The sequence below is a fragment of the Nonomuraea sp. LPB2021202275-12-8 genome, from assembly GCF_037044575.1.
Classification (GTDB): Bacteria; Actinomycetota; Actinomycetes; order Streptosporangiales; family Streptosporangiaceae; genus Nonomuraea.
Genome location: NZ_JBAHWD010000014.1, coordinates 1 through 54,917 on the forward strand (window position 1 = coordinate 1; position 54,917 = coordinate 54,917).

A 54,917-nucleotide genomic window follows, 5' to 3' on the forward strand; every position below is an offset into this window, starting at 1 on the left:
CTGATGGCGCAGCCGGTCCAGCTCGGCTGCTGCCACGGCACGAGGACAAGAGCGCGACCGAGCGGCCGGCCCGCTGCCAGCTGGGAGAACAGACATACGCGCACGAAGCCTCATCGCGCTGTCGCAGGGCCGGACCCGGCCCTGTCCGTACCTCTGCCCGTACCCAAGCCGGTGCCTCTGCTCGGGGTGGTGCCGTACATCGGGAAGCTGCGGTCCAAGCCGGTGAGGCGCAGCACCCTGGACACATGCGGGCGGGCCGCGGCCAGGCCGAGGGCGATGTCCAGGGATCTGGCCTGGTGTTGGACGCCGACCACGACGCCGAGCCCGGCGGCGTCGCAGAACGACACCTCGGACAGGTCGAGGATGAGCAGGCTTGTGCTGTGTTGCAAGGCGCACAGCAGGCGTTCGCGTACCGCCTCGCGGGTGGCGAGGTCGAGCTCGCCGCGCAGGTGAACGACGGTGGCCCCGATAGGGATGAGCCACAGACCTGCCCCGAGGCGGGGGTGGAGGGTGGTCATGAGGTGCTCCGATCGAGGGCATCGGTGGATGCGGGTCTCGCGGCGACAGGGCTCCGCGATGAGGCCGGATGAGGTCGGTGACCCGTGCTGCGACGGTGGCCGGCGGCACCACGCCGTGGGCATCCGCCCCTGGGGCCGGTGGCTCATGAGTGAGCTGGGCCAGGCGTGGGTCAGCCAGGGCGCGCCGATGCCTGCAGGTGGAGACCCTGCACCCGGTCCCAGCCGATGAGCTCGAGTAGGCGTCGCATCTGTGGGGGCACCGACCGCAGGGTCAGGACCTGGTCACCTCCGCCCTCGCGCAGGGCGGCGGCGGCGTTGACCAGGGCGCGCAGGCAGCCGGTGTCGATGAACGTCAGGCCGCTCAGATCGACGCAGGAGCCGGCGTCGCCGCTCGCCATCGTGGCCAGCGCCCGCCTCAGGGCGGGCAAGGTGGAGCGGTCGAGCTCCCCCTCGATCCGCAGGCCCGCGCGGTCGGCGAGCAGGGAGGTGCGCAGAAGCCGGTCGGCCCTGATCGGGGTGGGCGTGATCACTGGTGGATCGACCACGGTTGCGATCACTGAGGCGATCACGGGTGCGGGGGCTTGGGTGCTGTCCGTGGTGTTCATGCCGGGCTCCTACGTAGGGAGTACGGGAGACAAGAGGGCCGCGGGCTTGAGGCGGCATGAACACGTTGCGATGGTGCCAGCGTGAGCGGTGTCGTCCGTGCAGTGATCTGATCATCCAGCAGGTCCGCCGGAGCGGAAACCGCCGATGTCAGCCAGGCTTATCACCACCGGCGATCACCGGTCAGGTGAGGGCGGCGGGATCTCGCCACGAACACCAGGTCCTCCAGGCGCTGCCCGGTCAGACCGGCTCCGACACCGAAGAGGTGCACGCACTCACGCAGCGCCGCCAGGTCGCGGGTGATCGGCCACTGTAACCGGAACTCGGAGATCATGATGAATCGCTCCCTCTCGGTAGGGTGGCCGAACCGCCCATCCCTGGTGCCCAGCCCCGCCCCGTCCTTGTCTGTGATCGCCTTGACCAGCCGACAGCAGATCCAGGGCATGGCCGGACTCGCGCTGTCCGGCATCATCGTCAGCTCTTCCCTGCCATCCCAGCCATCGAGGCGCGCTCAGAGTGGCGATCGCGGCTGGTGATGGGGCTTGCTGCGATTGCTCGTTTCCGCTGGCAGGCCGACCAGGTTGAGTGAACGGGACCAGCCGGCACACCTCGTGCCGGCTGTCGCCTGAGGAGGGTCTTCATGACCCTGAACATCGATGGCATCGAAGTCAGCGCGCGCGGCAGCCTGAACGGTCAGGCGCCACGGTGCGAGCATGTTGATGTATCACCGGGAGCTGAGCAGGGATTACCGCAGTGCGCGGGATGCCTAGCTCTCGGCCTGGCCTGGATGCGGCTGCTGGCGTGCCTGACGTGCGGCTGGGTGGCCTGTTCCGACGATTCGCCGGGCACCCACGCCCGCGAGCACTACCGGGAGACCGACCATCCGGTGGTCACGGCGCTGGGACAGGAGACGGCCTGGCGCTGGTGTTACGTCCACGAACGGACCGTGTGAACAGCATCTTCCCAGTGATAGCCGGCCGTCCCTCAACGCCTCCGGCCCTCCCCGAGCAATTGACGAAGATGGAGGTAGAACGATGCGTATCGTATCGATAGCGCTCATCCTGTGGCTGATCGCCGGCGCCGTCGCCGCAGGCCAACGCGGCTACTACACAGGACCTGTGGAGAACTGCAATCAGGTGGCCACCATCGCGGTGACAATCCTGGCGGGACCCCTCAACTACCTCGGCATGAACCCGAAGATCGCCTGCCAGACGCCCCAGCCCAGCAAGTAGCGCCGGGGCTGTCGAAGCCGCCCGAGGGTCCACAGTGCAGGAAGACGGTTCATATCGCCGACCTCGTGCTCCAGCACCGCTGCGTGCACTGCGTCCCCTCCTCCCGCACCTCCAACCGTCCAGAAACCGTCTGGCGACCCCTGACCGAACCCGTCACGCACTACCCCTGGTCACTGCTGTGGTATCACGCCAGTCCCTCGCCCACCCCGCCGCCGTCATCGACAGCGCCAGACAACTCGCCGAGCGGCTCGGCTGGCTGCGACCCGTCGCCCGGCCCACCGAACCGCCCCCGGGGAAGATGCTCCGCCAGCCGCCGCCGCGATGAGGCTGTCTGACGCGCCGGTATCAACGTTGGTTGCGCCACGTAACCCTTCGCCCTGCTGATCGGTTCTGCAGATGAGTCCTTCCCGGATCGCCTGTTTCCCCGCCCGCACGTGTGGTGTTGGCTCGGGGCGAACGACTTCGACCGTCGGCACCGGCAATCCCGCGGGGGCCGGCCCCCTGCTCGACCGGTCCGGAAGACCGATCCGCGCAGACATCGATGCACCGCCACAGGAGCTCGGCCATGGGCATCATCGCTTGGATCATCCTCGGACTGGTCGCAGGACTGGTGGCCAGAATGCTGGTCCCCGGCAAAGACTCACAAGGCTTGATCATCACCTTCGCGCTCGGCATCGCCGGAGCGTTGCTGGGTGGCTTTGTGGCCACCGAGGTGTTCCACGTCTCGGGCGTCCAGGGGTTCTTCAACCTGTCCACCTGGATCTGCGCCATCGTCGGCGCGGCAGTCCTGCTGATCGGCTACAACCTGATCACCGGCCGGCGTTCGGGCCGCCGCACCGGCCGCTGGGCCGGCCGCCGGTGACCCCGCCCAGCGCACGCTGCGGGGGTGATATGTGATGCACGTCGCCGCAGGCATCTGCTGGAGGCAGACATGTCCACGATGACCTGGACGGCCGTCGCCATGGCGGTGGTCCTGATAGCGGCCATCGGCTTCGTCGTGGTGCGCCGGCGCCGGCAACACCTGCGCCGGCGCTTCGGCCCCGAATACGAACACGCCCTGAACCAACGAGACAGCCGCGGCGAGGCCGAGCAGGAGCTGCGTGCCCGGGAGAAGCGGTTCGCCACCCTCGACATCACCCCGCTGACTCCCGAATCCCGGCAGAGCTACGCCGGGCAATGGACCAGACTCCAGCAACGGTTCGTGGACGCGCCGGGCGCCGCCGTGACCGAGGCCGACGAGTTGGTCACGGCCGCCATGGCCGAGCGCGGATATCCCACCGGAGGCTTCCGGCAGCAGTTGGCGGACCTGTCGGTGGTGCACGGCCGTACCCTGCACCATTACCGACAGGCCCACGAGATCAGCGGACGCGCCACCTCCGGCGAGGCATCCACCGAGGATCTCCGGCAGGCCATGGTGCACTACCGCGCCCTGTTCGAGGAACTCCTCGACGACGGCGACGAGCGCCACCCTCAGCCGGCCAAAGTCCGCGAGGAGCAACCAGCGCTCCAGGACGACTCCCAGCAAAGGTGACTCGATATGGACCTCCGCAACGACTCCGGACGCCTCGATGAGCGACTCGACGAATTCGCCGACACACTGCCGCTGCGGCCTGTACCCATTGACAAGCACAACAACGACGACAGCAACGACAATGCCCAGCCGGCGACACCGTCTGACCGGCTCGTCTTCGACCAGGCCGCCCAACCCCCAACCGCATCCGCATCGCCCGCACCGCCGGTGTCTCCGCTAGCACGACCTTCAGGCGTCCTTCGTCGACGATCCCCGCGATGCGGTGCAACGCGCCGACTCATTGCTGGACGAGGTGATGACCTCGGTCCACCAGGCGTTGGAAGGCCGCATCGGTGAGCCGCAGGACCCGTGGAAGAACACCGGCCATAGCGACACCGAGCAACTGAGGGTGGCTGCGCGTTCCTACCCCGACGGCCGTCAAGGCGCTACGCAAGGCACTGTCCGACAGGCCGCATCTGGAGGGTTGAGATGACCGTGAAGAGCGACGTGAAGTCCGCGGGCCGCCAGGCGGCCTCAAGCCGCTGGCTGGAGTGGCTGGCCCGAGCAGGGTTCGTGGCGTGCGGTGTCAACTACCTGCTGATCGGCGTGCTGGCGGTACAGATCGGCGTGGGCGTCGGCGGTGAGGCGGCCGACGCCTCAGGAGCGATGCACGCCGTCGTCGCCTACCCCGGCGGATTCATCGCCTTGTGGCTGGTCGCCATCGGCTTCGCCGGGCTGGCGTTGTGGCGGCTGGCCGAGGTGGCCTACGGGCAGGCCAGCCCGAACGGGAGAACGGCCGTCAAACGGCTGGCATCACTGGCCCGCGCCATCGTCTACATCGCTCTGTGCATCGGCATCGTCGTCTTCCTGCTCGACGTTGGAAGCCGGCGTTCGGGCAACGACCAGTCCAAGGACGTCACCGCCGCGCTGATGAGCTATCCGGGTGGCCGGTGGCTGGTCCTGCTCATCGGCCTCGGTGTCGTGGCGGTGGGTATCACCATGATCGTGGAAGCCGTCCGCAGAAAGTTCACCGAGAACCTGCACATGACACACATGGGCGTACGCACCCGCGGGACCGTCAAGGTCTTGGGGTTCGTGGGCATCTTCGCGCGCGGCAGCGTGTTCGCCGTCCTCGGCGTGTTCCTCGTCATCACCGCCGCCACGTTCGACTCCAAGAAGGCGCAGGGCCTGGACGGGGCGCTGCGCAAGTTCACGCTGACGCCCCTTGGCCCCTGGCTGCTGGTAGCCGTCGCGCTCGGCCTGGTCACCTTCGGGTGTTACTCCTGCTTCGAGGCCCGCTGGCGCAAGACGGAACCCGGCTAGAGACGACTCCGCGCTGCTGAGCCGCCGGCACTAGCTTGTCCCCGCCCGTTGCCGCTCCCGCCTCGCTGGGGCCGGGAGCGATGCTGGTGGCTCTTCCCAGCCTGAGATCGCTGGCCAGACAGGCCATACCCCGCCTCCTGGAGGCGGGCCACCAGCATCAGGGGAGCCATCCGAACGTTTCCGTTCATCTGGGGGGCCGTCGGCGGTCGGGTCAACCGTATGCTCCTCGACGATCGAACTGCCTTCACCCGGTGGCGGGTAACCGCCGCAGCGTCGCCATTCAGGCGGTTGGCGACGAACGTGTGACACCAGACTACTCGGACGCGATCCGTGCAACCCATGCTCTGTGGCCTGTTCACCGTGGGGCGGCTGGATCGGTTAACACCTCGTCATGGGAGAGTGTTCGGCAAGCCGAATCCGGGTATTCGCACAGGTCGCGCTCCCATGACCAAGGGTTCATGCGCTTCGGCAGACGCCTTCCATCTGTAGTCATGGCCTGTTTTCCGTCTGTTCACTTTGGGTCGTTTGTATCTAAGTGCATCGAGACCAGCTCTCACTACGGAGAAGGACGCATACCGTGACCAGTGGACAGCGCCGCCTCAGCGCGGCGGCGACAGCCGCCATCGTTGTGGCTCTTTCCGCCGCATGTGGCGGCACCAACACCACACCGCCCGCCGGGGACGGCACCGCAAGTGCGGCTGCCACCCAAGGCGCCGGCACTGAGCTGGCAGGCCAGGTCAAGGCTGACGGCTCCAGCACGGTTGCTCCTTTGACGAGCGCCGCGGCCGAGTTCTTCGCCGAAGAGCAGCCCAAGATCAACGTTACCGTCGGTACCTCCGGCACCGGCGGTGGCTTCGAGAAGTTCTGCAACGGCGAGACCGACATCTCCAACGCCTCGCGTCCGATCAAGGACGAGGAGAAGGCCGCTTGCGAGACCAAGGGAGTCAAGTTCACCGAGCTCACGGTCGCGACCGACGCGCTCACCGTAGTGGTCAACAAGGAGAACACCTGGGCGACCTGCCTCACCACCGCGCAGCTCAAGAAGATGTGGGAGCCGGCGGCGGAGGGCAAGATCACCACCTGGAAGCAGGTTGACCCCAAGTTCCCGGACGAGCCCCTGAAGCTGTTCGGCGCGGGCACCGACTCTGGGACCTTCGACTACTTCACCGATGAGATCAACGGCGAAGAGGGCGCGAGCCGCAAGGACTACAGCCCGAGCGAGGACGACAACGTGACCGTCCAGGGCGTTACCGGCTCCAAGGGCGGCCTGGGCTACTTCGGCTTCACCTACTTCGAGGAGAACGCCGACAAGCTGAAGGCTGTTGAGATCGACTCCGGCGAAGGCTGTGTCGCGCCGAGCGTCGAGGCCGCGCAGAACGGCAAGTACACGCCGCTGGCCAGGCCGCTGTTCGTCTACCCGTCCGCCGCGGCGGCCAAGAGGCCCGAGGTCGTAGCCTTCCTCGACTTCTACATCAACAACATCAGCAAGATCACGACCGACGCGAAGTACATCCCGCTGAACTCCGAGCAGGAGGCCAAGCTCAAGACCGACCTCGCCACCCTGAAGACGCAGGCTGGCTGATGGTCGCCCCGCACTCCGCGGCCGCGCCTGGGACATCACGGTCCCTGGCGCGGTCGCGCCCGCGTTACGGTGAGCGAATCATCAAGGCGGTCCTCCTGCTGGCCGCCCTGGTCTCCGTCGCCACCACCATCGGCATCGTGGTGTCGCTCCTCGAACCCACGATCAAATTCTTCGCCGTGATCAGCCCGGTGGAATTCTTCACCTCCACCGACTGGGGCCCGCTGTTCGAGCCTCCTCATTACGGCGTACTGCCGCTGGTCAGTGCGACCCTCATCACGACAGGCATCGCGGTCCTCGTCGCCGTGCCTCTCGGCCTGGGCGCCGCCATCTACCTGTCCGAATACGCCAGGCCGCGCGTCAGGCAGATCTGCAAGCCCGTCCTCGAAGTGCTCGCGGGCATCCCGACCGTGGTCTTCGGATTCTTCGCGCTGAGCTTCGTCACCCCACTGCTGCGGAGCGTCCTCCCCTTCGAGGTCGAGATCTTCAACGCACTGTGCGCGGGCCTCGTCGTCGGCTTCATGATCATCCCGATCGTCGCATCCCTCTCCGAGGATGCGATGACAGCGGTGCCGAGCGGGCTGCGCGAAGGTTCGTACGCGCTGGGATCCTCCAAGATGACGACCTCGCTCCGAGTCGTCCTTCCTGCCGCCTTCTCCGGCATCGTCGCGGCCGTCATCCTCGCGATCTCACGTGGCGCCGGCGAGACGATGATCGTCTACATCGCCGGCGGCGGCCAGCCCAACTTCACCTTCGACCTCGGTAAGGCCATGCAAACCATGGCCGCGTTCATCGCCCAGGCCGGCTCCGGAGACGTGCCGATCGGCACCGTCGACTACAACACCATCTTCGCAGTGGGATCACTGCTCTTTGTGATGACGTTCGCGATGAACTACGTCAGTGCCCGTCTGGTGCGAAGGTTCCGTGAGGTGTACGAGTAATGGCCGTTCTCTCGACACCGCGCTCTGCCGTACAGCTGGCGAGCAAGGGGCGACCGGTCAGGGAACACCTGTTCCGGACCGCCCTGATCGCCAGCCTGGGGATCGCGTTCGTCTTCCTGCTCGCCCTGCTCTCCTACGTGTTCATGGAAGGCTGGCCAAGGCTCGACGCCCGCCTGTGGGAGAACATGCCCTCGGTGCGCAACCCGGAGATCGCCGGAGCGCAGTCCGCCATCACGGGCACGCTCTGGGTCATCTCGCTGACCGCGCTCCTCACCCTGCCGACCGGCATAGCGGCAGCGATCTATCTGGAGGAGTACGCCGACAAGACCCGCTGGTGGAACCGGGTCATCGAGCTGAACATCCAGAACCTGGCCGCAATCCCGTCGATCGTCTACGGCATTCTCGGCCTGGGCATCATCGCCCGCACGTTCGGCCTGGGCTTCAGCGTGATCACCGCGTCGATCACTCTCGGGCTTTTGGTCCTGCCCATTGTGATCATCGCCTCGCGTGAGGCGATTCGCGCGGTTCCGCCGTCCATCCGCGAGGGCTCGCTCGCCCTCGGGGCCACACAGTGGCAAACGATCTCCCGGCAGGTGCTCCCCGCCTCGATCCCCGGCATCGCGACCGGCTCCATCCTTGCGCTCTCCCGAGCGATCGGTGAGGCGGCCCCGCTGCTCATGCTGGGTGCTGTGTCCTTCATCCGCTTCAACCCGGACGGGATCTTCGCCAGCTACACCGTCCTGCCGATCCAGATTTTCAATTGGATCTCCCAATCGCGCGAAGGTTTCCACATCCTGGCCGCGGCGGCGATCGTGATCCTGCTCCTGATCCTGCTGCTGATGAACTCTGTCGCCATCTGGCTCCGTAACCGCTACCAGAAGCGCTGGTGAGGGAAGACAATGACTGAAGTAGGAACCCCCATGCCGAACCTGACAGTCCGCGGGCCGGAGACGCCTAGGAACGCCGAATCCCTCGACCCGGTTTTCACCGTCTCCGATCTCAGTGTCTTCTACGGCGACTACGAGGCCGTTCGCGAGGTCGACCTGTCCATCGGCAACCGCGAGATCACCGCGATGATCGGCCCCTCCGGTTGCGGCAAGAGCACGGTATTGCGCTGCTTCAACCGGATGAACGACCTCATCCCCGGCGCCCGCGCCGCCGGCAAGATCCTGTACCACGGCGAGGACCTCTACGGCGACCACGTGGACCCAATCGAGGTGCGGCGGCGCATCGGTATGGTCTTCCAGAAGCCGAACCCCTTCCCCAAGTCGATTTTCGACAACATCGCCTACGGCCCCCGCGTCAACGGCATCAAGGGCAAGATGGACGACCTGGTCGAGCAGGCCCTCACCCAGGCCGCCCTTTGGGACGAGGTCAAGGACAAGCTCAAGCAGAACGCCCTGTCCCTGTCCGGTGGCCAGCAGCAGCGTCTCTGCATCGCGCGGGCAATCGCCGTCAAGCCCGAGGTCATCCTGATGGATGAGCCCTGCTCGGCCCTGGACCCCATCGCCACCACCAAGATCGAAGACCTGATGCAGAACCTGGCACGTGACTACACGATCGTCATCGTCACGCACAACATGCAGCAGGCCGCCCGCGTGTCCAACCGCACCGCCTTTTTCACTGCGGACGTCGACAGCAAGGGCGAGAGGCACGGCCGCCTGGTCGAGTTCGACGAGACCAGCCGCATCTTCACCAATCCGACCGACAAGCGCACGGAGGACTACATCACCGGGCGCTTCGGGTGACCCAACTCAGAGGAGGACCCGGGTGATCCAGCCGCAGGCAATACTCGACGGGGGCGAGGAAGCCCGCAGCGGCGAGGGCCTTACGCGGGCGCGTCCTGGGGCGCCCACCGTTCCCATGCTGCTGGTGGCTGACCCTGACACGGCCGGCGTCCAGGAGCTTGCGGACGCTCTCGGGCGAGAGGGCGTCGACGTGACAGGTGTGCCCGACGGCGCTCAAGCCCTCCTCCAGGCTGGGGCGCTGCGGCCGGACGTCGTGCTGGTGAGCGCCTCGCTTCCACTCATCAGCGCGGTGGACTTCGTCAAGGCGATCCGCGCCAGCCGGCCGGTGCCCGTCCTTCTGGGCGTCGGCGAAGGACACGCGGAACTGGCGGTTCAGGCGCTCGCAGCGGGGGCTACCGCCTGCATCGCCATGCCTTACCGGCTGCATGAGCTGTTGCCGTTGGTCCAGGCCACGGCATCAGGCGAGGCCAGCGGCAACAGGATCCTCGTGGTGGGCAATGTGGAGCTCGACATCAACGCCTACCAGGTCCGGGTCGCCGGCGAGTTGGTGCATCTACCGCTCCGTGAGTTCGAGCTGCTGCATTACCTGATGCGGAACCTGGATCGGACCGTCACCCGCGAGCAGATCATGCGTCAGGTCTGGCATGCCTCCGGCGACAATGTCGCTACCAACACGATCGCCGTACACGTGAAGCGGCTGCGAGCACGGCTTGGAGACATCGACGACACCGTGATTCAAACTGTCCGCGGCGTCGGCTATCGCCTGGCCTCTCCTTCACCCGGTGCGGGACGCTGAGGTCGAAAAGGTATCGGCGAGCTCCCTGCAGTCATTCGGCTGGGAGCTCGGGTTAGGCATCTTCAGCGTCGCAGCCTGTGCGACGCCATCTGTTCACGTTCCGTTCGCTGACTGAGCATCGATGAATGTCAATATCGATAGCAATCGATGCCAGCAAGGGGCCTGCCCGGTATACCCGGGTAAGCGCTACCTGGACTGGGAACTGGTCGACCTGGCGGGCAAGACGGTCGAGGAGATCCGGCCGATCCGCGACGAGATCGAGCGCCGCGCCCGCGCCCTCCTGATGGAACTCGAGGTGCCGGTGAGCTGAGCCCACCGTTTCCAGCACCCATAGATATCTGTCAATATAGATAGAGATTGACATAGATGGATGCCCATGCAGGGAGAATCAATGGAACTGCTCCAGCTGCTGGAGTGCAGTCCGCCGCTCGCGCGAGAGCCGCTCGACGCCGAGCGAGCCGCCGGAGTGGCACGCGTCTTCAAGGCCCTGGGCGATCCCGTGCGGTTGCGCATTCTGTCGATCGTGGCCAGCCATGCAGGCGGCGAAGTCTGCGTGTGCGACATCACTGACGCGTTCGAGCTGTCGCAACCGACGATCAGCCATCACCTGAAGGTTCTCAAGGACGTCGGTCTGCTCGTTTCCGAACGCCGCGCTTCCTGGGTCTACTACCGACTGGTGCCGGAGACACTCGCCGAGTTGTCGGGGCTGCTCAACACGCCGGCCACGGTCTGAGACGAGGAGGCGTTGTGTCAACCACAGACGTGACGGGCAGGGCGCCGGCGGTGATCGGGGGGTTGTCCACACTCGATCGGTTCCTACCGGTGTGGATCGGCCTGGCTATGGCCGCCGGACTTCTGCTCGGGCGCCTGGTGCCCGGCCTCGACACGGCGCTGGAGGCGGTGAAGATCGGTGAGATCTCGTTGCCTATCGCTCTGGGGCTCCTGCTGATGATGTATCCAGTGCTGGCCAAGGTCCGCTATGACCGGCTCGACACGGTCACCGGCGACCGCCGGATGCTCATCTCGTCCCTGGTCCTGAACTGGATCGTCGGGCCCGCCCTGATGTTCGTACTGGCCTGGACCTTCCTGGCCGACCTGCCTGAGTATCGGACCGGTCTGATCATCGTCGGTCTGGCCCGCTGTATCGCCATGGTCCTCATCTGGAACGACCTGGCCTGCGGTAACCGGGAGGCCGCCGCCGTCCTGGTCGCCCTCAACTCGATCTTCCAGGTCGTCGCCTTCGGCGCTCTCGGCTGGTTCTACCTCCAAGTCCTGCCCGGCTGGCTCGGACTGTCCCAGGCTGCGCTGGACATCTCCATGTGGGACATAGCTCAGTACGTCCTCATCTTCCTCGGCATCCCGCTCGCGGCCGGATATCTCTCTCGCAAGCTGGGCGAACGAGCCAAGGGACGGGAATGGTACGAGACCCGCTTCCTGCCGAAGATCAGCCCGATCGCCCTCTACGGCTTGCTGTTCACCATCGTGATCCTGTTCGCCCTGCAGGGGCACACCATCAGCGAACGGCCGCTTGACGTGGTCCGCATCGCCCTGCCTCTGCTGGTCTACTTCTTCCTTGTGTGGGGCGGCGCCTTCCTGACCGGCCGGGCGGTCGGCCTGGGGTACGACCGCACCGCCACCCTCGCCTTCACCGCTGCTGGCAACAACTTCGAGCTGGCCATCGCGGTCGCGGTCGGCGTCTTCGGCGTCACCTCCGGCCAAGCGCTTGCCGGCGTCGTCGGCCCACTCATCGAAGTGCCCGTCCTGGTCGCCCTGGTGTACGTCAGCCTGTGGGGTCGACGTCTGTTCAGTAAGGAGCCCGCCAATGCCTAGCGTCCTGTTCGTCTGCGTCCATAACGCCGGGCGCTCCCAGATGGCCGCCGGTTGGCTGACTCACCTGGCCGGGGAGCGCATCGAGGTCCGCTCGGCCGGATCAGCCCCTGCCGAGCAGATCAACCCGGTGGCCGTCGAGGCCATGCGCGAGGCCGGCATCGACATCACCGGCGCTCAGCCCAAGATTCTCACTGCCGACGCTGTCCAAGCCTCCGACGTGGTGATCACCATGGGGTGCGGGGACGCCTGCCCGATCTTCCCAGGCAAACGTTACGAAGACTGGAAGCTGGAAGACCCGGCCGGGCAGGACATCGAGGCCGTACGCCCGATCCGCGAGGAGATTCGCGCCCGGGTCGAAAAGCTTGTCAGCGAGCTGGTGCCGGGCTGAGCAGGTGCCCACGCGGGAGCACCTGCCGTACGGCGCTCCCGCGCGGCTCGTTCGCCTCTGTGCTGGAGGTGGCCAGCAACGCCACGGTGGCGACCAGCAGGCGTGCGGCGGCCAGCAAGGTGGCCGCCTCGACGCGCTCGACGGTCTCGGCCGGGGTCTGGTAGCCGGGCATGCCCATGCCGATGCCGATCGCGGCCAGCCCAGCTGAGGCGTAGCGGCGGTTGTCGGAGGCCATCGACCCGGCTCGCAGCGGTAGCCCGGTCAGCCGCCCGGCCTGATCCAGGGTGGCCAGCAGGGCATGGGCGGGCCCGCCCGCCTCGATGGAGGCGGCTTGGTGCAGCTGCGCGGCTCCGTCCAGGTTGATCACCACGGTGCCTGGCGGTACCTGGGGAGCGTGGTGGGCCGACCCCCAGGCGCCCGTCTCCTCTGCGTCCAGAAAGGCCACCGACAGGTCCAACGGCGCGCTCAACCCGGAGGACAGGACGCGGGCGGCTTCCAAGACCGCGGCCACGCCAGAGGCGTTGTCGGCTGCCGCGGGCAACCGGCGCTGCGGGTCGTCGCCCACCCCATCGAAGTGCGCGGTCAGCAGCACGCGAGCCACACCGGGGACGTGCCGGCCGGTGCTGGGCAGGCGGGCATGGACGTTCAGCCCTTCGGTGGCGACTGAGCGCAGCGGGATGGATCCGGTCACCTGCACCTGGGCGGGCGTCCCGCCTCCAGCCAGCGTGTCGGCCAGGTGCCGGTGCAGGTCGGTGCGCATCCCGATAACCGGCACTGCCCGGACGGTCGGGCCGGCGATCATCTTGGGCATCCAGCCGCCCTCGTCGACGCCGCGCGCCATCAGCACGCCTACCGCGCCCTCAGCCTCGGCCCGGTCGCAGGCCCGGGCCCAATCGCCGGCTTCGGCCAGAACCCACCGGTCGCGCACGTCAGCGGAGTCGGCAGGCACCAGGGGCGCCGTCTGCGGTTGAGACATTTCAGCCGAGGCCAGGTGCTCGACGAACTCGCGGCGATGCTCCAGCCGACGCATCCGCTCGCCGATGCTCCATCGCAGGACCGGCGTGCGATACAGCTCGCGCACGGTGCTGACGGGGAAGGGATCGAGCTCAACCTCGGCGTCCAGGGCGCGCAACTGCCGGGCGAGCCAGTCGGCCGCGGCCCGGCCGCCTGGCGTCCCCACCCGGCGGCCGGTGAACTCGTCTGCGGCCAGTTCCCGCACGGTGGCCAGCATCCGCTGCGCCGAGACCTGCTCCATCAGGGCCGCCAGTTCCTGCCCCGACCCACTCGGCGACAAGGCTGGTGTTTCGGCCGAGGACTGGGAGGTCATCCGCAGCATCCGGCGGCTGGGCTGTCGGTGGACTGTGCGTTGGCCGAAGCTGGAGCCTGCCCGCAGCATCCGGCCTCGCCGGCCTCGCTGGCCGCGGCCTGGCTTCCGCAGCAGGAGGTCACCGCCTCGGCAGCCGCGCCGGCGTCCGGTACAGAGGCCGAGCTGCCACAACACCCTCCCGCGGCCGGCGGAGCGAACGCCTCGTCCAGGCTTCCGATAAATCCACCACTGATGTCGTTCGTCATTGCGGGTCTCCCTTTCGTAACGGCAGTGAGCATCAGACGGCCACCTCGCCACTTAGATGAATGTCTAAGCAAGGCCACCCTGTCATGATACTTAGATGTTCGTCAAGTTAGAGCGATATCTAATCAGTTCCCGCTCTAGGAGGCCACGGTCAGGAGATCAGGGCCGGACCCCAAGGGGGCAGGCGGCTAGCGGGGATGGGCGGCCAGATGGTGCATCACCTGGGCCACCGCGGTGCGGGCCGTACGGTCGGCACCGATGAGGGTGGCGGAGGCAGGCCCGGTCCAGTCGCCGTAGCCGAGCAGGTGCAGGCGGGGCTCGTCCAGAGCGCGGGTGCCTTCGGTGGGAATGAGGCCGCCTGCACCGCGCAGGCGTAGCGGGGCCAGATGTCCGAGATCGGGCCGGAAGCCGGTACACCAGATGATGGCGTCGCAGGCGAGTTGACTGCCATCACTCCAGGCGACGCCTCGGGGGGTGATGCGGCTGAACATGGGCTCGGCCTTGAGCGCGCCCCGGTCACGGGCCTCCCGCACCGGCGGGACGGCCACGATGTCGCCCAGGCCGCCGACGCCGGCAAACGCTCTGCCCGGCGAGCACGGCCTGGTGACGGCGGGTGGTCAGCGCGAACAGGGTCCGGCCATCTACCAGCAGCATGGGCGGCCTTCGCGCGGCGCAGGTAGTAGCCCGCCGCGAGTCCCGCCTGCCCACCGCCGATGACGACGACGTCGACGGTGGCGGCGGCGGGGAGCGTCGGTCATCCGGTGGTGAGCTCCAGCTCGACCGACCTGGGGGCGGGTTCTGCCAGCGGGGCGAACAGGGCGCCGAGCTTGTTCACCGCCGCGGGGACGATCCAGTAGTAGACCCAGGTGCCACGCCGTTCGGAATCGATGAGCCCGGCGGTGCGCAGCACCTTGAGGTGGTGGGAGATGGTGGGCGCGCTCAGGTCGAAGCCCGGGGTCAGGTCGCACACGCAGGCCTCGCCACCGGCGTGGGAACCGATCATTGACAGCAGGCGCAGCCGTACAGGATCGGCGACGGCCTTGAGCATGACCGCGAGGTCTGCCGCGTCGCCCTCGCTGAGCGGTTCGCGGGCGATCGGCGCGCAGCACTGGATGGTGACGGCGGTCATGACGACACTCCCTGATTCGACATCTGTCTAAATTATACGCGGTGGTAGGCCACCAGCGCGAACGCGGCGATCGCACAGGCGGCGGCCACGGCCCCCATGACCCAGCCGTAACCGGCCACTTGAGCCAGCGCGACCGCTCCGAGCGGGGCCAGCGCCTTGTCGGCGACGGAGAAGGCAGCAACGCGGCCCGACAAGGTGGCGTAGGCAGCGGTGCCGTACCGGCCGACCAGCAGGTGCGGCAGGGTGATGGAGGCGATGCCGAAGCCCAGCCCGAATCCCAGCACGCAGCCGATGGCGCCCGGCACCGTGTGCCCGACCAGCGGCAGCAGCAGGACGGCGACGCCCTGCAGGGCGAAGATCGCAGCGGCGATGAGGGCGGCGGGCAGCCGGCGTTGCAGGCCGGTGGTGAGCAGGCGTCCGGTCACTGACAACACCCCCAGAAGTCCGGCCAGCGTGGCCGCCAGGACGGGCGAGTGCCCGAGGTGGATGAGGTAAGTGATGAGCAGGACGGCCATCACCGCCGCCGCGCCCCCGTTGGCAGTGAAGGCGAGCACCAGCAGCCAAAACGGCCGCCGGCGGATGGCGGCCTTGACGATATCGGCACGCTCTTGTGCGGTGGCGGGCTCGCGCTTGGCGTGGGGGCGGCGGCGCAGGACCAGCGCGTGCAAGGGGATCGCGGCCACGCCGTAGATCAGCGCCAGGACGACCAGGGCCTGGCGCCAGCCGTACCCCTGCACCAGCAGTCCGGTGAGCGGCAGGAAGATCGAGGAGGCGAAGCCGGCCACGACCGTGAGCGCGAGCAGAGCGCCTGCCCGGCCGCTTTCCCGGGCAGGACCGTCGAACCAGCTGACGATGACGGCGAAGGCGGACTCATACAGCACCATGGCGCAGGCGATGCCCATCGCGGCGAACACCGCGTACAGCTGCCACAGGCTTTCCACCCGCGACCAGGCCAGCACGGCGCTCGCGCCGAGAATCGATCCGGCGGTCATGATGCCACGGCCGCCGCGGGCATCCAGGCGGCGGCCGACCAGCGGCGCGCACAGCGCGGCGATCAGGATCGAGCCGGTGAGCGCGGCGGCGATCTGGGCGTTGGTGGCGTGCAGGTCGCGGGCCATCGGCGCGAGGAAGACGGAGAAGGCGTAGTACAGCACGCCGTAGCCGATGGTCTGGGTAACGGCCAGCGCGGCGACGATCCGCCAGCCGCGGCCGGAATGCGGCGGACCGCCGCCCCAGGTGGGTGGGGCGGCGGTCTCGGCGGTGGAACTCACTCCGCCTCGCTGGAGCAGGCGATCAGGCGGCGGCCGTCCGCGGTCGTCGTCCACTCATCCCCCGTTTCGGCGATGAAGCCCTGGGCCTCCAGCCGCCAGGCCAAGGTCGCGGCCATGCGGGCGATGGCCGGTGCGAAGCCCGGGTTGCTGCTGGATCGTCGGGCGCTGACCAACTGGCGGCCCAGCTCTTGTGTGTGCAACCGGCCGTGGTCGCAGATGAGGCGCAAGGCCTCCTTCTGAGCGGCGGTGGGGTATCCGTCTGACATGTCAATCCCTGCCTTCAGCCGCAGCAGCCGCCGTCGTTGGAGGCGCCGACGGTGGCCAGCGGCAGCGGGGTGGCGAGCAGGCCGCCGCTGATGCCGGTGGCCAGGCCAACGCGCTGCTCCTGGGCCTCGGCGAGGTTGGAGGAGCACACGCCGGTCTCCGGCAGGTCGAGCTGCACGTCACGGGCCCCCTCCCAATCGCCGGCGATGGCGGCGACGACCGAGCGGACCTGCTCATAACCGGTGGCCATCAGGAACGTCGGGGCGCGGCCGTAGCTCTTGACGCCGACGGCGTAGTAGCCGGGCTCGGGGTGGGACAGCTCGTCGACGCCGTGCGCGGGCACGGTGCCGCAGGAGTGCTGGTTGGGGTCGATCAGCGGGGCCAGCTGCCGGGTGGAGCCGAGGATCGGGTCCAGGTCCAGACGCAGCTCAGAGGCGATGGAATGATCAGGCCGGTAGCCGGTCGCAGCCACGATGCGGTCCACGGTGACGGACTGCTCGGCGCCGGCCGGGTCACGGCTTACCACGCTCACCTGATCGCCGCTTCGGGTGGCGGAGTGGGCGAAGAAGCCGGTCAGCAGATGGATGCGCCCTGATTCGACGTGCGCGCGCAGACGAGTGCCGAGCGCACCACGGGCGGGCAGCGCGTCCGCGGCACCGCCGCCATAGGTACGGCTGGCGCTGCCCGCGCGGATCGCCCAGGTGATCTGAGTGTCGTCGAGCTGCGCGAGGGCGAGCAGGGTAGTGGCGGCCGAGTGGCCGGCGCCCACGACCAGCGTGTGCTTGCCCTCGTAGGCTTCACGGTCGGTGCCGAGCACGTCGGGGAGGGCGTGGTCGACCAGCTCGCCCGCCTCCGCCTCGCCGTAGGCGGGCAGGCCGCTCGCGCCCAGGACGTTCGGCGTGAAGTAGGTGCCAGAGGCGTCGATGATCGAGCGCGCCTGCACCTCCTCGCCTCCTTCGAGACGGATCAGGAACGGGACGTCTTCGCGGCCGTTGGTCCGGACCCGGTCATAGCCGAGGCGGCTGATCGCCGTCACCTTGGCGCCGAGCCGTACTTTGTCGCCGAACTGCTTGGCCAGCGGAGCGAGATAATCAGTGATCAGATCGGCGCCGGTGGGCAGCCATTCGGGGTCCGGCTCGCTCCAGCCGTCGGCCTCCAGCAGGCGCTTGGCGGCGGCGTCGATGTTGAACTTCCACGGGCTGAACACCCGGACGTGGCCCCACTGGGCGACCGAGGCGGCTACCTGCTCGCCGGCCTCCAGGACCAGGAAGTCCTGGCCGCGCTCGGCCAGGTGCGCGGCGGCGGCCAGGCCGACCGGGCCTGCGCCGATCACCACGACCGGCAGCGCTGCGGCGGCAACGGAGGTTGCGGTCTGCTCAAGCTCAAGGGACGCGGTGGTGCCGCAGCAACTGTCGCTCATGATGGCTTCTCCTGGATCTCGGAAGGGGCTTAGCGGAAGAGCAGGAAGGAGGTGCGCGCGCGGTCCAGCGAGGCGCTCGCGCGACAGGCGGTGTCACAGACCTCGCCGTGGGTCTCGTCGAAGGCGAAGTCGGCGGTGGAGCGGAACCGGCGGAGCAGAGCGCGCATCGCGCACCTCCTGTTTAGAAGCTTGTCGAAGTAGTGAGTAGATTGCCTCATTGATTAGAGCTATGTCAAATTAGAGGAGCACCTAACCCGCGAAGTGCATCCGTACCGCGTCGGCCGCGTCTACCCGAGTGAATCGTCCGAACCGACATGGAGGCACCCGATGACCAGCCCGTGCTGCACGCCCACCGCACAGGAGACCTGCTGCGCCCTCGAAGCCAAGGCCGCGTGCTGCGGCGTCGTTGAAGGCGCAGCGCCCGGCGAAGCGCCGAGCAGCTGCGGCTGCCAGTAGCCACTCGACAGGAATCTCACCTCATGACCCAGGCCGACCCCGCCGCCCTCTGGCAGCAGATGCGCGAGCGCCTCGTCGCCTTCGTGGCCCGCCGCATCGACCAGCCCGCCGACGCCGAGGACATCGTTCAGGAGGTCTTTCTGAAGATGAGCCGCGCCATCGACAGCGTCCATCAGCAGGAACGGCTGGAGGCCTGGGTCTACCAGATCACCCGCAACGCCATCATCGACTACCACCGCCACTCCTCGACGATCGCCCGAACCCGCGCCCAAGCCGCTACCGACCGCAGCCTGCGGCCCGGTGAGATCGACGCCGAGGAGACGGCCCTGCTGGCGCAGTGCCTGAAACCACTGGTCACAAGATTGCCGGAGCCATATCGCGAGGCGATCACCTGGACCGAGTACGAGGGCCTGACCCAGGCCGAGGCGGCTCAGCGTGCCCGCATCTCCGTCCCCGGCATGAAGTCGCGAGTGCAACGCGCGCGCAGGCAACTGGGGGACCTGCTGGCCGCGTGCTGTCGCATCGAGCTCGACGCGCGCAAGGCGGTCCGCTCCGTCGAGAACCATGGACCCTGCCCCTGCTGAAGCTCAGCCGCAGCCGCCGCTCGGACCGCACTCAGCGGGCGGGCAGCACGCCTGCAGGCTGGCCTGCAGATCACTCAGCGCCTGGCCAATCCTGGCAGGGTCAGCGCGGTAGTAGACCGTCTTCCACTCCCGCCGCGAGGTCAGCACGCCACCAACGCGCAGGGTCGCCAGGTGAGTGGAGGCGGCCGACTGCGCCAGCGACATACGCTCGGCGACCTCGTTGACGGTCAGCTCGATCCCGCCGGAGAACAGCATGAGGATCTGCTGGCGGGTGTCGCTGGCCATCGCCTTGAGAAACCCGCGCGCCGCCTCGGTCAGCTCGATCGCATCCGTGCTCATGGTCATAGCATCACCCCACACCATCATATTGTCATTTCATGATTTGAGGATATGATCCGATCATGACTTCTTCAGACACGTTCGAAACCCTTGACGTCGTTGTCATCGGCGGCGGCCAGTCCGGCCTGGCCGCCGCACGCGCCCTGGTGGACGCCGGGCTGAGCCCCGTTGTCCTGGAGGCCGGCGATCAGGCCACAGGCTCGTGGCCCGCGTACTACGACAGCCTCACCCTGTTCTCCCCCGCCCGGCACAGCACGCTGCCCGGTCTGCCGTTCCCTGGCGATCCCGACCGCTACCCGCACCGCGACGAGGTCGTCGCCTACCTGGCCCGCTTCGCCGCCCAGGTGCAGGCCGGCGGCGCCGAGATCCGCACTGGGACCCGGGTAAGGGCTGTCGAACCTGATGGCCGGGGCGGCTTCGTCGTGCGCACCGCGGACGGCTCGCAACTGCACGTCCGGGGCGTGGTAGCGGCCAGCGGCTCCTTCGGCAACCCGCACGTTCCGGCCCTGCCCGGCCAGGATGCCTTCACGGGTCGGCTGTTGCACGTGGCCGACTACCGCGAGCCCAAGCCGTACACCGGCCAGCGCGTCATCGTCGTCGGCGGCGGCAACTCCGCCGTCCAGGTCGGGCACGAACTCGCCGAGGTCGCCACGGTCACCCTGGCCACCCACGCCCCCATCGCCTTCGCGCCCCAAATCATCGGCGGCCACGACATCCACCACTGGCTCACCACCACCGGCTTCGACCAGCTGCCACCCGCCTGGCTGGCGGCGCTGCTGGGCGCGCCCCTGGTGCTCGACGAGGGCCACTACCGGGCCGCGTTCGAAGCCGGTCTGTGGGACCGCAAGCCCATGTTCACCGGTTTCGACGGCGACCGAGTGATCTGGGCCGACAGCACGCCCGAGCAGGTCGACACCGTGCTGTTCGCCACCGGCTACCGGCCGAACCTCGACTACCTGCGCCCACTCGGCGCCCTCGACGACACCGGCTCGCCCCTGCACACGGGCGGCATCTCCACCACCTGCCCCGGACTCGTCTACGTCGGGCTGGAGTTCCAGCGCTCCTTCGCCTCCAACACCCTGCGCGGGGTGATCCACGACGCCGAGTACGTCACCGCCCCGCTGGCCGCACACGTGCGCGGCGGCGCCGCCGCGGTCTTCGGAGGGGCCTGAGCATGGGATCGCCGGTCGTCACCGCCGGCCTGGTCGTGCTGCTGGTGGCGACCATGCTCACCATCGGCACCACGCTCACCGTGGAAGGCTTCACCGCCTTGCTGCGCCGCCCGCGCGCGCTGGTGGCGGCCACCGCGGTGAACGTCGTCGTGGTACCGGCGCTCGCGGTGGCGCTGGTGCACGGCCTGGCGCTGGACGGGCCGGTCGCCTACGGGATCGTTCTGGCCGCAGCCGGCGGGGGCACCGGGACGCTGCTGGCCTACCACGCCCGCGGCGATCTGGCCCTGGGCGTGAGCCTGCAGGCCGCGCTCGCCGTCCTCGGTCTGCTCGCCGTGCCCGCCTGGAGCCTGGCCGCGCCCGACGCCGGCGCGGCTATCGGCGGCGCCGCCACCGCTCAGGTGGTCGCGATGCTCATCGCCCAGCTGATCCCCATCGCAGCGGGCATGTGGATACGCGCCCGGCGACCGGCCCTGGCCGAGCGGGTGCACAAGCTCAGCCGCAAGGTGGCCGACGTGCTGCTGGTGACGATGACCGTCTACATCCTGGCCACCACCGCCACCCAACTGGCCACCATCCCCGCCGCCGGCTACGCCACCTTCGCCCTGCTGGCGCTGGTGTGCCTGGCCGCCTACACCACCCCCGCCCTGGCCACCCCGGCCACCCGACGGGCGGTGACGCCATCGGCATGAAGAGCTACGGCCGCGCCCCGACCTTCCTGCTGGCGACCGGGTACGAGCAGGCCCGTTCCGTCATCGCCGCGCTCGACGGTGACTGGGCGGCGGCGGGACGTCCAGCTTGACCTACCCGAATCCGGCGTCTGCTCCGTCACTCTGGCGGTGCGCGCCATCGCCGACGACTTCGGCCTGCCGCCGGACACCCCCGCCAAGCTCATGGCCGCCACCACGCGGCACCTCGGCCAGCAGGCCAACGCCGCCGACGCGGTGCTGGCGGCGGCGACCGAGCTGGGCATCGACCCGGCAGCGGCTGTCAAACTGGCGGCGCTGGCCGGATAGCCATTGCGGCTGATGGGACATATCGCCGACCTGCGCTCAGGCCAGGACGGGCGCGGTGTCAGATTCGATTTGAATCCAATATCGCGCTTAGGTCTCCCGCCGTCGCTCAGGCAGATCCGCTGCGTGGCCCGCACTTCAACGTCGCGCCTCCCAGCGGCATCACTCCTGGTAGCCGGACCGGAAAGGCGCCGACCCACGGATACCTGTCGTCGGGCAGCTACCTCACCGGGGACATTGATCACCGAGGCCATACATCTGCCTCCGGAACAACGTCAGGCCATACGCCGGCTCCAGGCGAGTGGGTGCAGTTGGTCATTACCGAGCGTCCCGAAGTCGCAGAAGGCGACGCGCGGGTCATCGTGCACGCGGTATTCACGGCCGTCAACGACCTCGCCAGGATCGAGCACCTACGGGAGCGGCCGCACCTGTCCGATGATCTGCTGGAGGTGGCGCGCGCGATACTGCTCGCAACACAATGATCGGCCTGTAGGAACCAGTGCCGGCAACCGGGCGGAGGCCACAGACGAAAAGCGCCCCTTGGGGTGGGAGGAAAGGAAGTGTCTAAGGACCAATCCACACAGCCAAGAAGGCGCCTTTCATCCAAAGATTATCATTTGGGACGGTTCGCGGCCCTCCTGAAGTCCGGTCCGCCGAGCGGGGCATTCCGCCCCGAACTTGCGTAGGCTGAGCCGACGGTTTTACAGCGCGTGACCGTTCTCAGCAGTTCACCGTCGTTGACCTGGAAGCATGCATCCATCTGTGCCGAGTTCGACCTTGATCGTTGCACGCATATTGCATGCCTCCTCAGCACCCGCCAGGATGGCCTCGACACCCCGAGCGGATCTTAAGGTGCCGATCCCGTACAGGGTCTATGCGGCAAAGGCACTAGCAATCACACCAGGGCAGCACTATGAGCACTGCCACAGAAAGCGGCCCTCTTTGCCGTCAGCGCTGAGAAATCCGTAGCCAACACCAGCGTCGCCAAAGTTGACTTGATAGAACTCGTCTCCGCCCTCAAGCTGGAACAGGAAGCTCCAATCCCCGGGCGGGTACTCCTCGTCCTGGAGCCAGGTGGGGGAACCGCCAAGCCGGTTGTCCCAGCCCTTTCTGAGCTCGGCAGGACTGGTCGGCATGAGTTCCACGGCAAGATCCTCACTCATCGTGGGGCCCTCGGCATCGTCGGTCACTGTAATGAAGGACGGCACACGTCCGGGCTGCACGATCAGCGCGTTCTCGCCACCCTCGCTCTCCCAAGTACCGTCGACGTAGTCCTCACCACCGGTCATAAACAGATAAGCAATCCGGACCTCCTTACCAGGAAGCCGAAACTGGCCGAGGAACATCATCGGTGTTTCCAACTCGGTGGACAGCGGCCACTGCGGCTTGTCGACCCATACCGGCTGGCCGCCCAACTTGGTCACTGGCTCCAGGATGGCCGCGTCAGGTTTGCTGAGCACAAGGCGGCAGGGGGATTCGCTGATCGTCATGGAGGCAGACCGTAGCGCTCACGACCGACAAGACGCCTTCCGGTCCCTCCTTGCCGTCGATCTCCCACTCTCCCAGGCCGCCAGCACAACCGCCTGGCGAGCAGCAGTTTCGGCAAACAGCGCCACCGTCCGGTCCGGTGTCTGCGATGAGATGTGCCCCACTGTGTCGGTCACTGCTGGGAGGATGCCGGCATGGCCCGAGTGCTGTCGCCCCAAGCGGGGCACACGCTCCCGTGCTTGATCACCACGTTTCCGGCAGCGGCTTCCAAAGATCGTCTATCTTTCGGGGATGGCGAACATGTCTGGAGCTCTCGCATTGCCCACTGCCCTGGCCGAGGTGGCCGAGGTCGGCTTCGAGTGGGAATGGGACGAGGAAACCGACGCGGCCCGCGGCTGTGACTTCGAGCCATACGACCAGTTCGAGGAGCCCGACCGGACGGCGTGGTGGTTCCGCCTGTGGACCGGCAACCAAGAGGTCGACGGCAGCGAGTTCCGCTTCTTCGGCACGACCGGGGCGGGTGACTACACCGGCTTCTGGCTGGTACGGCCCGATGCGGCGATCACCGACCAGCCCGTCGTCTACATCGGTTCCGAGGGTGAGCGCGGTGTGATCGCCAGCGATCTCGGCGACCTCCTCTGGCTGTTCGCCGCCGGTCTGGGCCCTGCCGAGGCCTTCACGGACCCCGACTCCCTTGCACAGTCGAACGAGGCCTTCCATACCATCGCCGAGCGACACGCAAGCGGCCGCCGCCGTTCCCCCACCCAGATCGTGACTGCCGCACGAGCAGAGTTCCCGCATTTCTCGGATCTCATCGACGCGATGTGCCGCTGAGCGGGACTCACTCGGCCTTTGGAATCCGGGTTCGAAGACACCCCATGGCGGTAGGTGCGTTCGATCTGAGCCATCTGGGCGCGCATCTTGTCGGCGATGGCGACTTCCCCGAGGCGGCGGTCCAGGAGCCGCAGATTGTTGGTGTCGGTACTCAGATGGTGACCATGGTGGCGTCGATGGTCGCGGCGGCGTCCAAGCGTGCGGCGAGGGCGCCGGTCTGCTCCTGGTCCTCGTCCTCGAAGTCACCCGTGGGTGAGGCGGTATCGAGCGGCGCTAGGCCGAGCAGCATACGCGCGTGACCAGGCAGACCAGGCCGGTGGCGATGCGCTCGAAGACGGCGAGCTCCTCGATCGGGCCTGCCGTGCCGCGCATGATCCTGTTGCCGCGTGATTGGCCGATTCCCGTGGCGGAGCCGATGCGGACTGGCTCAGCACCGCATCCTGGGCGCGGCCCAGCGGCCCCCGGAAGCGCCGCAGGACGGCTCGGGAACTTCAGCACGAGCAGTCGTAGAACGCCGTAACCACCCGGACGCCACCAGACACAACGAGAGGCCCGTCACCGCGTTTCCGCTGGTGACGGGCCTCTTCTAGCTGGTGTGGCAGGTGCAAGGTTCGAACTTGCGTAGGCTGAGCCGACGGTTTTACAGGGGGCCAACGTTCCCGCTCGCACCAGGCCTCTGACCTCCGGGTATGGCTCTCACGACTCCCCCGCCCGAGGAGACCATCCCGCGTATATCCCGCAAGGATTATCGATCGACTGCGGCATGCTTGACGAGCTCCCGCAGCCGGCGTAGGCGGCGGTCGTACTGGCCTGCGTACGACCTCTTGGCCTTGTCCACCAACCGGACCTGCGGGTCTGAGGCGTCCTCAAAAAGTTCAGTTTCGAATGGATCACCGTCGTACTCGATCAGCCCGGCCAGAGCTTTGCGGTCCTGCTCAACAGAACCCCGACTCCGAATTTGCCCGCGCCACCGTTCCGCGCTCGCCATGGCTTCGTCCACACCCTCACCATAACCGCAATACCCGGCGATAGAGCTACCCATCCAAACCGCATTAGCAGCTAGTACGGCAGCCGCCATTTGTTAGCTGACCTGGATATATGCGGTGGCCAGGCGGGCTCGACGATGGAACCAGCGGGCACGTGCTTGATGACGGCGTCTCCAGGCTGACCAATACGCGGCGTGTTCCAGCGACGATGTCCGGGGAGTGGCGGCGTTGAACACGTGCTTGAGCTCGGCGACCGTCAGCGGGATCAGGCCGAAATCCTCGGGCGGCTGCTCATTGGAGCGGCTGGGCGTCATGGCCTGGGTGTCGGTGCGATGCCGGGCCACGGCGGCGGTGATCGCGCAGATGGCCCGGGCGGCCATGACCAGCACGAGATGCCGTAGCAGCGCCTCATAGAGGCGGACCTGGGATTCATCCAGGCCGAACAGGCTCTTGCCGGCCTGGAAGCTCTCCTCCACCGGCCATCTCAGCCCTGCGGCCGCGATCAGGCGGGGCAGTGTGACCGGTTGGCCGTCGGGGACGAAGCAGTAGCAGAAGGCCAGTTCGCCGGTGGTGCGGTGCTTGCGGATCAGCAGGAAGTGGGCGGGGCTGGCGGTGGCGATCCACGCCCAGGCGTAGGTCCGCTCGCCCTTGGAGCCGTCCCCGGCCGAGCGGATGGTCCACTTGCGCTTCTGCTTGAGGTACTTGGCCACGGCTTGCTCGCAGGTCAGGCAGCTGCCACCACCGAGCATGAGGGTGAAGGTGGCGCGAATGCGCAGGACGTAGGCCTGAGCGTGTTCTTCCAGGAAGGCGCGCAGCGTGGTGCAGGCGCCGTAGACCTCGTCGCCGGTCACGAAGTCCAGGCGCACGTCGTCGGCGTAGGCCTCGCGCAGCAGGCCGATGGCCAGTTCGCCCTTGGTGGCGAAGGTCAGGTCCAGCGGCAGGCCGGTGGTGATGGCGGTGACGGGGTCGCTGATCTGCTCGGCGGGGATCCATTGCCGGGCACCGATCAGCGCGTGCCCGGTTCCGGCTCGGACGTAGGCCAGGTAGACGGCGTTGATGCCGTTGTCGATGCCGCCCGCGCAGCCCATGTGCTGACGCTTGACCCCCGCTGTGGCCACGCCCTTCTTCTCCTGGCCGGACTCATCCAGCACGCCCACGCTCAGGTTGTCCGGCCGGGCGGCGGCATCGAGCCGGTTGACGGCGAACCGGCGGATGGCGCTCATCGCGCCGGCGGTGTCCCATCGGGCACGGTTGAGCAGACGCTGGGTAGCGTCCGGGCGGCGGTCGCCGATCCATTCGGCGATCGTCCAACCGTTGCGCCTGGGCAGCTCGGACATGACGGCTCGGACGTACTTGGCGGCCTGCAGCCGCGGCTCTATCCGGGTGAACATCGGGCCCAGCGCGGTCATGAGGTCGTCGAGGTTCCGTTGCACACGCCGGGCCTCTACGATGAGGGCAGCAGCCGCTTTGGATCTTGTTCTCGTCACACAGACATGATCACGAGCGGCTGCTCTCGTTGTACGGGAATCCCATCAGAAGATCACATCGATCAGCCGAGCGTCATCCCAGCTCACACAGCGAATGGCGGCTGCCGTACTAGCTGAGTAGTTTCTTGCGGCGTGATCAGTGATCTCTTTACTAGTTCAGAGAACTTGCTGCACGACTGAGAGTCACCCAAGATAACCGCGGGAACCGCCGGTGACAAAGTGCAACTCTCATCTCAGATCTCTGTGTAGGCGCCCCACCACGGACGGAAACGGTCAGGCGTGCTGCTGCTGGATCTTGGCCAGGGTGAGGGCCTCGCCCCGGATGCCCCAGCCGCCGTCGACCACCTCATCGACGAGCACCATCGTGTTGTCGCGGACGGCGTCGCCGAAGGTGTCGCAGTACAGATCGGTGACCTTGACGATCAGGTCCTCCTTCTGCTCGGCGGTGAGCGTGCCGGCAGGGACCTTCAGATTCGCGAACGGCATGTGCCTGCTCCTTCTCGGTTCGGGTGATTCACACCTTGGCCCGGTGAGCACGGTGTATCCAGGTGCCCGTTGACCAGGGGTTGCCGTCCCCTGGATGCCTCCGAACCCGGCATGTCATGGTGAAGGGGTGAACCTGTCTGAACTCGGCGCCTTTCTCCGGACACGGCGCGCCCGGATCACCCCGCAGGAGGTCGGCCTGATCACCGGGCCACGCCGCCGGGTTCCCGGGCTGCGCAGGGAAGAGGTCGCCCAGTTGGCCGGCACCTCGGTCGACTACTACATCGAGCTGGAACGCGGCGGGGGCGCGCATCCATCGGCCCAGGTTCTGGCCGCCATCGCCCGCGCGCTCCGCCTGGACCAGGACGAGCGCGACCACCTGTTCCTCCTGGCCGGCCGTACGGCTCCCGCCAGCCATGGGACGTCGGTGCACGTGCAACCGGCCATGCTCGCCCTTCTGGACCGGCTCGACACGACACCCGCGCGGATCATCACCGACCTGCACGAGACCCTCGCGCAGAACCGGCCGGCCACGGCGCTGCTCGGCCCCGCCATGGGTGACAGCTACGTCTGTCGGTGGTTCACCGACCCCGGCAGCCGGTCGATCTATCCCGAGGCGGATCACCCGCACCACTCGCGCGTGCTGGTCTACGATCTGCGGGCTGCCGTGGCCCGCCGTGACCATGATGCGCAGTCGATGGAGATGGTCGTACGGCTCCGCCGTACCAGCAAGGAATTCGCCGCGCTGTGGGACACCGGCGACGTCGCGGTACGTCGCGGGGACCGCAAGCGGATCATCCACCCCACGCTGGGCGTGCTCGACATCCACTGCCAGAACCTGTTCAGCGAGGACGGGCGGCAACGCCTGCAGTTCTACACCGCCCCGGCCGGCGGCCCGGCGGTCGAGCAACTGCGTCTGCTCGCCGTGATCGGCATCCAGAGCCTGACCGACGTACCCAGCGAGATCTAATCGGCCCCGCCGAGGAGGCCTTCGGCGTTGGTAGCGCGGAGGGGTGTAAGGCTGCTCGACCCAGCCGAGTCTGCAGCGCCGGCAGATCTGATCGTCGACGGCGAAGGCGAACTCGCCGTTCAAGTTGGCCGCACGCATGCGCCATCTGGTCCGTTCAGGTGAGATCGTGTCCTGCCAGGGGGTGTCCAGCCGGAGGACATTTGGCCAGCCACGTCGCCGGCCGAGCCGGTCGCGGGTAACCCACCCCAGAGCCTCGCGCCATGGCACTCGTCCGGGCCTATGCCCCACCTGGTGCGCCTGCCCGGTCAGCTTTCGCGCCGCTTTCCTATCGTCATCGATGGCCATACCCCTCGATGACCGAGACGACGCCGGCGCTTCTTGCGCCTCACCTTGAAGATCGTGACTAAACGGCCAGGTCAGACGGGCTTTAAAGGACTCGCGAGAAGGTGTATCGTCGAGCGGTCTCTCTCCTGGCTGATGAACGCCCGCCGCAACGTCGTCGACTTCGAGCGCAAGCCCTCGCACAGCGAAGCCCATCCCGCCACGGGATTCCGGGTCACGCCCGCTCGGCTGCGAAACGATCACGACCATCGTGGGAATCGATCTCCGACAGGGCGTCAGAACGCCCGAAGAGGAGCGGGACGTCTGCTCGCGGCACTTCTTTGGGCAGGTGCCTCCCGTCAGGGCCGCCGGTTTGACGGTTCGCTGGTGGAATCCGCGTCCTGCTCCTGTCCGGTCGTGGCGGACCAGTTGGCGAGCAGTTTCAGGCCGTCCTCGGCGGCGGTTCCGGGGGGCGCGCTGTAGACGACCACGCTCAGCCCGCTTTCGTCCGGCAGGCTCATGGTCTCCTGATCGAGTTCCAGGACGCCGACGAGCGGATGGTCGAGGCGTTTCGTGCTCTGGCGGAAGACATGCACGTCGTGGGATCCCCACATCACACGGAAGGCGTCACTGCGGGTGGACAGTTCACCGATCAGGTTCGACAGCTCCCGGTCGTAGGGGCTTTTCCCCGCCTCGATGCGCAGCGCGCCCACGGCGAAGCGGGCCATGCGCTCCCAGTCGGCGTAGAACCGCCTGGCCGCGGGGTTGAAGAACGCGAACCGGGCGACGTTCGCCCCGCAGCTCGGGTCGGCGTACATCTCCGAGTACAGGGCCCGGCCCAGCGGGTTGGCGGCCAGCGTGTCGAGGCGGTTGTTCATCACGTACGCCGGCAGTTCCGGCATGCCTTCGACGATCCGCGTCACGCTCGGCCGCACTGTCGGCCGAACCTCCCGCTGCCGGGCCCCCGCCCCGGGCGCCGGTCCCGCAGCGCGGGCGAGATCGTACAGGTACATGCGCTCGGTGTCGTCAAGCCGCAGGGCCTGGGCGAGGGCGTCCAGCACGCTGTCGGAGACACCTCGCAGGTTGCCGCGCTCCAGGCGCGTGTAGTACTCCACGCTCACCCCGGCGAGCGTGGCAACCTCACCCCTGCGCAGTCCGGGCACCCGCCGCTGACCGTACGCCGGCAACCCCGCCTGCTCGGGGGCGATCTTGTCGCGTCGTGAGCGGAGGAATGCGCTGACTGCAGCCAGATTGTTCATGAGGACAGGGTAGGCAGGCCACGCGATGGGTGGGGGACCCTGCCAGTACCCCTCACCGCAGAAACTCCCCCGTCACGGCCGTCTCCTGTTGCATGGTGCACGCCCCGATCACCAGGGGCCCGACCGACGCGAGAACATACCCGCCCCGGCCGGCCGACCATCCAGTACCGAGTTCCACATGAGGGCTTGCGTACCTGAACAAGACTGAAAGGGCACACACAATGAGCAACCAGATCGAGACGGTGACGCAGAGCCCTGCGGATGTCGTGCGAGGACTGTATGACGCGTTGAGCAAGGGTGATGTGCCGGGTGTCCTGGCCAAACTCGACCCCGAGGTGATCGTCGACGAGCCGAACCAGCTTCCCTACGGGGGTGTGCACCAGGGCCGCGAGGTGTTCGTGCAGTCGATCCTGGGCGCGATGATGGGCTACGCCAACGTCGCCATCACCGATGCCGAGGTGTTCGAGGGCCCGGCCGGCGTCATCGGAACGCTTACCGGAACGCTCACGGCCCACACCACCGGTGAGGAGTACCCGCTGACCATGGTCGAGATCCACCAAGTCGAGGACGGCACGGTGCGCAAGATCGACGTCTACACCAAGAACCCCCACGAGCTCGCCGCGTTCTACGCGCGCGCCGAGAAAGGCATCCGCTGACGACGACACTCTTCAGAGCCCGGCCGAGTTGCCGCACAGCCGCGAGCCGCTCGGCCGACCCATGCCCAAGACCGGGCCTTCGCATCGTCACCGCGTGAGGCACCCCAACCCACCACCACGACGATGGCCCGCGCATCACGTCGGGCCATCGTCAGCTCCGGAGCACACCATCCGTAGCCGTGCGGCACACTGGGCGGGGTTGCGTGATCGCCCTGGTCAGCGACATGACTGACCCTTTCTCCCGTACTTGGTCTGCCCCCCGGCGAGGCTTGGTCCAATCGCAACAGCAACCCAGCGACGGATTGCCCTCATGCACCGCCGAGCGAGCCGAGATCGCCGATGCTTAACCGGGCGCTCAGATCAAGGCGCACCTCGCCGTAGGGGCGGACGTGGTTGCGGCGCCGGGCTCGGCGCCGTAGTGGTCGACGTGACCAGCGGTTAGAGCACGCGCGGCAGAGGGCGCGTGGCGGGTGCGCGAGTCCCACCCGCTTACTCGTCGTCGTCGATGAATCGGATCAAGTGACGGTCCTCGCCGGCGATGTCGACCGCCGCAGCGCGATCCTCGTCGGTCAGCCCCATCTGGTAGAGCTCCGCCATCGGTGCATCTGGTGGACAAGCCTGTGGCCCGTGGCCACGCGGGTGAGCCGCTGTCAGCCGCAGTTCTGGATGCCGCCCGGCTCGTCATCCTCCTGGACGACCTGCGAAAGCTGACCGATACCCACTTCCCCACCCCCGCCGACGTGTCACCGGCCGAGCTGGCGATGCTGACCGCGCTGCGCGACCTGCACAACCATGGCAAGGCCGTCATGCCTCGCGGAACGCTCTCTGCGGAGGTCAACGAGCAGGGGCGGGGCCATCTCCTGGAGGTGACCGACGACAACAGCGACTGCAAACTGGTCATCGATATGAGGTGGGAGCAAAGCTGCGCCGGGCAGAACTTCCCGCCCGTCGAGGTGAGGGTCTACGGGCAACGCGTTCGCCTGGCCAACCGTGCTGAACTCGAGACGCTCCGCGCCTCCGACCCTGGCAGCGTCATCGCCCACTTCACCTGTCCCGACGATCAGGTCCTCGAGGTCTGGTCGAAGTCCCTGCCGAGCACCGCGGAGGGCTGAGCGCGTGTGGAAGGAGGTGGTCATGCCACCACATGACGAGGTCTGGCAGCGAACCATCGCCGCGCGCCGGGGCCGAGGCGGCAGAGCAGGCCGACCAGCCGGACGAGCAACTGGACGTGCCCATCCCCACCGCGGGGTGGCAGCCCGGAACGAGCCCCCAGGGCCCGAGCACCGCGACGCTCGCGGGCTCGGGCGGGCACGTTGGCAGGCAGGGCGGCGGGGGAGCGGTTGGCGCGTTCGGGCAGCAGGCCGAGCCGCCGCTGCCGCCGCCCGCGCCGCTGGTGGACTTGGTCGGCGACATCGCCGGGCTGAGGCCGCGTCGCCGCCGCCGCGACGGCGGTGAGGTGCCCGGCGCCGACGTCGACCTTATCGACGAGCTGCCGCGTAACGACGACGAGCCGATACCCGGTCAGCGGGCGAGCTGGCCGACCGTGGCCGCGTGGCTTCGCGCGGGCAAGAGCGCCGCCACCCGCCGCGACCGGCTGGCCGACCTGGCCAAGTTCGTGCGCTGGTGGGCGCGCACCGCGCCCGGCGCCGGGCTGTGGCAGGGTCACCGAGGACGTCCTGGTCGGCTACGCCGAGGAGCTCGGCACCGGCAGCGGTCAGGCGGCCGCCGACGTCACCGCCCAGCGGCAGCGCGAATACGACAGCGAGTACGGCGACGCCCTGCGCCGGGAGCAGGAATCGCTCGATGCGCAGGCCAGAGCGGCTCATGACGGGTCCGAGGCCGACTGTGGGAGGTGTCCGAACGCCTGACCAGCGTCCGGTTCGCCCTTCCGCGGCTCACGGCTTCACCTTGAGCCTCTTCTTCGACGCGCCCGGGAACACGACGACCAGGTGCTCCTCCCCTGTCTCGCCGAGCCGCACGTAGACCCGGAGCCGGTAGCGGCCCTTGCCGGCGATCGCCAGGTTCGGCATCGGGGCGCCCGCGCCCACCTCGCCATCGCCCATCTCCGGCACGCTGAGCCGACCGCTGCGGCTGACGATCGGCACCTCGTTGACCAGCTCCCACCCGGCCGTCCGCAGTGGCGGTGCCGTACGGAAGGCCTTCACGGTGAGGCACAGATCGGACACGTCCTCGACGTGCCCGACGAGCACCGTGCTGCCGGCCACCCCGATGGGGGAGCCGTCGTCGTCGTAGAGCTCGTCCACCGCCCGGTCCATCGCGCCTTCGGCCGCTTCGTCCTCGGGGTCCTGGACCACATAGCCGTGATCACCGTCGACGAACAGGAAGTAGTTGGCCGTGGCCTGGACGACACCCTTCCGCCGGGGCCACGGGTCGCGGCACTTCGCGTTCGCCTCGGCGATGTAGGAGTCGTTCGCCGCCTCCTTCTCCTCGGTCGACCGCAACAGCTCGGGACGGGTCGCTCCGATGATCTCCGGGCAGGCGTAGACGAGTTCCCACGGGTCCGCGCCCCAGGCGGGCCGCTCGCTTCCGGCCCGCTTCAGAATCGCCTCCTGCTCCTCGCGGTCCTTCGCCCGGCACAGCGACCGTCCGTACGCGAGAACCCCCTGGTCCGACAGGCTGTCCGGGAACATGGGGGGCACCCCGCCAGCCGTGTTCCGAGCCAGGCACAGGAACATGGCGTCGCGTTCCTCGGGCTTCAGGTCGCCGAAACTGGGCCGGTCATAACACTCCGTCGACCAGCCGGAGTAGGAGAGGTGCGCGGACTGCTCCGGGTGGATCTGTGTGATGACCGGCAGCACGGCCACGATCGCCACCGCGACCCGGAGCGCGCGCTGCCGCCCGGGCCGGAGGTCGGTCAAGCGCTCCTCAGTGGGCAGTTCACGGGCGGTCGCCGCCATCCACACGAGGCTGACGAGTTGTACCGCGTCCATCACGACCCACACCACCGTGTGGCCGCCGGAGATGCTCTCAAGGAGAAAGTTGAGCGGGAGCGCCAGCGCGAGCACGCCCACCGACAACCATCCGGCGGTCAGCGTGCCGCGGCTCCACCGGCCGTCACGCCACTGCCCCATGACCGTGATGACGATCGCCGCCGGCCCGCTCAGCATCAGGAACAGCCCGACGCCGCCGCTCAGTGGAAGCTCCAGAAGGTCCAGCTGGTCGAGCAGATCGTTGGCCACCCCGGCCAGTTCGATCGCGAACAGCACGCCGGCCGCCGCGCGCAACAAGCCGGACCGCCATCGGATGACGAACAGGTAGAGGACGTCGATCGCGGCGAACAGCACGAGCTCGAACGCCAGATCAACCCCACCGGGGAACAGCGCGATCGGATACCAGAAGAAGAGGGTATACGCCACCGCCAGATAAAGCAGCCAACGCAACACCGTCGCCTGGCGGTTCATCGGTCCCGGCACGGGCGCGCGCAGGATCAGCCACAGGAGCGCGGCCTTCACCAGAGCGGACACGAACATCGCGACAGTCGTCACAGTGTCGAACCTGTCGTGTTCGGCGAACCCCGCATAATTCGGCGGTGTCCACGTGGCGGCCACCCAGAGCCAGGCGTCACCAAGCACCAGGCCCGTGACCGCCGCCACGACAATCAGACCGACTATTACGGTCCTGACAATCCGCCATAACCCACCCGGAAGCATGGGACGCGATCTTAGCGCCGCCCACCGACAGGGCGCGATTTCCTGATCGCCTCTGCCGGTTGGCTTCTCGACACCGGGAATGCGGTTATCAAATCAACAGGGCGTCGCACCCGCCAGAGCGTTTGTGAATCTCACCGAGCGTACGCAGGAAGTGGCCACCGTACGGATAACGACTTTCTCGGGAAGCCAGCCAATGGCGCGGGTAATACCGGCGTCCCGCAGGTCATCGCGGACACGTCCGGCGAGCATCGCGGCGACGTCCTGCCCGTGATGGCTGCTGGAACTGGATCTCCACGGTGCCGAGGACTTGTCCGGTGCTCATACCGCCCGATGGTCGTCTCTCGCTGGGCGGCCCGTAGAGATCCCAGACCCGCGGCTCGGCCTCCCGCACCCGCACATGGCCGTCTTCGCCCACAACGGCAACGTACATGTGGTGGCGTGAGCAAGCCGGATCCCGGGCGCGGATCTGAATCCCAGCACCGCGCTGCGGTCTTTCAGAGCCAGGGAACATGCCTTACGTGCCTGACGAGATCATCCGACTCTGACCTGCGGGAAGAGGCCAAGAACCCAAGATAACAACCGCGCCATATGCAACGGCTCTTCGCAGGGGAAGGGCACACCATCCGCGGCTGGATCCAGCAGCGGCGACTCGAACGCTGCCGCCGCGCACTGGCCGATTCCCTGATGGACAGTCTGCCAATCAGCCTCATCGCTGCCCGCTGGGGCTTCGCCAGTGAAGCACACTTCAGCCGGCTGTTTCGAAAGACCTACGGAGCCCCGCCGGTGAGCTATCGGCGTCACCTCCGAAATATCCACCCTCCGCAGGCCCAGAAGCCCGAGTAGCTGTCGACTCAGGTTGGCCTCATGGTGGATGGGGTTCCCAGAGTAGTGGTGCTTCCATCTGCGGCAAAATCCGCGCGGCCCGTTTCCGGTGCCAGTGTTTGGCACCCGTTAGGCTGGTGAGCCGATCTTTCGACCCCCGCGCCTCTGTTGCTGAAGTTCTTTGAGCTGGAGGGCCGGTTCCCGCGCGTTGGCGGGGAGGTGCTCACGGCGGCGGTCAACATGCCTGACGTGCCTGAAAAGATCATCTCGCTCTGACCTGCGAGAAGAGGCCAACAACCCAAGATAACGAAGGCATCGGCCGTGCGGTCGCCAAGAAACTGGCTGCCGACGGCTTCGCGGTCGTCGTCGGGTACGCGGGCAATGCCGATGAGGCAGCCGCGGCGGTGAAGGACATCGACGGGAGCGCGGTGGCCGCCCAGGCAGACGTCGCCGACGAGAGCGCCGTGGCCGCCATGTTCGACCTGGCCGAGGAAACCTACAGCGGTGTCGACGTCGTGGTGAACAGCGCGGGCATCGTGGAGCTGTCCCCGCTGGCCGAGCTGGATCTGGCCACTTTCGACCGGGTGATCAGGACCAACCTGCGCGGCACCTTCGTGGTGAACCAGCAGGCGGTCCGGCGCGTTACGGCGCGGCGGCGCTGTCGTCAACCTGTCCACCTCGGTCGTCGGCCTGGCCTTCCCCGGTTACGGGGCGTATGCGGCGAGCAAGGGCGCTGGCCTCGATCATGTGCGCCGCCGATGACCGCATCACCGGCTTCCTGCCGCCGGGCATACAGTTCGAGCGCACGCAGACTTGCCCCAACGGCCTGCTCCTGTGTGTCTTCCGCTACCTCAGGCAGCCCGAGTGCTCGCGATGAACCCGAGGATCGCCTTCGCCAGTTCCTCGGGGGCCTCCATCGCGGCGTAGTGGCCCACGCCGTCGAGTTGCACGGACCGGATCTCCGCCGCCGCGGCTCGCGCCATGGTGCCAGCCGTGAAGGGACCGCCGCCGGCGCCGACCGCGAGCACGGGCACCTTCAGCCCGGGCTCCTGTGCGAGGGCCTGGATGTCGGTGCCTTCCCGCAGCATCGACCGGTAGAGGCCGATCGCGCCGCGCCAGCCGTCAGGACGTGTGTAGGCGCGGGCGAACTCCTCGATGTCGGCCTCGGTGAACGCGCCCGGGGTCGCGGTCATGGACGGAAACGCGTACCGGCCGAGGTACTCGCGTTCGCGGCCGGCGAGTAGCAGTTCCGGGATGCCGGGCGTGGCGAGGACCCCGATGTGCCAGGCGCCGCCGCGGGCGACGTCGGCCAGCGCTTCCAGGCCGAACCCGGGCAAGCCCATCTCGATGGCGGTGAGGCTGAGCACGTCCTCGGGGTGGGTGGTGGCCAGGCGGAACACGGTCGCGCCGCTGATGTCCTGCCCGGTGAGGTGGACGGGGCCGGCACCGAGGCGGGCGATCAGCTGGTGCAGGTCCTCGGCCGCGGTCGCGCTGTCGTACTCGCCCGGTCCATTGCCGGAGTCTCCGAACCCGCGCAGGTCGACGGCGAAGACGCGATGGTGGGCGGCGAGCAGTGGAATGATCTTGTGGAACGTCCACCAGGTCTCCGGGAATCCGTGCACCAGCAGGATCGGGGACCCGCCGGTTCCCGCGGCGACGTAGTGCAGGGTCGTCCCGTTGACCTCGGCCCGGTGGTGGGTGACCCCGGCGAGCGTGGGACCGGTCATGCTCTCTCCTCAATTCGACAGTCAGGGTGTCGAAATATAGACACTCTGGCTGTCTTTTGTCCAGGCGGTGCCGTAGTCTTCTGCCATGTCCCGCTCTGGCGCCGATCTCACCCTGCTGCTGCTCGGAGGCTTCCGTACGCTCGTGGACGCCGCGATCGCCGAGCTGGACCGGCGCGGCTTCGAAGACGTCCGTCCCGTGCACGACTTCGCGATGCGCGCCATCGCCGCGGGCGCCGACAGCGCCTCCGAGCTGGGACGCCGCCTGTCGATCTCCAAACAGTCCGCGGCACGGACCATCGCGGTGCTGCTGGAGCGCGGCTACGTGGCCCGCGACACCGACCCCGGCGACGCCCGCCGCAAACGCCTCCAGGTCACCCCGCTCGGCTACGAGGTGATGCGCCAGGGTGAGGCCATCTTCGACGAACTGCGCGACCAGTGGGGCGAGCGGATCGGCGCGGCCGAGCTCAAAACCCTGGAGGCCCACCTGTCCGTTCTGGTGGGTACCCTGCCCGTACGCTTCGACACCCCGGGCTGGATCGCCCACGACCTCGGCGAACCGGCGTGAGAGGCGGCCGAGGCGAGGCCATGCCCCCGCAGGTCGAAGGTCACCACGTCGTGATCGCGCCTCAGCAGCTCGCGCAGGTCGGCCTGGGTCGAGCTTAGGCCAGGGCACAGGACCAGCGGTCGTCCCTGACCGCCGCGAGACACTGGGATCGTGACGCCGTCGTGGTGGATCGTGAAGTGCCGCATCGTCCTGTCGCCTCTCTCCGCCCGCTCTCCATATTTTTGTGCTCGTCGTACAGCCCGGCGACCTCGATCGCACTGGTTTCCGTGGTCATGCCACCGTGCTGAAAGCTTGACCCTGCGTCAGGGTCAAGCGGCGCGGCAACATGATGGCCATACATCCGCGATTTCTGGGCCACGCCTGTGAGAGGCGCCGGCGAGGGTGTTGTAAACCGTTCGTTTACTGGACATGATCAACGACTCACCCGATGTCGATTCCCGCAGTCGTGTTCACTGACGTCCTGGAGTATTAGGGCTGATTGCAGAGGACTTCGGAAACTCCTGATTCCTGTAGTCCTCTTCACTACCGTCGGTCTTGTCAGTACTCGTGTTCACTACGGCGAGGTCGGCATGGTCGACGACGTGGCGGGTGTGGCGGAGCTGGGTGTGCTGACGGCGTCGGCGGCGGAGTGGTCGGTGGCCGTCCGCCGGGCGGAGGTGATCGGTCGGCTGGCGCGGGAGCCGCAGGTTCGCATCGCGGAAGCGGATGAGGCGGCGACGGAACTGGGCCGGGTCGGTTCAGCTTCATGGTGCCCAGCGAGCCCGGCGCGGGACCGGCCTGACCTGGAGATCCGGGTCCTGGCCTCGGACGACACGGTGGCGCACACGCTGGATCTGGTCGACGTGCAGACCTCGCGCGGCGTGGATGGCCCCGGCGTGTGGCTGTCGGGCACCGACCGCTCCGGCGTCTTGGAGTTCCGGTTCTTGATGAACGGGCCCGACCGGGACCGGGTGCGCATGACCCTGTCCTCGCTCGTCGGCAAGACCTCCGCCGACGTGCTGCCGCCGATGCAGCTGGTGGCCGACCTCCCCGTCACCCCAGAACTCGTCCTCGCGGTGCGCGGCGGTCGCCCCCTCACCTCGCTCTGGCGGCCGGAGGAATCCGAAGTGCGTGCCTCGCCCCTGCCGGACATGGCCCGCTGGACGGTCACCTTCCTGCAGGCGCTGCTCGCCGTGCAGGCCCACACCTTCCACCGCGTGACCGTTCCCGACCTGGATGAGGTCACCCCCGAGCAGGTCGGCGAAGTCATCCAGCTTGCCGCGCTCCTGCGCGGCGAGGAGGTCCGCACCACCTGGACCGAGATCACCATGACCCGCGGCGCCTCCGGCGGCCCGCCGCCCACCGACCCGGAGTTCAGCGTCTTGGTTGCAAGCCAGGTTCAGGTGGACCTCACCGGACGGCAGATCGGCCTGGACGACGTCCAACGTCGCGTCCTCTATCACCACGCGCGGCCAGCCGACCCCCACGCGCTCGCCTCAGCCCAGCCGGGCGACTCCATCCGCCTGGTGCCCGGATCCTCTGCCGAGGCGACGATCGCCGTGGCGCCCGTTGGCGACCTCGCCCCTGACGACCAGACCCAGCGGGAGCACGCCGGACGGATGGTAGACGCACTGCGCTTCGAACCCTGCTCGCCCGGCTGCCCGAACTGGCTGCGCTACGGCGTCCAACCCAAGGGCGCCAAACCGGGCATGACTCCCGGCCGCTGCCACGGCAAGGCACACAAACCCGACCACCTCGGCTACGCCGGTCGCCGCGTCCTCGTCTCCCGCAAGTGGTCGAACAAGACCCTGGCCGAACACAAGCAGGACCGCCGCACCTGGGTCCTGGAAGCCCTCGGCCAGAGAGACCAGCCCACCGACCCGCACCGCTACATCTGGAAACCCGTCCCGGCCGGAGACGCCAACCTCGCACCCCTGGCCGTACGCCTCCTGCGGTCGGTCCACGAACGGCAACGCTGGCGCGCACACCTCGACCGACTCCAAGCCCAAGCAGACGGCCAAGATCTTTCGGCAACTCAACCGGGGAGGGCGGCATGAGCAGGCGAGACGAACTCCTCACCGTCGCCCAGGTCCTCGACGAGCTCGGCGGAGTCTCCCGCCGCACCTTCTACCGCTGGCGCGAGATCGGCAAGGCACCCCAAGGCATCCGCCTACCCAACGGCGAACTCCGCATCTACCGCAGTGACCTGGACGCCTGGCTCGAATCCCTCCGGAGCGCAGCATGACGACCTCGTACGACGTGAAGTTCTGGGAGATCCGCCGGAACAAGTCCAGCAAGTCACCGTCCTATGAGGCGCGCTGGAAGGTCGGCGGCCGGGAGAAGTCCAAGACGTACAAGACCAAGGCCCTCGACGAGAGCTTCCTGTCCGACCTGCGGCAGGCGGCGAGACGTGGTGAGGCATTCGACCTGGAAACCGGACTTCCTGAGTCGATGATCAAAGCCAAGGACGCACGGACCGTCCTCGACTTCGTGAAGGCGTACGTGGAAGCGCGCTGGCCGCACGCGGCTGCCAAGAGCCGTGACAGCATGTCCGACGCCCTGGCAACGGCTCTCCCGGCGTTGACGATGGACAAAGCAGGGCGGCCGGAAGCTGCCCTTCTCCGTACTGCCCTGCGCCAGTACGTCTTGCTGCCTGAGGACAAGCGACGCCCGATGCCTGCCGACATTGCGCGGGCCGTCCGCTGGCTGGAGGCGGCATCGCTCAACATGGAAGACCTCAACGAGACCAAAGCCGTCCGCCCTGCCCTCGATTCCCTCGCGCTCCGCCTCGACGGCAAGCAGGCCGGTGCCAACACGATCAGGCGGAAGCGCGCTGTCCTTCACCACGTCTTCGAGTACGCGGTGGAGCTGGAAGAACTGCCGTCCAACCCGCTTCACCGAATCAAGTGGAAGCTACCGAAGACGACCGAGACCGTGGATCCGCGGGTCGTGGTCAATCCTCGTCAGGCCAGGGAACTGCTCGTGGCGCTCACCTACGTGGGCAAGCGCCAGCGCGACGGGAAAGGACGGGGTCGGCGGTTGATGGCCATGTTCGCCTGCATGTACTTCGCCGCTCTCCGGCCCGGCGAGGCGGTCAGCCTTCATGAACAGGACTGCCACCTTCCGCCCGAGGGCTGGGGACGGCTCACCCTCGACGGCTCCCGCCCTGAGGTGAACCGCCGGTGGACCGACACTGGCGACGCTCACGAGCTGCGCGGCCTGAAGCATCGGGGCGAGGATGACGTCCGCCGGATCCCGATCCCTCCAGAATTGGTCAAGATCCTTCGGCAACACCTCGAAGAATTCGGCGTCGCCCCGGACGGGCGACTGTTCCGCAGTGAGCGTGGTGGCGTGGTCGCTTCGACGGCCTACACCGAGGTCTGGCAGGAAGCCCGCGCCCTGGCTCTCACTCCCGCCCAGGTCGCCTCACCGCTCGCCCGGCGACCTTACGATCTCCGGCACGCGGCCGTCTCGCTGTGGCTCAACGGCGGCGTACCGGCTCCGGAGGTGGCGGCCCGTGCCGGCCACGGGGTGGATGTCCTGCTGCGGGTCTATGCCAAGTGCATCGACGGCCAGGAGGCGATCGTCAACCAGCGGATCGCCGATGTGCTCACCGCATGAGATCACGTACAGCACCACTCGAAGGGCTCCGGCTACCCCCGGGGCCTTTCGGCGTTGCAGGGCCACCTCATCCCGCGCATATTCCGGATCATGGCTGTCCACCTGGGGAAACACACCCGGATCCATCCCGCGTATATCCCGTGACCAGCGACAAACAGCCGCTCAGCGCTGCCCATGGCCGCATACCCCTGAAACGCAGAAGAGGCCCCGGAGGGCCTCTGAGCTGCGCTAACTGTGTGTGGCAGGTGCAAGGTTCGAACTTGCGTAGGCTGAGCCGACGGTTTTACAGACCGCTCCCTTTGGCCACTCGGGCAACCTGCCTTGTCATCCGCTCTCGCGGCGACAGACAGAAGGATAGCGGACTTCTGCGGTGTACGTGACACCGGTTTGTCCCGCGCCGGATCCCACTTACCTGCTCCGCCGAAACGCCTGCCCGGCCAAGCTCGCCCATGTCGGGACAAGGGTCACGCCACCAGGGGCGCGTAGTCGGCATACCCCCGCGCCCCATGTGTGTACAGCAGGCTCTCGTCGGTTTCGGCGAGCGGGGCTCCCACGGTGAAGCGGTGGATCAGGTCGGGGTTGGCGATGGACGGGCGCCCGTACGAGACCAGGTCGGCGAGACCGCGTCGCAGGGTCGCCTCGCCGGCCTCGCGGGAGGTGGGCGGGCCGTTCTGGCCGACGTTGGCGATCAGCGTGCCGTTCCGGCGGGGGCGCCGCGATTGAGTTTTCCGGGCGAGCGCCAGGGAGGCGGACCCTGCAAGGCGGCCGGATGCTGGCTAGGCTCATCGGCTGGGTCCGTGTTCGGCGGGCACCGAATAATGCTTACGCAGCTGAGAGGATGTGCGCTTTGGCCGATTCGTCTTTCGACATCGTCAGCAAGATCGACCGGCAGGAGGTAGACAACGCCCTCAACCAGACGGTCAAGGAGATCGGACACCGCTTCGACTTCAAGGGCACCGGGGCGGCGATCAGCTGGTCCGGTCAGGAGAACATCGAGATCAAGGCCAACAGCGAGGAGCGGGCCGGGGCGGCGCTCGACGTGTTCAAGGAGAAGGTGGTCAAGCGCGGCCTCTCTCTGAAGATCCTCGACGCCGGCGAGCCGAAGCTGTCCGGCAAGGAATACCGCATGCTGGTGACCCTCAAAGAGGGCATCGACCAGGAGAACGCCAAGAAGATCTCCAAGCTCATCCGCGACGAGGGGCCCAAGGGCATCAAGGCGCAGATCCAGGGCGAGGAGCTTCGGGTCAGCTCCAAGAAGAAGGACGACCTGCAGGACGTCATCACCCTGTTGAAGGGCAAGGACCTGGACATCGCCCTGCAGTTCGTGAACTACCGCTAGCAGCGGCAAGAACCAGGGCTCTGAGCTGGTGTTTCATCGCTGGGAAGATCGCCGAGGGCACATCCGGGGCACACGGCCGAGCGCGCTGTCCACGAGGGCACGCGTTTTCTCCTGTGCCTCGGGCCACTCCCCACATACGGGTTGAGCGTGACCATCGGCGTGGAGTGACCGGGGGCGAGCTGTACGGCTTCACGAAATGGTGCTGCAGGCAATGGGGCCGATCCGGGGCAGGCCGAACAACACCCCACGTGAACGTCCGCTGTCTTTCTTGAGCGCTTTTCGATCGGCGCCGGTCGCGGGTCGGGTCAGGGAGACTCCCGGTATCGGTTGCTGCGACCTGCTTCGAGGGCCGTGCGCAGGTGCACAAGCCCCTCGGTGTCTTCCGGGAGCTTCAGCCTCCGCAGGAGAGCGTGGGCCGAGCGGGGTTCGAGGTCGCCGTAGGCGTCATGCCAGCCGGCGCGCAGGCCTTGGAACAGCGCGGCATGCAGTGCGGGGATTCCCGCCAGCGCCTGAAAGACAGGGTGCTTGACCGGCCAGGGCACCGGACCGGAGATTTCCAGGACTCGTCGCACCCGGCGGCACAGTGGATCTTGGGCCGCCTCGTGAAGCCGGTCTCGGGCCCGCAACTCTTCGACGTCGTCGCCCAGTACTTCGGCGAAGGCGGCCTCGGCCGTGGCACGGTCCTCGAACCAGTCGACCCAGAGGGAGTAGGTGACCGGCTCGGCGGGTTCCGGAGCTTCCAATCGCCGGCGGTAGGCGTCCCAGAGCAGCCTGGCGTGCTCCGGGTTGAGCGCGGGCACGAGATCGAAGCGGATCTCACACGTCACCCAGTAGTCGTCGAGCAGGTCCAGGAAGCCGAGGGCGAGCCGCAGGCGGCCGGCCGGGTCGAGGTCGGGGTCTTCCAGCGCCGCGCGCGTCCAGGTGTGAGCCACCTCGTTGGTCGTCAACCGCCCGTCACCGCTGGTCCAGCTGTCCTCGCCGATCTGGAGGACGCCTTCCTCCGCCAGCCAGCGCCGTGCGCGCTCCCGCCCCTCGTCGTCGTCCACAACGCCAAGTGTGCTCCAACCGCCAGATTCCGGCCGACATAGGCTCGTCGCGTGACGATGATCCCCCTGCGCCGTTTCACGGCACGTGCGCTGCCCATCGACGATCGAGGCCGAGTGCTCCTGCTCAACGGGTTCGACCCCGCGCGTCCCGACGAGCCGTTCTGGACCACCATCGGCGGCGGTGTGGAGGAGGGCGAGACGCTCCAGCGGGCAGCCGCTCGCGAGATGTTCGAAGAGGTCGGCATCCGCGCGACGGCTGAGGACTTCACGGGGCCGTACGGGACGAGCACGATCGAGTTCCGCTTCGCGCAGTACGTCATCACGCAGGATCAGACCTTTTCGCGATCCGGGTGGGCGAGGTGGACGTCACCTTCGAGCACATGGAGCAGATCGAGAAGGAGACCACGCTCGGACATCGCTGGTGGAGTGCCGAGGAGCTCGAGGCCGCCGAGGAGACCATTTTTCCGGAGGATCTTGCGGTGATCCTCCGCAGGATCACGACGGGCGGATGACTCGGGTGATGCCCGCGATGAGGGCCGTGGCGAGCAGCCAGCCCGAGATGATCAGTGCGTACGCCAGTCCCTGCGTCCAGCCCGCCGGGTCGAACATTTCCCGTTGCCCGAAGGTGGACAGCGGCAGCAGCAGGTCGAAGGTGTAGGCGAAGGAGTCGAAACCTGGGCTCTCGTCGGGTTTGAGGGGGCGGGGCGGATTCAGGCCGAACACCACGGTCCCGATCGAGAGCAGCGTCGCGAACCAGATCGCGGCCAGCCACGGCCTGTAGCCGTAGCCGACGGTGATGTCCAGCAGGCGTCCCCACAGCCGGCCGCCGAATCCGCCCCGCTGGGGTCTGGCGCGGAGCTTGGCGAGCTGGGTTCGGCGGGCGAGCACGTCGTTGCCGTCCCGCAGAAGCCAGGCGGCCAGTTGCTCGTACGGCTGTGGCCTGAAGCCCTCCGGGTCGCGGCTCACCCATTCGATCCTGCGGCTGACGCCGCTGCCGCGCAGCCGGTCGTACGACAGGCCGTTCAGGCGCAGCTTGTCCGGCCAGGTGGCGGGGTCGTCCTCCAGGGTGTTCACGGTGGAGTGGGCGAGCGTCACCACGCCGTCGATCGGCTCGGCCGGCTTGAGGTAGAGCTCGCGTACCTCCATGTGACTGGCGTGCAGCGCGTACGGCGTGTCCGGGCTGCGGATGATGCCTTTGAGGGAGAACAGGCCGTTGATCCGGGAGCCGCGCAGCCGCACACAGCCCAGTGCGAGGAAGTCGCCGGTGCACCGCATCGCGTCCTCGACGACCATGCCGTCGGCGAACAGCGCGTCGCCGCCGAGGTTGCGGAGCTTGGCGCCTTCCAGCGAGAACCCGCCGTTCAGCCGCGCGCCGACCATGCGCAGGCCGCCGGTGAAGTCCGCGTTACGCATGTACGTCCCCGCGTCCACCACCATGGCGTCGCCGAAGAACGCCTGCTCGTCCTCGGCGGGCTCCACCTTCGTGCCGGCGAGCCAGAGGCCGCTCTCGAACTGGGCACGCCCTACCCGCACCGGGCCCGTCACGTACGAGCCCGACAGGCTGAGGTGACCGGCGACCCGCATGCCACCGGCGTTCAGCCCGGGTAAGCGGCAGTCCGTCAGGCGCAGGGTCCGGGTCGTGGAGCCGGTGAGCTGGATGGGTTCGTCCAGATGGCAGCCGCTGAGCACGAGTTCGTGCTCGACGGCGCCACCGAGGATCTGGAGCGGGCCGGTGATCCTGGCGCCGACCAGCCGTACCGCCGGGACCGCCCCGGTGCCCGCCTCGCGGGCGCCGAGCAGCAGCGACGCGATGACCTGGGCCCTGACCGTGCGCTCGGGACCCCACGAATCCCCGTCCACCGGGGCGTTCGCACCTGCCGGGCTGCCCGCGCCCACCTGCACGGGGGCAAATGTGACGAACTCACCCGTCGGGAACGCGTTCCACACCCGCCGTTCGGCCTCGCTCAGCCGCGGAGATCGCCCCATGCCCTGATTCTTGCGCACATTCCGGGCCCGGATCAGCGGCGGTAGCCTGCCATGCGCTCAAGCCTGGCCACGCGCTCGGAGGTGGGTGGGTGGGTGGAGAAGAGGCGGCCGAGGCCGGAGCCGCTGAACGGGTTCGCGATCATCATGTGCGAGGCGGAGGTCAGGCGGCTGTTCTCCGGCAGCGGCAGCCTGCGGGCGCCCATCTCGATCTTGCGTAGCGCGGAGGCGAGCGCGAGCGGGTCGCCCGTCAGCCTGGCGCCCGCCTCGTCGGCCTGGAACTCCCGGGTGCGGGAGATCGCCATCTGGATCATCCCCGCCGCCACCGGGCCGAGCAGCATCATGAGCAGCGCGCCCAGGAAACCGGGTCCCTCGTCGTCGTCCGAGCCGCCGAAGAAGACCGCCACGTAACTCACCCAGGTGATCATCGTGGCCAGCGCTCCGGCCACGGACGAGACCAGGATGTCGCGGTTGTAGACGTGGGACAGCTCGTGCCCGATCACGCCGCGCAGCTCGGCCTCGTCGAGCAACTGGGTCAGGCCGTACGTCACGCAGACGGCCGCCTTGCGCGGGCTGCGGCCGGTGGCGAAGGCGTTCGGCTGGACGGTGGGCGAAATGTAGAGCCGCGGCATCGGCTGGCGCGCCTCGGTGGAGAGCTCACGCACGATCCGGTAGAGGGTGGGCTGCTCCACCTCGCTGACCTGCCTGGCGCGCATGGCCGACAGCGCGATCCGGTCCGAGAAGAAGTAGGCGACGCCGTTGCTCACGAGGGCGAGCACGAACGCGATCTGCAGACCGGTGCTGCCGCCCAGCCACGCGCCCGCCGCGAGGATCAGCGCAGACAGGCTCCCCAGCAGGACCGCGGTGCGCAGACCGTTGTGGTGCAAGGTTCCCCCCTTCAAGGTCCGGGTTCACCCAGTACAACGACGATGACCTGCCTCAGCGTTCCCCGCGGTGCTCGGCCGCCTCTAGGACGTCAGATCCAGCACCAGCTGCGGGGCGACGGAGAACAGGACCGCAACCACCAGCGCGACACCCACGGCCCCCCACACGGCGGGAAAGGCTCGGCGCACGGCCGGGACCGCCGCTCGTACCGGGGTGAAGAGCCGCGCGGTCCAGGCGACGTAGTAGTAGAGCCCGATCACGGTGTTGACGGCCATGACCACCGCCAGCCATCCGGCCTCGCCCTCGACGATCTCCCTGAAGACTACGACCTTGGCGAACAGCCCGGCCAGCCCGGGTGGGAGGCCGGCCAGGCAGATCAGGCAGAACGCCAGCGCCAGCGCGGCCACCGGACTCCGGAACGCCAGACCCCGGTAGTCGTCCAGTTCGTTGCGCGCGGCGGTCCGCGACACGAGCATGACCACGGCGAACGCCCCCAGGTTCATGGCGGCGTAGATCACCAGGTAGGCGACGGACGCCCCGACCGCACCGGAGGCGGATTCCGCGCCGAACGCCACCGCGAGCGGGGCCAGGATGTAGCCCGACTGGGCGACCGATGACCAGGCGAGCAGGCGTACGGCCGAGCGCTGGCGCATGGCCAGCAGATTGCCCGCCGTCATGGTGAGCGCCGAGATGATCGCGACGATGGGTATCCAGGTGGACGACTGCCCCGGCAGGGCGACGACCAGGACGAGGATGAGCCCCGCGAATCCGGCGGCCTTCGAGATCACCGACAGCAGGGCGGCCACGGGGATGGGCGCGCCCTGGTAGACGTCCGCCGCCCAGGCGTGGAACGGGACCGCTGCGATCTTGAAGGCGAAGCCGGCCACGACCAGCACGATCCCGACCGTGACGATACCCGGCAGGCCGTGACCGGCGTCCATGATGGACGTAGCTGCCTGCGGCCAGCCGGGCGCCGGGAGCTCGCCGCTGACGACGGCCGACAGCCGCGACAGGTGGACGGTCCCGGCGATGCCGTACAGCAGCGAGACCCCGAACAGCATGACGGCCGTGGAGACGACCGACACCAGGAACAGCTTGACCGCGGCCTCCGAGGAGCGGCCGTCGTAGCGTTTCATCGCGGTGAGCGCGAAGACCGGGAGCGAGACGAGCTCGAGCGCCACCACCAGCATGATCAGATCTCGCGAGGCGGGCAGCGTCACCGCGCCCGTCAGCGTGCACAGCAGCAGGAAGTGCCACTCTCCCACCGGGATGTCGCCCTCGGCCAGCTCGGTCATCGACATCAGCACGATCACCACGGCCGCCACCAGCACGAGCCCCGCCAGGACGAGCGTGAACCGGTCGACCACGAACGAGCACTGCTCGGCGGCGCCGGCTTCGGCGAGAGAGGCTGGGACGCAGAAGGTGGACAGCGTCTCGGCGCCCGCGACTGCCTGGGCCACGACGAACCCCAGCGCGACCAGCACACCCCCGAGCGTCACGATCCCCAGCGCCGGCTTCACCCCGCGGCGGGCGGGCAGGAACGCGTCGAGCAGCAGCACGAGCCCGGCGAACAGCGCCAGAGTCAACGGGGGCGCGATCGCGAAGTAGTCGATCTGCTGGATCATGACAGGGCTCCCAGCAGAGACTGCACGGCCGGTGTGGTGAGCGAGAGCAGGAGCTTGGGCCAGAGCCCGAAGAGCAGGATGAGCACGATCAGCGGCACCCACGCGACCAGCTCGTACCGCTGGATGTCGAGTGCCTCGGGCTCGGCCGTCAGATGGTCTTCGCCGATGGGGTCGACCGGGCGCTCGTCGAGGGTCTCCCAGGTGGCGGCATCGCCGGGCAGACGAAGCGTGGCGATGACGGTGCGGTCACCGGGCTCGGCGCCCGCGGCGGCGTGTTCGCCGGGTCCTGCCGCCGGAAGGTGATCGGGGGGCTCCGCGCGGGTCGCCACCGGCACGGCCGGGACGCCGTGGGTGACTCGGGACAGCATGACCAGGAAGTACGCCGCCGTCAGGACGGCGCCGAGACCGCCGATGGCCATGAAGGTGAGGAACAGCGCGCGGGGCAGGATCTCGGCCGGCTGGAAGGCGCCGAGCAGCGCCAGCATCTCTCCCCAGAACCCGGCCAGCCCCGGCAGGCCGAGCGAGGCGATGGAGGCGAACGTCAGGACCGCGCCGAGGTGCGGGAGCTTGGCCAGCATGCCACCGCCGAGCGAGGGGATGTCGGCCGTGTGATAGCGCTCCTTGATCGATCCTGCGAGGAAGAACAGCAGGCCGGTGATCAGGCCGTGGGCGACGTTGGCGAACAGGGCGCCGTTGATCCCCACCGTCGTCAGTGTGGCGAAGCCCAGCAGCACGAAGCCCATGTGGCCGACCGACGAGTAGGCGATCATGCGTTTAAGGTCGCGCTGCGCCAGGCAGGCCAGGGAGCCGTAGATGATGCCGACCACGGCGAGGGCGCCGAGCCACGGCGCGACCGCCGCGGCGCCCTCGGGCAGGATCGGGATCGCGATCCTGGCGAAGCCGTAGGTGCCCATCTTCAGCAGCACCCCGGCCAGCAGCACCGAGCCGACCGTGGGGGCCTGCGTGTGCGCGTCGGGCAGCCAGGTGTGCAGCGGCCACATCGGGGTCTTGACCGCCAGCCCGAGCCCCACCGCCACGAACGCCAGCACCTGCACCGCCCGGGACATCCCCGCGCCGTGCGCCTGGCCGAGCGCGACGATGTCGAGGGTGCCGGTCTGTGCCCAGATGAGCAGCAGGCCGAGCAGCATCACGACCGAGCCGAGCAGCGTGTAGAGGATGAACTTGACCGCCGCGGCCCGGCGCCCCTCGCCACCCCAGATGGCGATCAGGAAGTACATCGGCACGAGCACGATCTCGAAGAACACGAAGAACAGCAGCAGGTCGAGCGCGAGGAACGTGCCGATCATGCCGACTTCGAGCACCAGCAGCGTGAACACCAGCGCCCTGGGCCTGGCCCCTTCAGGGCCGGGGTGCAGGAGCTGGCCGGGCCGGCGGGCGTCACCCCAGCTCAGGTAGGCGAAGCAGAGGAACGTCAGCAGCGCCGTCAACACGATCAACGGGAGCGAGATCCCGTCGACGCCCAGGTGGAAGCGCAGGTCGAGCCCGGGGATCCACTGCAGGTCGACGGTGGACTGGGGGCGCGCCGTCTGGCCGTAGTCGAACGTCGCCAGCAGCACGGCGGCCAGCGCCAGCGTCACGCCGGATACCGCCAGCCCGTAGCCGGGCAGCACCGGGCGCAGCGCCGCCGGGACCACCAGCAACAGGAAGGCTCCCAGCAGTGGCACGGCGAGCAGCGCGATGGGAAGCCAGCCCGTCATGTGAACATCACCGCCCCCACCGCGATCAGAAGGACACCGGCCAGCAGGCCGCTCACGTAGAGCTGGACGTTGCCGTTCTGCGCGAGCCGCAGCAGCCCCGACAGTCCGCGCGCCGACCGTCCGGACCCGCGCACCGCGCCGTCCACGACCGTGTCGTCCGTCCTGACGACCAGCCTGGCCAGCGCCACGACCGGGCGTACGAAGACGGCGGCGTACAGGCTGTCGACGTAGAACGCCCGCTCGCACGGCAGCCGCAGCGGCCCGAGCAGGCGGGCCGGGTCGGCGACGGGGTCGCTGCGCCAGTAGGCGTAGACGACACCGGCGCCGAGCAGCGCGAGGGCGACGCTGATGGACGCCACCGGCACGTCGAGGTGCAGGCCGCCGGCGAAGCCGAGCAGCAGGGCGGGGACCGCGAGGAGCACGACGGGCACGAGCATCGTCGGCGGCGCCTCGCGGGGGTCGATGACGTGCGCAGTGCCGGGCTCGGGCTCGGGGAGCGCGACGGTCCCCGCCTGCCCGAAGAAGGTGCGCAGCCATGCTCTTGTGGCGTACGCGCCGGTGATGGCCACGGTCGCGAGCGCGCAACCGTACAGGAGCAGGGCGGCGGCGTCGGTGAGGCCGCCCGCCAACGCTCCCTCCATGGCCAGCAACAGGGCGTCCTTGCTGAAGAAGCCGCTGGCTGGAGGCAGGCCCATGAGCGCGGCGAAGCCGACCGTCGTCGCGACGAACGTGACCGGCATCTCGCGCCGCAGCCCGCCCATCTGACTCATCAGGTTGGAGCCGACGTGATGGATCACGACGCCCGCGCAGAGGAACAGCAGTGCCTTGAACGCGCCGTGGGTGATCAGATGGAAGATCGCGGCGGTGTCGGACCCGGCGGCGAGGCCTCCGGCCATGTAGGCGAGCTGGCTGACCGTTGAGTACGCCAGCACGCGTTTCAGGTCGTCCTGCGCCAGCGCGGCCAGCGCGGCGCCGAGCATGCCCAGCGCGGCCAGGACCGCCAGCACGTCGAGCGTCGGCCGGGCCGCGGCGAAGGCGGGGAAGAGCCTGGCGACGAGGAAGATGCCCGCGGCGACCATGGTGGCGGCGTGGATGAGCGCGCTGATCGGCGTCGGGCCCGCCATCGCGTCAGGCAGCCAGGTGTGCAGCGGCACCTGGGCGCTCTTGCCCGCGACCCCCGCGAGCAGCAGCATCGTGGCGGCGACCAGCGTGCCCGACGACATCTCTGGCACCCTCGCCAGCACGTCGGCGATGCGGAAACTGCCCGCCGCGCCGCCGAGCACGAAGATGCCGAACAGGAAGCCGACGTCACCCAGCCGGGTCACCAGGAACGCCTTGACCGCGGCGCGCGAATTGCCGCGATCCTCCCACCAGTGACCGATGAGCAGGTAGGAGCACAGACCCATGATCTCCCAGCCCACGTAGAGGACCAGGAGGTCACCGGCGTAGACCACCAGCAGCATGGCGCTGGTGAACAGGCTGATGAAGGCGCTGTAGGAGGGGTAGCGGGGGTCGTCTTTCAGATAGCCGATCGAATAGACCTGCACGGCCAGCGCCACGAGCGTCACCAGCACGCCGATGAGCGCCGAGAGGTCGTCGGCCTGGAGCGTGAGCGAGATCGGGGCGCCGCCGGTGACGATGGTGCCGAAGGTGTCGCCCACGGGCACCGACCGCGCGCCGCCTTCGAGGAAGGCGAAGCCCTGCCCCCAGGCGAGCCAGCAGGCCAGCACAGCGGCGCCGGCCGTCGGCACGACCGCGATCCAGGCGGCCCGGCGGTTGGCCCTCGCGTCCGGTGAGGTGGCTGTGGAGACGGTGACCGGGTTTCGAGGTGGGACGCGGGGATCCGCCGTGGCCTGGGGGGTGCGTACGCGGGGCCAACGGGACAGCAGGAGACCGGCGAAGGCCGCCACGAAGGGCAGGAGTACGGCCAGCAACGGGAAGGTCGTCATCGCGTGCCTCCTCGCTTGGCCGAACGGCCGTCCCCGTGGCCGTCCGGCGCGTCCCTGTGAGCGCCTTGGGCCGGCTGGTCGCCGCGGTTGTCATGTGGCGGCTCGCCCTCTTGAGCGCCCTGCGTCGGCTCGTCCCCATGGTTTCGGGGGGCGGGCGACGCGTGCTCGTGCTGGGTGGGGTGCACTGCGGGGTGCGGCTGGTTGTTGGTCGCGCTGATCGGGGCGGCGGTGGGGTCGGTCAGGTGCTGCGACCGGGGAGGGTCACCCGTCGCGGCGGACGGGTCGGTGCCATCCGCGGGCTCTGCCAGGTCGCGCAGGAGGTCGAGGTCGACTGTCCTGCGGTTGCGGTAGAGAGCCAGCACGATGGCCAGGCCGACACCCACTTCGGCCGCCGCGATGACGATGACGAACAGGGTCAGGACCTGGCCGCTGTGCAGGCGGTCGCCGAGCCACACGTCGAACGCGACCAGATTGAGGTTGACGGCGTTGAGCATCAGCTCGACGGACATCAGCACGAGGATCGTGTTGCGCCGGGCGAGCACGCCGTAGACGCCGATGGAGAACAGGAGCGCGGAGACGACGGCCGGGTAGACGATGTGCACTAATGCCCCCCGGTCTGATCGGGTGGCGAACTCCCGGGCATGTCACTGGGCGCTGGACCGTCAGACGTGTCCGGACGAGCCGGACCACCACCGGCCTGGTCCCCGCCGGGCAGGCCACCGCGCGGGGTCGTACCGGACCGGCCGTCGCCCGCGCCGGTTATGTCCGTGCGGGACAGCACGATGGCGCCGATCAGGGCGGCCAGCAGGAGCACCGAGAGCGCCTCGAACGGCAGCACCCAGGTGCTGAAGATGCTGCCGCCGAGCTCCTTCGCACCGCCTTGGCCGGGGGTCAGAGGGGTGTAGGCCATGCGGAAGCCGTCGATCACCACCGTGACCAGGATGGCCGCCGTCGCGAGTGCCACCACGGCCGCGGCCACCTTGTTGCCGCTGTCCAGGTCGGTGGAGCGGCCGATGGGCGCGCGCGTGAGCATGATGCCGAACAGCAGCAGGACGACCACGGCGCCCACATAGATGAGGACCTGGACCCACGCCACGAACTCGGCGGTCAGAACCAGATAACAGCCTGCCAGCGCGCCGAAGGTGACCACGAGCCAGAGGGCGGCGTGGACGAGCTGCCTGGTCGTGACGACGAGCAGCGCTGATCCGACCGCCACCGCTCCCAGCAGCAAGAAAACGATCTCTTGCCCGGTGGGTGACAGGTAGGAGGGCACCACCTCGGTCACGACTCCTCCTCAGGCTCCCTTGGCTCATCAGGGCCGAGCCGCCCGGGCGGGCGGATGGATCGAGGATCGGCCATCTTGCGCCTACGCGGACTCGCGCCAGAAGTCTGCCCCTCCGGCCCGGGTTCCGGTCGCGGTTCCTGCGAGCCTGTGGACAACTCTTCCTCAGACGACCGGCCTGTGGATGACGCCTCGCCGCCAGGTGGCGTCGTGGGCGATTCGTCGTCACCCGGGCGCGCCGGGGACGACTCGTCAAGGTCCGGCCGTGCTGTGGACTCGCCGGGGTCCGGCCCCGCTTGGGGCGACTCACCGGGGTCCCGCCCCGCCGGGGATGACTCACCGGGGTCGCGCTGCCCTGGGGACGGTCCGTCGGCGTCTCGCTGCTCCGGGGACGGCTCGGCGTCCGGCCGTGCCGGGGACGGCCGTTCCGTCGGCCCCGCGTCCATGGTCTCGTGGTCCGAGCTCGTGGGCATGGCGGCCCCGGTCTCGTGTCCTGTGGATGAAGGCGGCTCCGGCCTGCCTTCAGATCCGCTGGATGGGAGGGTCCCTGGCGGGCGGATCCCCCGCACGTTGCCCATGGGTCTGCGACTGCGGCCGCCGCGTTCTTCCGGCTCAGCCGGCGGGGCTCCGGCACCCGCGGACTGCTGCTCCGGCGCCTCTTGCTGGGCCTGGGATTCCGGAGACTCGGCCTCGGGTGCCCGTACGCCGTCCTGGGGCTCGACCTGGGAGGTGGCGGCCTCAGCGGCCGGATCCGGCTTCGCCGTGCCGGTTCGGGGTGACGTATCGGGCTCCGCCCCCGGGTCCGGCGCGGTGTCCGTACCGGGAGCAGCTGCTTTGCCCGCGGCGCGGGTCGCGCGGGCGGGGGGTGCGTCGGCGGAGCGGGCGGGGCGGCGGGGGGCCGCCGTCAGTTCTTTGGGGGGCTCGGCCCCGGGATCGTGGGGCGGTGGCGGCGGAACCGTCTCGACCCAGCCCGCCAGCTTGTCCTTTTCGTGGAGGAGGTTGCGGATATCGCCTTCGGCGTACTCGAACTCGGGCGACCAGAAGAGCGCGTCGAACGGGCACACCTCGATGCAGATCCCGCAATACATGCACAGGGCGAAGTCGATGGCGAACCGGTCGAGGACGTTGCGCTGACGGGGACGGCCCCCCTCGGGCGCCGGGAGGGTCTCCTTGTGCGAATCAATGTAGATGCACCAGTCAGGACATTCCCGGGCACAGAGCATGCAAGAGGTGCAGTTCTCCTCGACCAGGGCGATCACCCCGCGACTGCGTGGCGGGAGAGCGGGCTTGACCTCGGGGTACTGCTGGGTGACGGATTTGCGCAGCATGTGGCGAAGGGTGATGCTAAGCCCCTTTGCCAGCCCTACGCCGGGTATCCGTCCCATGTTCAACATCATGGCGCACTTGAGAGCCCAGGTGAATGAGCAAGCGCGTTGTCCCCAGGTTTCCACAGTCATCCACAGGTTGGCGGGTAGTTATCCACAGGAAAGCGCCTCGCCCGATATGTGCAAGTACAGAGCGATAGTCTCTCGCCATGTCGTACCGCCATCCGGGCCGCGTCAGCGGCGGGGCATGGGCCGCCTCCGTCGTGTGGGCGGCCCTTTCCCTGATTTCGTGCGGTTTGGCGACCCCGTTCACGATCGGGTTCGCGGCGTTCTGGCTGAGGAGCGTGTGGCAGTTCGTCGCCGCGTGCGTCTATGGCGTCTGCATGGGCTCGTTCCTGATCGCGATCATGGCCTACGACAACGTCGACGACATTCCGGAGCCCTTGGGCACGATCGTCTCCTTCACCTTCGTGATCGCGTGGATCGGCGGCGTGATCCACTCGGGCATCCTGGTGCCCACGATGGCCAGGGCGCGGTCCGTCACGCCGACCCCCCACCAGTCGCAGCACCTGTCCAATGTTCATCAGCGCACCACCGCACCCTCCTACCAGCGACGGCCCGGCGAACCCGAATGGATCGGGCACTACCGGGTGCTCCAGCTGCTGGGGCGCGGCGGCCAGGGGGCGGTCTACCTCGCCATGGCGCCCAACGGGGTCCGGGTGGCCGTGAAGGTGCTGCACGACCTGGTCGACGAGGCCGCGCGAGCCAGGTTCGCCAGGGAAGTCGACACGGCGCGGCGGGTGGCGACGTTTTCCACAGCCCGCGTGCTCGACGTGAGCATCACGGGACAGTACGCGTACATCGTCAGCGAGTATGTGGAAGGTCCCTCACTTGAGCAGTTGGTGCGCAATCACGGGCCGCGTGACGAGGACAGCCTGACCCGGCTGGCGCTGTCCACGGCCGGGGCGCTGGCGGCTATCCACAAGGCGGGGATCGTCCATCGCGACTTCAAGCCGAGCAACGTGCTGATCGGTCACGACGGCCCGCGGGTCATCGACTTCGGCATCGCCCGGGCTCTCGATCAGGTGACGGTGACGGCGGGCAAGATGGTCGGCACGCCGCCGTACATGTCGCCCGAGCAGTTGTCCGGCGAGCCGGTCGGACCTCCGTCCGATGTGTTCAGCTGGGCGGTCACGATGATGTTCGCGGCCAC

The 54,917-nt window shown here is 68.3% G+C and carries 59 protein-coding genes, 1 tRNA gene and 4 pseudogenes (1 of these 64 running past the window's edge); 35 read left to right on the plus strand and 29 right to left on the minus strand.

The annotated features are described in order from the left end of the window. Nucleotides 1–110: 110 nt before the first annotated feature. The 3 genes from V5E28_RS24655 to V5E28_RS24665 form a co-directional block, all read right to left on the minus strand. On the minus strand, nt 111–518 hold the full coding sequence (locus tag V5E28_RS24655; RefSeq protein WP_336209522.1) for an STAS domain-containing protein: 408 nt from the start codon (nt 516–518) through the stop codon (nt 111–113). Nucleotides 519–688: 170 nt separating this feature from the next. Continuing rightward, nucleotides 689–1,123 (minus strand): STAS domain-containing protein, encoded by a 435-nt coding sequence (locus V5E28_RS24660; protein WP_336209523.1) that lies wholly within the window; start codon nt 1,121–1,123, stop codon nt 689–691. Between the two features lie 161 nt (nt 1,124–1,284). Then, the gene (locus V5E28_RS24665; protein ID WP_336209524.1) at nt 1,285–1,455 is read right to left on the minus strand and encodes a hypothetical protein; all 171 of its coding nucleotides are present in this window, start codon (nt 1,453–1,455) and stop codon (nt 1,285–1,287) included. A 306-nt stretch (nt 1,456–1,761) separates the two neighbouring features. On the opposite strand from V5E28_RS24665, the gene V5E28_RS24670 reads away from it, so the two are divergent. From V5E28_RS24670 to V5E28_RS24740, 15 genes are all read left to right on the plus strand, one after another. Further along, nucleotides 1,762–2,073 carry a UBP-type zinc finger domain-containing protein gene (locus V5E28_RS24670; protein WP_336209525.1) on the plus strand — a complete coding sequence of 104 codons (312 nt, stop codon included), beginning with the start codon at nt 1,762–1,764 and terminating at the stop codon, nt 2,071–2,073. 82 nt (nt 2,074–2,155) lie between these two features. Then, entirely contained in the window at nt 2,156–2,353 is a 198-nt protein-coding gene (locus V5E28_RS24675; RefSeq protein ID WP_336209527.1) for a hypothetical protein, read from the plus strand. Nucleotides 2,354–2,531: 178 nt separating this feature from the next. Beyond that, nucleotides 2,532–2,678: a hypothetical protein gene (locus V5E28_RS24680; protein ID WP_336209528.1), complete on the plus strand. Its 147-nt coding sequence runs from the start codon at nt 2,532–2,534 to the stop codon at nt 2,676–2,678. A gap of 240 nt (nt 2,679–2,918) precedes the next feature. After that, nucleotides 2,919–3,215: a GlsB/YeaQ/YmgE family stress response membrane protein gene (locus tag V5E28_RS24685; protein ID WP_336207192.1), complete on the plus strand. Its 297-nt coding sequence runs from the start codon at nt 2,919–2,921 to the stop codon at nt 3,213–3,215. Nucleotides 3,216–3,284: 69 nt separating this feature from the next. Beyond that, nucleotides 3,285–3,884, plus strand: a complete 600-nt coding sequence (locus tag V5E28_RS24690) for a hypothetical protein (protein ID WP_336209530.1) — start codon at nt 3,285–3,287, stop codon at nt 3,882–3,884. Between the two features lie 468 nt (nt 3,885–4,352). Beyond that, nucleotides 4,353–5,186 (plus strand): DUF1206 domain-containing protein, encoded by an 834-nt coding sequence (locus V5E28_RS24695; RefSeq protein WP_336209532.1) that lies wholly within the window; start codon nt 4,353–4,355, stop codon nt 5,184–5,186. 577 nt (nt 5,187–5,763) lie between these two features. After that, nucleotides 5,764–6,768: a PstS family phosphate ABC transporter substrate-binding protein gene (locus V5E28_RS24700; protein WP_336209534.1), complete on the plus strand. Its 1,005-nt coding sequence runs from the start codon at nt 5,764–5,766 to the stop codon at nt 6,766–6,768. Then, nucleotides 6,768–7,706: a phosphate ABC transporter permease subunit PstC gene (gene pstC, locus V5E28_RS24705; protein ID WP_336209535.1), complete on the plus strand. Its 939-nt coding sequence runs from the start codon at nt 6,768–6,770 to the stop codon at nt 7,704–7,706. Before V5E28_RS24700 ends, pstC begins: the two co-directional genes overlap by 1 nt. Then, nucleotides 7,706–8,596 carry a phosphate ABC transporter permease PstA gene (gene pstA, locus V5E28_RS24710; protein WP_336209537.1) on the plus strand — a complete coding sequence of 297 codons (891 nt, stop codon included), beginning with the start codon at nt 7,706–7,708 and terminating at the stop codon, nt 8,594–8,596. Before pstC ends, pstA begins: the two co-directional genes overlap by 1 nt. Nucleotides 8,597–8,626: 30 nt before the next feature. Further along, the gene (gene pstB, locus V5E28_RS24715; RefSeq protein WP_336209539.1) at nt 8,627–9,454 is read left to right on the plus strand and encodes a phosphate ABC transporter ATP-binding protein PstB; all 828 of its coding nucleotides are present in this window, start codon (nt 8,627–8,629) and stop codon (nt 9,452–9,454) included. A gap of 22 nt (nt 9,455–9,476) precedes the next feature. After that, complete coding sequence (locus V5E28_RS24720) at nt 9,477–10,250, plus strand: response regulator transcription factor (RefSeq protein ID WP_336209540.1); 774 nt, start codon at nt 9,477–9,479, stop codon at nt 10,248–10,250. Between the two features lie 121 nt (nt 10,251–10,371). Then, the gene (locus V5E28_RS24725; protein ID WP_336209542.1) at nt 10,372–10,560 is read left to right on the plus strand and encodes a hypothetical protein; all 189 of its coding nucleotides are present in this window, start codon (nt 10,372–10,374) and stop codon (nt 10,558–10,560) included. An 81-nt stretch (nt 10,561–10,641) separates the two neighbouring features. Next, nucleotides 10,642–10,983, plus strand: coding sequence for an ArsR/SmtB family transcription factor (locus V5E28_RS24730; protein ID WP_336209544.1), 342 nt, complete (start codon nt 10,642–10,644; stop codon nt 10,981–10,983). 14 nt (nt 10,984–10,997) lie between these two features. Then, complete coding sequence (arsB, locus tag V5E28_RS24735) at nt 10,998–12,080, plus strand: ACR3 family arsenite efflux transporter (protein WP_336209546.1); 1,083 nt, start codon at nt 10,998–11,000, stop codon at nt 12,078–12,080. Then, nucleotides 12,073–12,468 (plus strand): arsenate reductase ArsC, encoded by a 396-nt coding sequence (locus V5E28_RS24740; protein ID WP_336209547.1) that lies wholly within the window; start codon nt 12,073–12,075, stop codon nt 12,466–12,468. The genes arsB and V5E28_RS24740 overlap by 8 nt, the downstream gene beginning before the upstream one ends. Here the strand turns inward: V5E28_RS24740 and V5E28_RS24745 are convergent. From V5E28_RS24745 to V5E28_RS24775, 7 genes and pseudogenes are all read right to left on the minus strand, one after another. Continuing rightward, nucleotides 12,446–13,762, minus strand: coding sequence for a M28 family metallopeptidase (locus tag V5E28_RS24745; RefSeq protein WP_336209548.1), 1,317 nt, complete (start codon nt 13,760–13,762; stop codon nt 12,446–12,448). The two genes, V5E28_RS24740 and V5E28_RS24745, sit on opposite strands and share 23 nt — an antisense overlap. Before the next feature lie 464 nt (nt 13,763–14,226). Then, nucleotides 14,227–14,719: pseudogene (locus V5E28_RS24750) on the minus strand (pyridine nucleotide-disulfide oxidoreductase); the annotation flags it as partial. 73 nt (nt 14,720–14,792) lie between these two features. Further along, nucleotides 14,793–15,167: a metalloregulator ArsR/SmtB family transcription factor gene (locus V5E28_RS24755; protein WP_336209549.1), complete on the minus strand. Its 375-nt coding sequence runs from the start codon at nt 15,165–15,167 to the stop codon at nt 14,793–14,795. Between the two features lie 32 nt (nt 15,168–15,199). Further along, the gene (locus V5E28_RS24760) at nt 15,200–16,438 is read right to left on the minus strand and encodes an MFS transporter (protein WP_336209551.1); all 1,239 of its coding nucleotides are present in this window, start codon (nt 16,436–16,438) and stop codon (nt 15,200–15,202) included. Next, nucleotides 16,435–16,704: a hypothetical protein gene (locus V5E28_RS24765; RefSeq protein WP_336209552.1), complete on the minus strand. Its 270-nt coding sequence runs from the start codon at nt 16,702–16,704 to the stop codon at nt 16,435–16,437. Before V5E28_RS24765 ends, V5E28_RS24760 begins: the two co-directional genes overlap by 4 nt. A 14-nt stretch (nt 16,705–16,718) precedes the next feature. Beyond that, nucleotides 16,719–18,122, minus strand: a complete 1,404-nt coding sequence (locus V5E28_RS24770) for an FAD-dependent oxidoreductase (protein WP_336209553.1) — start codon at nt 18,120–18,122, stop codon at nt 16,719–16,721. 29 nt (nt 18,123–18,151) lie between these two features. Next, nucleotides 18,152–18,289, minus strand: coding sequence for a hypothetical protein (locus V5E28_RS24775; RefSeq protein WP_336209555.1), 138 nt, complete (start codon nt 18,287–18,289; stop codon nt 18,152–18,154). Between the two features lie 312 nt (nt 18,290–18,601). On the opposite strand from V5E28_RS24775, the gene V5E28_RS24780 reads away from it, so the two are divergent. Further along, nucleotides 18,602–19,162 (plus strand): sigma-70 family RNA polymerase sigma factor, encoded by a 561-nt coding sequence (locus tag V5E28_RS24780; RefSeq protein ID WP_336209556.1) that lies wholly within the window; start codon nt 18,602–18,604, stop codon nt 19,160–19,162. Nucleotides 19,163–19,165: 3 nt separating this feature from the next. Here V5E28_RS24780 and V5E28_RS24785 read toward each other — a convergent pair whose 3' ends face one another. Continuing rightward, nucleotides 19,166–19,501 carry an ArsR/SmtB family transcription factor gene (locus V5E28_RS24785; protein WP_336209557.1) on the minus strand — a complete coding sequence of 112 codons (336 nt, stop codon included), beginning with the start codon at nt 19,499–19,501 and terminating at the stop codon, nt 19,166–19,168. A 62-nt stretch (nt 19,502–19,563) separates the two neighbouring features. On the opposite strand from V5E28_RS24785, the gene V5E28_RS24790 reads away from it, so the two are divergent. The 4 genes from V5E28_RS24790 (at nt 19,564) to V5E28_RS24810 (ending at nt 22,165) form a co-directional block, all read left to right on the plus strand. Next, a complete protein-coding gene (locus V5E28_RS24790; protein WP_336209558.1) occupies nt 19,564–20,673 on the plus strand; it encodes a flavin-containing monooxygenase in 1,110 nt (369 codons plus the stop codon). 2 nt (nt 20,674–20,675) lie between these two features. Next, nucleotides 20,676–21,362 (plus strand): hypothetical protein, encoded by a 687-nt coding sequence (locus tag V5E28_RS24795; protein ID WP_336209560.1) that lies wholly within the window; start codon nt 20,676–20,678, stop codon nt 21,360–21,362. Between the two features lie 147 nt (nt 21,363–21,509). Further along, on the plus strand, nt 21,510–21,686 hold the full coding sequence (locus V5E28_RS24805) for a hypothetical protein (protein ID WP_336209847.1): 177 nt from the start codon (nt 21,510–21,512) through the stop codon (nt 21,684–21,686). A gap of 302 nt (nt 21,687–21,988) precedes the next feature. Next, complete coding sequence (locus V5E28_RS24810; protein WP_336209561.1) at nt 21,989–22,165, plus strand: hypothetical protein; 177 nt, start codon at nt 21,989–21,991, stop codon at nt 22,163–22,165. Between the two features lie 429 nt (nt 22,166–22,594). On the opposite strand, the gene V5E28_RS24815 is transcribed toward V5E28_RS24810, so the two are convergent. Further along, a complete protein-coding gene (locus tag V5E28_RS24815) occupies nt 22,595–23,173 on the minus strand; it encodes a hypothetical protein (protein ID WP_336209562.1) in 579 nt (192 codons plus the stop codon). 289 nt (nt 23,174–23,462) lie between these two features. Here V5E28_RS24815 and V5E28_RS24820 point away from each other — a divergent pair, with 289 nt between their 5' ends. Then, a complete protein-coding gene (locus V5E28_RS24820; RefSeq protein ID WP_336209564.1) occupies nt 23,463–24,005 on the plus strand; it encodes an SMI1/KNR4 family protein in 543 nt (180 codons plus the stop codon). A 151-nt stretch (nt 24,006–24,156) separates the two neighbouring features. Here the strand turns inward: V5E28_RS24820 and V5E28_RS24825 are convergent, their stop codons facing one another. The 4 genes from V5E28_RS24825 to V5E28_RS24840 all read right to left on the minus strand — a co-directional run bounded on the left by V5E28_RS24825 (nt 24,157) and on the right by V5E28_RS24840 (nt 26,964). Then, the gene (locus V5E28_RS24825) at nt 24,157–24,294 is read right to left on the minus strand and encodes a hypothetical protein (RefSeq protein ID WP_336209565.1); all 138 of its coding nucleotides are present in this window, start codon (nt 24,292–24,294) and stop codon (nt 24,157–24,159) included. A 456-nt stretch (nt 24,295–24,750) separates the two neighbouring features. Further along, nucleotides 24,751–25,005, minus strand: coding sequence for a hypothetical protein (locus tag V5E28_RS24830; protein WP_336209566.1), 255 nt, complete (start codon nt 25,003–25,005; stop codon nt 24,751–24,753). 81 nt (nt 25,006–25,086) lie between these two features. After that, nucleotides 25,087–26,424, minus strand: a complete 1,338-nt coding sequence (locus V5E28_RS24835; protein WP_336209568.1) for an IS701 family transposase — start codon at nt 26,422–26,424, stop codon at nt 25,087–25,089. A gap of 327 nt (nt 26,425–26,751) precedes the next feature. After that, a complete protein-coding gene (locus V5E28_RS24840; protein ID WP_336209570.1) occupies nt 26,752–26,964 on the minus strand; it encodes a tautomerase family protein in 213 nt (70 codons plus the stop codon). A gap of 127 nt (nt 26,965–27,091) precedes the next feature. Here V5E28_RS24840 and V5E28_RS24845 point away from each other — a divergent pair, with 127 nt between their 5' ends. Continuing rightward, a complete protein-coding gene (locus tag V5E28_RS24845) occupies nt 27,092–27,931 on the plus strand; it encodes a helix-turn-helix transcriptional regulator (RefSeq protein WP_336209571.1) in 840 nt (279 codons plus the stop codon). A 680-nt stretch (nt 27,932–28,611) separates the two neighbouring features. Here V5E28_RS24845 and V5E28_RS24855 read toward each other — a convergent pair. Beyond that, complete coding sequence (locus V5E28_RS24855; protein ID WP_336209572.1) at nt 28,612–29,511, minus strand: helix-turn-helix transcriptional regulator; 900 nt, start codon at nt 29,509–29,511, stop codon at nt 28,612–28,614. Between the two features lie 221 nt (nt 29,512–29,732). Between V5E28_RS24855 and V5E28_RS24860 the strand changes: the two genes are divergently transcribed. From V5E28_RS24860 to V5E28_RS24870, 3 genes are all read left to right on the plus strand, one after another. After that, nucleotides 29,733–30,167 carry a nuclear transport factor 2 family protein gene (locus V5E28_RS24860; protein WP_336209573.1) on the plus strand — a complete coding sequence of 145 codons (435 nt, stop codon included), beginning with the start codon at nt 29,733–29,735 and terminating at the stop codon, nt 30,165–30,167. A 608-nt stretch (nt 30,168–30,775) separates the two neighbouring features. Continuing rightward, nucleotides 30,776–31,279: a hypothetical protein gene (locus V5E28_RS24865; protein WP_336209574.1), complete on the plus strand. Its 504-nt coding sequence runs from the start codon at nt 30,776–30,778 to the stop codon at nt 31,277–31,279. Nucleotides 31,280–31,311: 32 nt separating this feature from the next. Beyond that, the gene (locus tag V5E28_RS24870; RefSeq protein WP_336209577.1) at nt 31,312–31,995 is read left to right on the plus strand and encodes a hypothetical protein; all 684 of its coding nucleotides are present in this window, start codon (nt 31,312–31,314) and stop codon (nt 31,993–31,995) included. A 67-nt stretch (nt 31,996–32,062) separates the two neighbouring features. On the opposite strand, the gene V5E28_RS24875 is transcribed toward V5E28_RS24870, so the two are convergent. Continuing rightward, the gene (locus tag V5E28_RS24875) at nt 32,063–33,781 is read right to left on the minus strand and encodes a hypothetical protein (RefSeq protein WP_336209578.1); all 1,719 of its coding nucleotides are present in this window, start codon (nt 33,779–33,781) and stop codon (nt 32,063–32,065) included. Between the two features lie 645 nt (nt 33,782–34,426). Here V5E28_RS24875 and V5E28_RS49600 point away from each other — a divergent pair. Then, complete coding sequence (locus V5E28_RS49600; RefSeq protein ID WP_442945862.1) at nt 34,427–34,681, plus strand: helix-turn-helix domain-containing protein; 255 nt, start codon at nt 34,427–34,429, stop codon at nt 34,679–34,681. Between the two features lie 317 nt (nt 34,682–34,998). After that, a pseudogene (locus tag V5E28_RS24880) lies at nt 34,999–35,250 on the plus strand (SDR family NAD(P)-dependent oxidoreductase); the annotation flags it as partial. 261 nt (nt 35,251–35,511) lie between these two features. Here V5E28_RS24880 and V5E28_RS24885 read toward each other — a convergent pair. Beyond that, nucleotides 35,512–36,387: an alpha/beta fold hydrolase gene (locus V5E28_RS24885; RefSeq protein WP_336209580.1), complete on the minus strand. Its 876-nt coding sequence runs from the start codon at nt 36,385–36,387 to the stop codon at nt 35,512–35,514. 85 nt (nt 36,388–36,472) lie between these two features. Here V5E28_RS24885 and V5E28_RS24890 point away from each other — a divergent pair, with 85 nt between their 5' ends. The 4 genes from V5E28_RS24890 (at nt 36,473) to V5E28_RS24905 (ending at nt 40,552) form a co-directional block, all read left to right on the plus strand. Further along, the gene (locus V5E28_RS24890) at nt 36,473–36,952 is read left to right on the plus strand and encodes a MarR family winged helix-turn-helix transcriptional regulator (RefSeq protein ID WP_336209582.1); all 480 of its coding nucleotides are present in this window, start codon (nt 36,473–36,475) and stop codon (nt 36,950–36,952) included. A 569-nt stretch (nt 36,953–37,521) separates the two neighbouring features. Continuing rightward, on the plus strand, nt 37,522–38,988 hold the full coding sequence (locus tag V5E28_RS24895) for a replication initiator (protein WP_336209584.1): 1,467 nt from the start codon (nt 37,522–37,524) through the stop codon (nt 38,986–38,988). After that, nucleotides 38,985–39,176, plus strand: coding sequence for a helix-turn-helix transcriptional regulator (locus V5E28_RS24900; RefSeq protein WP_090759970.1), 192 nt, complete (start codon nt 38,985–38,987; stop codon nt 39,174–39,176). Before V5E28_RS24895 ends, V5E28_RS24900 begins: the two co-directional genes overlap by 4 nt. Before the next feature lie 14 nt (nt 39,177–39,190). Continuing rightward, nucleotides 39,191–40,552, plus strand: coding sequence for a tyrosine-type recombinase/integrase (locus V5E28_RS24905; RefSeq protein ID WP_336209587.1), 1,362 nt, complete (start codon nt 39,191–39,193; stop codon nt 40,550–40,552). 239 nt (nt 40,553–40,791) lie between these two features. On the opposite strand, the gene V5E28_RS24910 is transcribed toward V5E28_RS24905, so the two are convergent. Beyond that, nucleotides 40,792–40,873 (minus strand) — tRNA-Tyr (locus V5E28_RS24910). Nucleotides 40,874–41,390: 517 nt separating this feature from the next. Between V5E28_RS24910 and V5E28_RS24915 the strand changes: the two genes are divergently transcribed. After that, nucleotides 41,391–41,891: a YajQ family cyclic di-GMP-binding protein gene (locus V5E28_RS24915; protein ID WP_336209589.1), complete on the plus strand. Its 501-nt coding sequence runs from the start codon at nt 41,391–41,393 to the stop codon at nt 41,889–41,891. A 305-nt stretch (nt 41,892–42,196) separates the two neighbouring features. Here V5E28_RS24915 and V5E28_RS24920 read toward each other — a convergent pair whose 3' ends face one another. Then, nucleotides 42,197–42,937: a hypothetical protein gene (locus tag V5E28_RS24920; RefSeq protein ID WP_336209591.1), complete on the minus strand. Its 741-nt coding sequence runs from the start codon at nt 42,935–42,937 to the stop codon at nt 42,197–42,199. A gap of 57 nt (nt 42,938–42,994) precedes the next feature. Here V5E28_RS24920 and V5E28_RS49605 point away from each other — a divergent pair. Together V5E28_RS49605 and V5E28_RS24925 are read left to right on the plus strand one after the other, a co-directional pair. Further along, nucleotides 42,995–43,207: pseudogene (locus tag V5E28_RS49605) on the plus strand (NUDIX domain-containing protein); the annotation flags it as partial. Between the two features lie 89 nt (nt 43,208–43,296). Continuing rightward, the gene (locus V5E28_RS24925) at nt 43,297–43,449 is read left to right on the plus strand and encodes a hypothetical protein (RefSeq protein WP_336209592.1); all 153 of its coding nucleotides are present in this window, start codon (nt 43,297–43,299) and stop codon (nt 43,447–43,449) included. On the opposite strand, the gene V5E28_RS24930 is transcribed toward V5E28_RS24925, so the two are convergent. The 8 genes and pseudogenes from V5E28_RS24930 to V5E28_RS24965 form a co-directional block, all read right to left on the minus strand. After that, nucleotides 43,433–44,923, minus strand: coding sequence for a hypothetical protein (locus V5E28_RS24930; RefSeq protein ID WP_336209593.1), 1,491 nt, complete (start codon nt 44,921–44,923; stop codon nt 43,433–43,435). The genes V5E28_RS24925 and V5E28_RS24930 overlap by 17 nt on opposite strands. A gap of 32 nt (nt 44,924–44,955) precedes the next feature. After that, entirely contained in the window at nt 44,956–45,807 is an 852-nt protein-coding gene (htpX, locus tag V5E28_RS24935) for a zinc metalloprotease HtpX (RefSeq protein ID WP_336209594.1), read from the minus strand. Nucleotides 45,808–45,888: 81 nt separating this feature from the next. Next, complete coding sequence (locus tag V5E28_RS24940; protein ID WP_336209596.1) at nt 45,889–47,430, minus strand: NADH-quinone oxidoreductase subunit N; 1,542 nt, start codon at nt 47,428–47,430, stop codon at nt 45,889–45,891. Next, nucleotides 47,427–49,148, minus strand: coding sequence for a complex I subunit 4 family protein (locus V5E28_RS24945; RefSeq protein ID WP_336209598.1), 1,722 nt, complete (start codon nt 49,146–49,148; stop codon nt 47,427–47,429). Before V5E28_RS24945 ends, V5E28_RS24940 begins: the two co-directional genes overlap by 4 nt. Further along, nucleotides 49,145–51,097 (minus strand): NADH-quinone oxidoreductase subunit 5 family protein, encoded by a 1,953-nt coding sequence (locus V5E28_RS24950; RefSeq protein WP_336209600.1) that lies wholly within the window; start codon nt 51,095–51,097, stop codon nt 49,145–49,147. Before V5E28_RS24950 ends, V5E28_RS24945 begins: the two co-directional genes overlap by 4 nt. Nucleotides 51,098–51,366: 269 nt before the next feature. Continuing rightward, nucleotides 51,367–51,699, minus strand: a pseudogene (nuoK, locus tag V5E28_RS24955) (NADH-quinone oxidoreductase subunit NuoK); the annotation flags it as partial. Then, entirely contained in the window at nt 51,699–52,382 is a 684-nt protein-coding gene (locus tag V5E28_RS24960) for an NADH-quinone oxidoreductase subunit J family protein (protein ID WP_336209602.1), read from the minus strand. The pseudogene nuoK and the gene V5E28_RS24960, both read right to left, overlap by 1 nt. Continuing rightward, a complete protein-coding gene (locus V5E28_RS24965) occupies nt 52,379–53,836 on the minus strand; it encodes a 4Fe-4S binding protein (protein WP_336209603.1) in 1,458 nt (485 codons plus the stop codon). Before V5E28_RS24965 ends, V5E28_RS24960 begins: the two co-directional genes overlap by 4 nt. Before the next feature lie 77 nt (nt 53,837–53,913). Between V5E28_RS24965 and V5E28_RS24970 the strand changes: the two genes are divergently transcribed. Beyond that, nucleotides 53,914–54,917, plus strand: the 5' portion of a protein-coding gene (locus V5E28_RS24970) for a serine/threonine-protein kinase (RefSeq protein WP_336209604.1). It continues 178 nt past the right edge of the window; only the first 1,004 of its 1,182 coding nucleotides appear in the window; it begins with the start codon at nt 53,914–53,916; its stop codon lies off the right edge, out of view.

Coding starts and splice junctions, on each gene's coding strand:
- V5E28_RS24665 (WP_336209524.1), bottom strand. CDS start 1,455: ATGATCTCCGAGTTCCGGTTACAGTGGCCGATCACCCGCGACCTGGCG.
- V5E28_RS24900 (WP_090759970.1), top strand. CDS start 38,985: ATGAGCAGGCGAGACGAACTCCTCACCGTCGCCCAGGTCCTCGACGAG.
- V5E28_RS24770 (WP_336209553.1), bottom strand. CDS start 18,122: ATGAGCGACAGTTGCTGCGGCACCACCGCGTCCCTTGAGCTTGAGCAG.
- V5E28_RS24795 (WP_336209560.1), top strand. CDS start 20,676: ATGGGATCGCCGGTCGTCACCGCCGGCCTGGTCGTGCTGCTGGTGGCG.
- V5E28_RS24775 (WP_336209555.1), bottom strand. CDS start 18,289: ATGCGCGCTCTGCTCCGCCGGTTCCGCTCCACCGCCGACTTCGCCTTC.
- V5E28_RS24940 (WP_336209596.1), bottom strand. CDS start 47,430: ATGATCCAGCAGATCGACTACTTCGCGATCGCGCCCCCGTTGACTCTG.
- V5E28_RS24945 (WP_336209598.1), bottom strand. CDS start 49,148: ATGACGGGCTGGCTTCCCATCGCGCTGCTCGCCGTGCCACTGCTGGGA.
- V5E28_RS24785 (WP_336209557.1), bottom strand. CDS start 19,501: ATGAGCACGGATGCGATCGAGCTGACCGAGGCGGCGCGCGGGTTTCTC.
- V5E28_RS24660 (WP_336209523.1), bottom strand. CDS start 1,123: ATGAACACCACGGACAGCACCCAAGCCCCCGCACCCGTGATCGCCTCA.
- V5E28_RS24670 (WP_336209525.1), top strand. CDS start 1,762: ATGACCCTGAACATCGATGGCATCGAAGTCAGCGCGCGCGGCAGCCTG.
- V5E28_RS24965 (WP_336209603.1), bottom strand. CDS start 53,836: ATGACTGTGGAAACCTGGGGACAACGCGCTTGCTCATTCACCTGGGCT.
- V5E28_RS24780 (WP_336209556.1), top strand. CDS start 18,602: ATGACCCAGGCCGACCCCGCCGCCCTCTGGCAGCAGATGCGCGAGCGC.
- V5E28_RS24790 (WP_336209558.1), top strand. CDS start 19,564: ATGACTTCTTCAGACACGTTCGAAACCCTTGACGTCGTTGTCATCGGC.
- V5E28_RS49600 (WP_442945862.1), top strand. CDS start 34,427: ATGCAACGGCTCTTCGCAGGGGAAGGGCACACCATCCGCGGCTGGATC.
- V5E28_RS24950 (WP_336209600.1), bottom strand. CDS start 51,097: ATGACGACCTTCCCGTTGCTGGCCGTACTCCTGCCCTTCGTGGCGGCC.
- V5E28_RS24730 (WP_336209544.1), top strand. CDS start 10,642: ATGGAACTGCTCCAGCTGCTGGAGTGCAGTCCGCCGCTCGCGCGAGAG.
- V5E28_RS24690 (WP_336209530.1), top strand. CDS start 3,285: ATGTCCACGATGACCTGGACGGCCGTCGCCATGGCGGTGGTCCTGATA.
- V5E28_RS24825 (WP_336209565.1), bottom strand. CDS start 24,294: ATGCTGCTCGGCCTAGCGCCGCTCGATACCGCCTCACCCACGGGTGAC.
- pstA (WP_336209537.1), top strand. CDS start 7,706: ATGGCCGTTCTCTCGACACCGCGCTCTGCCGTACAGCTGGCGAGCAAG.
- V5E28_RS24765 (WP_336209552.1), bottom strand. CDS start 16,704: ATGTCAGACGGATACCCCACCGCCGCTCAGAAGGAGGCCTTGCGCCTC.
- V5E28_RS24695 (WP_336209532.1), top strand. CDS start 4,353: ATGACCGTGAAGAGCGACGTGAAGTCCGCGGGCCGCCAGGCGGCCTCA.
- V5E28_RS24675 (WP_336209527.1), top strand. CDS start 2,156: ATGCGTATCGTATCGATAGCGCTCATCCTGTGGCTGATCGCCGGCGCC.
- pstB (WP_336209539.1), top strand. CDS start 8,627: ATGCCGAACCTGACAGTCCGCGGGCCGGAGACGCCTAGGAACGCCGAA.
- V5E28_RS24725 (WP_336209542.1), top strand. CDS start 10,372: ATGAATGTCAATATCGATAGCAATCGATGCCAGCAAGGGGCCTGCCCG.
- V5E28_RS24915 (WP_336209589.1), top strand. CDS start 41,391: ATGTGCGCTTTGGCCGATTCGTCTTTCGACATCGTCAGCAAGATCGAC.
- V5E28_RS24895 (WP_336209584.1), top strand. CDS start 37,522: ATGGTCGACGACGTGGCGGGTGTGGCGGAGCTGGGTGTGCTGACGGCG.
- V5E28_RS24870 (WP_336209577.1), top strand. CDS start 31,312: ATGACGAGGTCTGGCAGCGAACCATCGCCGCGCGCCGGGGCCGAGGCG.
- V5E28_RS24740 (WP_336209547.1), top strand. CDS start 12,073: ATGCCTAGCGTCCTGTTCGTCTGCGTCCATAACGCCGGGCGCTCCCAG.
- V5E28_RS24855 (WP_336209572.1), bottom strand. CDS start 29,511: ATGAACAATCTGGCTGCAGTCAGCGCATTCCTCCGCTCACGACGCGAC.
- V5E28_RS24820 (WP_336209564.1), top strand. CDS start 23,463: ATGGCGAACATGTCTGGAGCTCTCGCATTGCCCACTGCCCTGGCCGAG.
- V5E28_RS24860 (WP_336209573.1), top strand. CDS start 29,733: ATGAGCAACCAGATCGAGACGGTGACGCAGAGCCCTGCGGATGTCGTG.
- V5E28_RS24815 (WP_336209562.1), bottom strand. CDS start 23,173: ATGACGATCAGCGAATCCCCCTGCCGCCTTGTGCTCAGCAAACCTGAC.
- V5E28_RS24685 (WP_336207192.1), top strand. CDS start 2,919: ATGGGCATCATCGCTTGGATCATCCTCGGACTGGTCGCAGGACTGGTG.
- V5E28_RS24755 (WP_336209549.1), bottom strand. CDS start 15,167: ATGACCGCCGTCACCATCCAGTGCTGCGCGCCGATCGCCCGCGAACCG.
- V5E28_RS24840 (WP_336209570.1), bottom strand. CDS start 26,964: ATGCCGTTCGCGAATCTGAAGGTCCCTGCCGGCACGCTCACCGCCGAG.
- V5E28_RS24655 (WP_336209522.1), bottom strand. CDS start 518: ATGACCACCCTCCACCCCCGCCTCGGGGCAGGTCTGTGGCTCATCCCT.
- pstC (WP_336209535.1), top strand. CDS start 6,768: ATGGTCGCCCCGCACTCCGCGGCCGCGCCTGGGACATCACGGTCCCTG.
- V5E28_RS24930 (WP_336209593.1), bottom strand. CDS start 44,923: ATGGGGCGATCTCCGCGGCTGAGCGAGGCCGAACGGCGGGTGTGGAAC.
- V5E28_RS24890 (WP_336209582.1), top strand. CDS start 36,473: ATGTCCCGCTCTGGCGCCGATCTCACCCTGCTGCTGCTCGGAGGCTTC.
- V5E28_RS24885 (WP_336209580.1), bottom strand. CDS start 36,387: ATGACCGGTCCCACGCTCGCCGGGGTCACCCACCACCGGGCCGAGGTC.